Annotated in this window: 54 protein-coding genes (2 of these 54 cut by a window edge); 34 read left to right on the top strand and 20 right to left on the bottom strand. The window is 56.1% G+C overall.

Annotation, left to right across the window (positions count from 1 at the left end; genetic code table 11):
- The 3 genes from VI895_01585 to VI895_01575 form a co-directional block, all read right to left on the bottom strand.
- A protein-coding gene (locus VI895_01585; protein ID HLG18492.1) for a PEP/pyruvate-binding domain-containing protein crosses the window boundary here: on the bottom strand, positions 1-1,331 show its 5' portion. The gene continues 1,054 nt to the left of window position 1, outside the view; 1,331 of the gene's 2,385 nt are visible here — the first part of the coding sequence; it begins with the start codon at positions 1,329-1,331; its stop codon lies beyond the left edge, outside the window.
- Positions 1,332-1,562: 231 nt separating this feature from the next.
- Positions 1,563-2,813 carry a Glu/Leu/Phe/Val dehydrogenase gene (locus VI895_01580; GenBank protein ID HLG18491.1) on the bottom strand — a complete coding sequence of 417 codons (1,251 nt, stop codon included), beginning with the start codon at positions 2,811-2,813 and terminating at the stop codon, positions 1,563-1,565.
- Between the two features lie 300 nt (positions 2,814-3,113).
- Positions 3,114-3,800 carry a PilZ domain-containing protein gene (locus VI895_01575; protein ID HLG18490.1) on the bottom strand — a complete coding sequence of 229 codons (687 nt, stop codon included), beginning with the start codon at positions 3,798-3,800 and terminating at the stop codon, positions 3,114-3,116.
- Between the two features lie 74 nt (positions 3,801-3,874).
- Between VI895_01575 and VI895_01570 the strand changes: the two genes are divergently transcribed.
- From VI895_01570 to VI895_01500, 15 genes are all read left to right on the top strand, one after another.
- On the top strand, positions 3,875-4,054 hold the full coding sequence (locus tag VI895_01570) for a TMEM165/GDT1 family protein (protein ID HLG18489.1): 180 nt from the start codon (positions 3,875-3,877) through the stop codon (positions 4,052-4,054).
- A gap of 64 nt (positions 4,055-4,118) precedes the next feature.
- Positions 4,119-4,355 (top strand): hypothetical protein, encoded by a 237-nt coding sequence (locus VI895_01565; GenBank protein ID HLG18488.1) that lies wholly within the window; start codon positions 4,119-4,121, stop codon positions 4,353-4,355.
- A 106-nt stretch (positions 4,356-4,461) separates the two neighbouring features.
- On the top strand, positions 4,462-5,802 hold the full coding sequence (locus VI895_01560) for a hypothetical protein (GenBank protein ID HLG18487.1): 1,341 nt from the start codon (positions 4,462-4,464) through the stop codon (positions 5,800-5,802).
- A gap of 152 nt (positions 5,803-5,954) precedes the next feature.
- Entirely contained in the window at positions 5,955-6,584 is a 630-nt protein-coding gene (locus VI895_01555) for a hypothetical protein (GenBank protein HLG18486.1), read from the top strand.
- 26 nt (positions 6,585-6,610) lie between these two features.
- Positions 6,611-10,054, top strand: coding sequence for a cytochrome c3 family protein (locus VI895_01550; protein HLG18485.1), 3,444 nt, complete (start codon positions 6,611-6,613; stop codon positions 10,052-10,054).
- A 131-nt stretch (positions 10,055-10,185) separates the two neighbouring features.
- Positions 10,186-10,560 (top strand): cytochrome c, encoded by a 375-nt coding sequence (locus VI895_01545; GenBank protein HLG18484.1) that lies wholly within the window; start codon positions 10,186-10,188, stop codon positions 10,558-10,560.
- Between the two features lie 69 nt (positions 10,561-10,629).
- On the top strand, positions 10,630-12,537 hold the full coding sequence (locus tag VI895_01540) for a cytochrome c3 family protein (protein ID HLG18483.1): 1,908 nt from the start codon (positions 10,630-10,632) through the stop codon (positions 12,535-12,537).
- Positions 12,538-12,754: 217 nt separating this feature from the next.
- Positions 12,755-13,177 carry a hypothetical protein gene (locus VI895_01535; protein ID HLG18482.1) on the top strand — a complete coding sequence of 141 codons (423 nt, stop codon included), beginning with the start codon at positions 12,755-12,757 and terminating at the stop codon, positions 13,175-13,177.
- Positions 13,178-13,465: 288 nt separating this feature from the next.
- On the top strand, positions 13,466-13,918 hold the full coding sequence (locus VI895_01530) for a ubiquinol-cytochrome c reductase iron-sulfur subunit (protein ID HLG18481.1): 453 nt from the start codon (positions 13,466-13,468) through the stop codon (positions 13,916-13,918).
- Positions 13,893-14,984 carry a cytochrome bc complex cytochrome b subunit gene (locus VI895_01525; protein HLG18480.1) on the top strand — a complete coding sequence of 364 codons (1,092 nt, stop codon included), beginning with the start codon at positions 13,893-13,895 and terminating at the stop codon, positions 14,982-14,984. The genes VI895_01530 and VI895_01525 overlap by 26 nt, the downstream gene beginning before the upstream one ends.
- The gene (locus VI895_01520; protein ID HLG18479.1) at positions 14,981-16,222 is read left to right on the top strand and encodes a cytochrome c3 family protein; all 1,242 of its coding nucleotides are present in this window, start codon (positions 14,981-14,983) and stop codon (positions 16,220-16,222) included. Before VI895_01525 ends, VI895_01520 begins: the two co-directional genes overlap by 4 nt.
- 62 nt (positions 16,223-16,284) lie before the next feature.
- A complete protein-coding gene (locus VI895_01515) occupies positions 16,285-16,530 on the top strand; it encodes a hypothetical protein (GenBank protein ID HLG18478.1) in 246 nt (81 codons plus the stop codon).
- Positions 16,517-16,945: a PIN domain-containing protein gene (locus VI895_01510; GenBank protein ID HLG18477.1), complete on the top strand. Its 429-nt coding sequence runs from the start codon at positions 16,517-16,519 to the stop codon at positions 16,943-16,945. The genes VI895_01515 and VI895_01510 overlap by 14 nt, the downstream gene beginning before the upstream one ends.
- Positions 16,946-17,005: 60 nt before the next feature.
- Positions 17,006-17,257, top strand: coding sequence for a hypothetical protein (locus tag VI895_01505; GenBank protein ID HLG18476.1), 252 nt, complete (start codon positions 17,006-17,008; stop codon positions 17,255-17,257).
- A 157-nt stretch (positions 17,258-17,414) separates the two neighbouring features.
- Positions 17,415-18,644, top strand: a complete 1,230-nt coding sequence (locus tag VI895_01500; GenBank protein HLG18475.1) for a c-type cytochrome — start codon at positions 17,415-17,417, stop codon at positions 18,642-18,644.
- Positions 18,645-18,660: 16 nt separating this feature from the next.
- On the opposite strand, the gene VI895_01495 is transcribed toward VI895_01500, so the two are convergent.
- The 4 genes from VI895_01495 to VI895_01480 form a co-directional block, all read right to left on the bottom strand.
- The gene (locus VI895_01495; GenBank protein HLG18474.1) at positions 18,661-19,170 is read right to left on the bottom strand and encodes a hypothetical protein; all 510 of its coding nucleotides are present in this window, start codon (positions 19,168-19,170) and stop codon (positions 18,661-18,663) included.
- Positions 19,171-19,912: 742 nt separating this feature from the next.
- Positions 19,913-20,659 carry a phosphatase PAP2 family protein gene (locus VI895_01490; GenBank protein HLG18473.1) on the bottom strand — a complete coding sequence of 249 codons (747 nt, stop codon included), beginning with the start codon at positions 20,657-20,659 and terminating at the stop codon, positions 19,913-19,915.
- Between the two features lie 125 nt (positions 20,660-20,784).
- Entirely contained in the window at positions 20,785-22,539 is a 1,755-nt protein-coding gene (locus VI895_01485) for a hypothetical protein (protein ID HLG18472.1), read from the bottom strand.
- The gene (locus VI895_01480) at positions 22,536-23,810 is read right to left on the bottom strand and encodes a hypothetical protein (protein HLG18471.1); all 1,275 of its coding nucleotides are present in this window, start codon (positions 23,808-23,810) and stop codon (positions 22,536-22,538) included. Before VI895_01480 ends, VI895_01485 begins: the two co-directional genes overlap by 4 nt.
- A gap of 113 nt (positions 23,811-23,923) precedes the next feature.
- On the opposite strand from VI895_01480, the gene VI895_01475 reads away from it, so the two are divergent.
- Entirely contained in the window at positions 23,924-25,504 is a 1,581-nt protein-coding gene (locus VI895_01475) for a protein kinase (GenBank protein HLG18470.1), read from the top strand.
- A gap of 13 nt (positions 25,505-25,517) precedes the next feature.
- Entirely contained in the window at positions 25,518-27,770 is a 2,253-nt protein-coding gene (locus VI895_01470; GenBank protein ID HLG18469.1) for an Npt1/Npt2 family nucleotide transporter, read from the top strand.
- On the opposite strand, the gene VI895_01465 is transcribed toward VI895_01470, so the two are convergent.
- Both VI895_01465 and VI895_01460 read right to left on the bottom strand, forming a co-directional pair.
- Positions 27,757-29,346, bottom strand: a complete 1,590-nt coding sequence (locus VI895_01465) for a serine/threonine-protein kinase (GenBank protein ID HLG18468.1) — start codon at positions 29,344-29,346, stop codon at positions 27,757-27,759. The two genes, VI895_01470 and VI895_01465, sit on opposite strands and share 14 nt — an antisense overlap.
- Positions 29,347-29,376: 30 nt before the next feature.
- Positions 29,377-30,276 carry a hypothetical protein gene (locus tag VI895_01460; GenBank protein HLG18467.1) on the bottom strand — a complete coding sequence of 300 codons (900 nt, stop codon included), beginning with the start codon at positions 30,274-30,276 and terminating at the stop codon, positions 29,377-29,379.
- 279 nt (positions 30,277-30,555) lie between these two features.
- Here VI895_01460 and VI895_01455 point away from each other — a divergent pair, with 279 nt between their 5' ends.
- Positions 30,556-31,938, top strand: a complete 1,383-nt coding sequence (locus tag VI895_01455) for an IPT/TIG domain-containing protein (GenBank protein ID HLG18466.1) — start codon at positions 30,556-30,558, stop codon at positions 31,936-31,938.
- 323 nt (positions 31,939-32,261) lie between these two features.
- A complete protein-coding gene (locus tag VI895_01450) occupies positions 32,262-32,828 on the top strand; it encodes a hypothetical protein (protein HLG18465.1) in 567 nt (188 codons plus the stop codon).
- Between the two features lie 14 nt (positions 32,829-32,842).
- On the opposite strand, the gene VI895_01445 is transcribed toward VI895_01450, so the two are convergent.
- From VI895_01445 to VI895_01415, 7 genes are all read right to left on the bottom strand, one after another.
- On the bottom strand, positions 32,843-34,054 hold the full coding sequence (locus VI895_01445; protein HLG18464.1) for a c-type cytochrome: 1,212 nt from the start codon (positions 34,052-34,054) through the stop codon (positions 32,843-32,845).
- 4 nt (positions 34,055-34,058) lie between these two features.
- Positions 34,059-34,292 carry a hypothetical protein gene (locus tag VI895_01440; GenBank protein HLG18463.1) on the bottom strand — a complete coding sequence of 78 codons (234 nt, stop codon included), beginning with the start codon at positions 34,290-34,292 and terminating at the stop codon, positions 34,059-34,061.
- Positions 34,289-35,641 carry an NrfD/PsrC family molybdoenzyme membrane anchor subunit gene (gene nrfD / locus VI895_01435; protein HLG18462.1) on the bottom strand — a complete coding sequence of 451 codons (1,353 nt, stop codon included), beginning with the start codon at positions 35,639-35,641 and terminating at the stop codon, positions 34,289-34,291. Before nrfD ends, VI895_01440 begins: the two co-directional genes overlap by 4 nt.
- Position 35,642: 1 nt before the next feature.
- Entirely contained in the window at positions 35,643-36,329 is a 687-nt protein-coding gene (locus VI895_01430) for a 4Fe-4S dicluster domain-containing protein (protein HLG18461.1), read from the bottom strand.
- Positions 36,330-38,834, bottom strand: a complete 2,505-nt coding sequence (locus VI895_01425; protein ID HLG18460.1) for a molybdopterin-dependent oxidoreductase — start codon at positions 38,832-38,834, stop codon at positions 36,330-36,332.
- A 29-nt stretch (positions 38,835-38,863) separates the two neighbouring features.
- Entirely contained in the window at positions 38,864-39,367 is a 504-nt protein-coding gene (locus VI895_01420) for a cytochrome c3 family protein (GenBank protein HLG18459.1), read from the bottom strand.
- 105 nt (positions 39,368-39,472) lie between these two features.
- On the bottom strand, positions 39,473-40,570 hold the full coding sequence (locus VI895_01415) for a cytochrome c3 family protein (GenBank protein ID HLG18458.1): 1,098 nt from the start codon (positions 40,568-40,570) through the stop codon (positions 39,473-39,475).
- 77 nt (positions 40,571-40,647) lie between these two features.
- On the opposite strand from VI895_01415, the gene VI895_01410 reads away from it, so the two are divergent.
- From VI895_01410 to VI895_01400, 3 genes are read left to right on the top strand one after another with little or no spacing between them, the layout of a single operon-like run.
- Positions 40,648-41,877, top strand: coding sequence for a hypothetical protein (locus VI895_01410; protein ID HLG18457.1), 1,230 nt, complete (start codon positions 40,648-40,650; stop codon positions 41,875-41,877).
- Positions 41,864-42,466 (top strand): cytochrome c3 family protein, encoded by a 603-nt coding sequence (locus tag VI895_01405; protein ID HLG18456.1) that lies wholly within the window; start codon positions 41,864-41,866, stop codon positions 42,464-42,466. The genes VI895_01410 and VI895_01405 overlap by 14 nt, the downstream gene beginning before the upstream one ends.
- Positions 42,463-42,762 carry a cytochrome c3 family protein gene (locus tag VI895_01400; protein ID HLG18455.1) on the top strand — a complete coding sequence of 100 codons (300 nt, stop codon included), beginning with the start codon at positions 42,463-42,465 and terminating at the stop codon, positions 42,760-42,762. Before VI895_01405 ends, VI895_01400 begins: the two co-directional genes overlap by 4 nt.
- A 36-nt stretch (positions 42,763-42,798) precedes the next feature.
- On the opposite strand, the gene VI895_01395 is transcribed toward VI895_01400, so the two are convergent.
- Complete coding sequence (locus tag VI895_01395; protein ID HLG18454.1) at positions 42,799-43,149, bottom strand: c-type cytochrome; 351 nt, start codon at positions 43,147-43,149, stop codon at positions 42,799-42,801.
- 161 nt (positions 43,150-43,310) lie between these two features.
- Between VI895_01395 and feoB the strand changes: the two genes are divergently transcribed.
- The 4 genes from feoB (at position 43,311) to VI895_01375 (ending at position 49,284) form a co-directional block, all read left to right on the top strand.
- The gene (feoB, locus tag VI895_01390) at positions 43,311-45,362 is read left to right on the top strand and encodes a ferrous iron transport protein B (GenBank protein HLG18453.1); all 2,052 of its coding nucleotides are present in this window, start codon (positions 43,311-43,313) and stop codon (positions 45,360-45,362) included.
- On the top strand, positions 45,353-45,799 hold the full coding sequence (locus VI895_01385) for a FeoA family protein (protein ID HLG18452.1): 447 nt from the start codon (positions 45,353-45,355) through the stop codon (positions 45,797-45,799). The genes feoB and VI895_01385 overlap by 10 nt, the downstream gene beginning before the upstream one ends.
- An 86-nt stretch (positions 45,800-45,885) precedes the next feature.
- Positions 45,886-47,553 (top strand): NAD-dependent malic enzyme, encoded by a 1,668-nt coding sequence (locus tag VI895_01380; protein ID HLG18451.1) that lies wholly within the window; start codon positions 45,886-45,888, stop codon positions 47,551-47,553.
- Positions 47,554-47,598: 45 nt separating this feature from the next.
- A complete protein-coding gene (locus tag VI895_01375; protein HLG18450.1) occupies positions 47,599-49,284 on the top strand; it encodes a protein kinase in 1,686 nt (561 codons plus the stop codon).
- 62 nt (positions 49,285-49,346) lie between these two features.
- Here VI895_01375 and VI895_01370 read toward each other — a convergent pair whose 3' ends face one another.
- A complete protein-coding gene (locus VI895_01370; protein HLG18449.1) occupies positions 49,347-49,790 on the bottom strand; it encodes a CBS domain-containing protein in 444 nt (147 codons plus the stop codon).
- A 108-nt stretch (positions 49,791-49,898) separates the two neighbouring features.
- Between VI895_01370 and VI895_01365 the strand changes: the two genes are divergently transcribed.
- Positions 49,899-50,372 (top strand): CBS domain-containing protein, encoded by a 474-nt coding sequence (locus tag VI895_01365; GenBank protein HLG18448.1) that lies wholly within the window; start codon positions 49,899-49,901, stop codon positions 50,370-50,372.
- Positions 50,338-50,820, top strand: coding sequence for a universal stress protein (locus VI895_01360; GenBank protein HLG18447.1), 483 nt, complete (start codon positions 50,338-50,340; stop codon positions 50,818-50,820). Before VI895_01365 ends, VI895_01360 begins: the two co-directional genes overlap by 35 nt.
- A gap of 90 nt (positions 50,821-50,910) precedes the next feature.
- Here the strand turns inward: VI895_01360 and VI895_01355 are convergent, their stop codons facing one another.
- Positions 50,911-51,381 carry a CBS domain-containing protein gene (locus VI895_01355; GenBank protein HLG18446.1) on the bottom strand — a complete coding sequence of 157 codons (471 nt, stop codon included), beginning with the start codon at positions 51,379-51,381 and terminating at the stop codon, positions 50,911-50,913.
- Between the two features lie 277 nt (positions 51,382-51,658).
- On the opposite strand from VI895_01355, the gene VI895_01350 reads away from it, so the two are divergent.
- Complete coding sequence (locus VI895_01350) at positions 51,659-52,168, top strand: Hsp20/alpha crystallin family protein (GenBank protein ID HLG18445.1); 510 nt, start codon at positions 51,659-51,661, stop codon at positions 52,166-52,168.
- A 52-nt stretch (positions 52,169-52,220) separates the two neighbouring features.
- Here the strand turns inward: VI895_01350 and VI895_01345 are convergent, their stop codons facing one another.
- Positions 52,221-53,417: an NnrS family protein gene (locus VI895_01345; protein HLG18444.1), complete on the bottom strand. Its 1,197-nt coding sequence runs from the start codon at positions 53,415-53,417 to the stop codon at positions 52,221-52,223.
- A 97-nt stretch (positions 53,418-53,514) separates the two neighbouring features.
- On the opposite strand from VI895_01345, the gene VI895_01340 reads away from it, so the two are divergent.
- The 5 genes in view from VI895_01340 to VI895_01320 are tightly spaced (at most 36 nt apart) and all read left to right on the top strand, a layout consistent with a single transcriptional unit that may run on beyond the window.
- Positions 53,515-53,928: a CBS domain-containing protein gene (locus VI895_01340; protein ID HLG18443.1), complete on the top strand. Its 414-nt coding sequence runs from the start codon at positions 53,515-53,517 to the stop codon at positions 53,926-53,928.
- Entirely contained in the window at positions 53,925-55,274 is a 1,350-nt protein-coding gene (locus VI895_01335; GenBank protein ID HLG18442.1) for an alginate export family protein, read from the top strand. Before VI895_01340 ends, VI895_01335 begins: the two co-directional genes overlap by 4 nt.
- Positions 55,274-56,389, top strand: a complete 1,116-nt coding sequence (locus VI895_01330) for a TIGR04053 family radical SAM/SPASM domain-containing protein (protein HLG18441.1) — start codon at positions 55,274-55,276, stop codon at positions 56,387-56,389. The genes VI895_01335 and VI895_01330 overlap by 1 nt, the downstream gene beginning before the upstream one ends.
- 36 nt (positions 56,390-56,425) lie before the next feature.
- On the top strand, positions 56,426-56,875 hold the full coding sequence (locus tag VI895_01325; GenBank protein HLG18440.1) for a cyclic nucleotide-binding domain-containing protein: 450 nt from the start codon (positions 56,426-56,428) through the stop codon (positions 56,873-56,875).
- Positions 56,876-56,877: 2 nt separating this feature from the next.
- Positions 56,878-57,671: the 5' portion of a hypothetical protein gene (locus tag VI895_01320; protein ID HLG18439.1), read on the top strand. 100 nt of this gene lie beyond the right edge of the window; the window shows 794 of its 894 coding nt (coding positions 1-794); the start codon lies at positions 56,878-56,880; the stop codon falls past the right edge of the window.

Genomic DNA, 57,671 nt, shown 5'->3' with positions numbered 1-57,671 from the left:
GCGCTGACACGGTCCACGGCGCGTGTGCCGAGCCCCGCGACGAGGCGGACCAAGCCGTCCTCGCGGCGAATTCGGCGGTCCCACCGGTAGTAATCGTTTCGCGAAAACGCCACGCCGGCGAAAAGTGGAAAATAATAGTGCCGATACGTCCTTCCCACGACCGGTTGAATCAGAATCGCCATGAATTCGTCGTAGTCGATTAGATCCCGCTCCCGCCGGTAGACCAGTGGATCGGCCGAGAGCACGCCCGCGTAAACCTCCTTTACGGCGCTCAAAAAGCGAATCAGTCGATTGGAAAGGGAGCCCTGATTCGCCAGAAAGATGCTCCGGTATTTCCCGGAAAACGCGGCGCCGAGGCTGTCTTCCAACAAACTGGAGGAACGGACGATCAACGGCGTGGGTCCGAGTTTCTCCAGCAATTTTCGAATGCGGGAGACGACTTCGGGAGGGAATGAACCGGCGTGAAAAAGCTCCCGGAGCAGGGGGTAATCGGCTTCGATCGCCTCCTGCGATTTGTATTTCTGGCTCGCGTATTCCATGAGGCCGTTCCGGCGGACGAACTCGTCGTTCAAATCGGACCGCAAATAATATGAGTCGGGTGTCTTGAGCGGCATCAGAGGCTCTCTTCCCGCGTTCTGGTAATGCTGGCGTAAAATCTTGTCGGCCAGAAGCAGGCCGGCCGCTTTCCCGCCGATCCGCCCCATTCCTTCCCTCGGACCGATGATTCGCTGGGCGACGACGTCCAGGTCCCGCACCTGGACGTAGTTTCGTGCGACCGTAAGAAAATCAATGTGATCGCTGACAAACTGCCGCATGAGGGCGACGCGGGTCGCCACCAGATCGGAAGGCGGCAGGGAAATGATGGTCCGCGGAAGCTTGCAGAAATCCGCGACCCTGCGTTTAAGAATTTCGAAGGAAATTCCCGGAAGACCGGCGATGTCTTGAAGATTCTGCGCTTCTTCCCGTTTGACCGTCACGCCGACCAGATCGTGAATTTCTTCCGGAGAAAAGTGCCGCTCGGCGTACGACAAAACGGTTTTCCATACGGCGTTCCGTTCCGTCCGCGTCCATTGAACGGCCGTATCGATGTTCATGGCGACTCGGTGTTTGATCTGCTGCCGAAGCGCCGATTTCCCGAGTGCAATCCGGTAGACTTCGTCCACCGAAACGATCCCTTGGGAATGAAGGCGGACGAGAAAATTCTGAATGATTCGGGCGCGGAGCCCCGGATACCGGCGCAGATAGCGCTGAATGACTCGACTCGATTCAGTCTGAGGAGGCCGTTTACGAGCCGATTTCGAAGGAGATAAACGACGGCGCCGGGTGGGCATATCGGCATGATAACATTCCACCCGGCGCCGCAAAGAACGCCGTGTTCCCTTATGGAACGCTAGCGTCCCGAGCCCGAGATAGATTGATAACAAAGGACGCCGATGCGCCCGGTTGGCAAGGCGCGACGACGACGGCGTACTTGCAAAGCTGTACGTCGAGGGGGAGCAACGCAGCCAACCGGGATGCAGCGGCGGCCGACTATCAAGATATGTCGGGCTCGGGACGCTTAATTAGACCCAGCCGCGCAGCTTGCAGGCCTCCGCCACGCGCGCCACGGCCACCATATATGCAGCCAGCCTCATGTGGACTTTTTTCTTCTGCGAGGTCTCGTACACCGCGTTGAACGCGTCGGTCATCTTTCGATCCAACTGCTGATGGACGTCTTGGATCGGCCAGTAATAGTTGTACGTATTCTGGACCTGCTCAAAATAAGAGACCGTCACGCCTCCGGCATTGGCCATGAAGTCCGGGAGAACGAACACATTATTCTTGAACAGAATCGTGTCCGCTTCCGGCGTCGTCGGGCCGTTCGCCAGCTCGCAAACGATCTTCGCCTTGATGTTCGCGGCGTTTTGACTCGTGATGACATTCTCCAGCGCCGACGGATAGAGGACATCGCATTTCATGACCAGAAGTTCCTCGTTCGAAATCGGCTTCGTATTCGGGAATCCGACGACACTGCCGGTTTCATTCTTGAACTTCACCAGAGCCTCCGGATTCATGCCGTCCGGGCTCGTGACGCCGCCGCGGGAGTCGCTGGCCGCGAGCAGCCGGCCGCCGCCGAGGACTTCCTTATGCAACGTCGCCGCAAATTGGCCGGCGTTGCCGAATCCCTGGATGGCGTAAGTCGCCTTGGCTGGATCGAGGCCGATTTTCTTGGCCGCTTCGCGGACGCAATAAATTCCGCCGCGAGCCGTTGCATCGCCGCGACCTTCGGAGCCGCCTAACGGCAACGGTTTCCCGGTGATGACGCCCGGATGATGCTCGCCGACGATCGTCTCGAACTCATCCATCATCCAACCCATGATTTGCGGCGTCGTGTAGACGTCGGGCGCCGGAACATCCTTCATGACGCCCAGCTGACGAGAGACGGCGCGGATATAGCCGCGCGCCAGACGCTCTTTTTCATTCGTCGACATCGCCTTCGGATTGCAGGTAACGCCGCCTTTTGCGCCGCCGAGAGGAATATCGACGCACGCGGTCTTCCAGGTCATCCATGCCGCCAGGGCTCGCACGGTGTCGATCGTCTCTTCCGGATGCCACCGAAGGCCGCCTTTTGTCGGCCCACGGGACCCGTTGTATTGAACGCGATACCCCCGAAACACTTTCGTCGTTCCGTCGTCCATCCGGACGGGGATGCTGACGATCGTTTCGGTCATCGGCCACCGGAGAAGTTCTCGCGTAGCGCTGTCGAGGCCGAGCTTTTCGGCCGCCTCATCGAACTGTTGCTGAGCAATTTTAAACGGATTGAGCTCTGGCATTTGTACGTTCCTCCAAAATCAAATATTGAGTTTTATTGAAAAATATCGTGCGGGCCGCCATCGGCGTTCCACACGGATCGCGCGAAGGCGTATGCCTCTTGGGTCTCAAAGTCAATCTTGTGGATCAGCTTCTCCCAAGCCGACGTACGCCTCCGAAGCTACTAAACCTGCGCGCAATAACACTCTCGTCGGGAGAGTCTGTACATGATCTTCATCATGTATAGGGTCGTTAGAAATTCCCGAGTTCGAAGCTTGGCCCGGTGAGGCCAGGCGGACGCCGTCGCAAAATGGCTTACGGAGTCACTTGGAACCTGTGGCGTCGGCCGGTGTATCCATCACGTAGCGGAGGAGTTCGGCGAGGCAGGCCTTCTGCGGACCCGTCAGTTCACGGAACTGAAGACCGACCTCATACTGCTTCTTTCCACTTTTCTCGAGGTTGTGCTGGTAGATCACCCGGGCGGGGAGGATGAGAAGTTCGCGACCGCTGACGTCCGGAATGGAGACTTCGACCTCTTGGAAGAGAACCACGGGAGTGTCGATCATCATCGACAACCCACCCATGGAGATCGTTTGGAGGCCGGCTTGAAACTCCGCCTGGTTCCCGTAGCGGATCGGAATTCTCTTGGAGACGCGCGGGTGCTCCCGTCGCTTTCCCCCCGATCCGGCGAGGAGGGTCTCGACGAGCGTCAGAAGTTTTTCCTGCATCGAAGGTTCAACGAGGCTGAAGCAGAGGCCGTGCAAGAGACCGCCCTGGGTTTCTTGGATTCGGACAATCTCCGCCATCACGGCGATCTCCACGCCGCCGGGGAAGGGGAGAAAAATCTCGATCGTTTCCCCGACATCCCCGACGCTCTCTTCGAAGACGACTCCCGCGCCCCCTTTGGAGACATCTCGGAGGTAGCCTGTCAGAAAGCCTTTGGGAGTGGAGGCCCGGACCTCCTCGCTCAGCTGAAGCCGTGTGTGGATTCGTCGTTCGTTCTGGCCCATGGGATTCGTCGTCGAGTGGAGAGTAGCACAATGAGAGCCTTCGACGCCTCTCAAATGAGTACGGATTTGAGAAAATCGGACGAGTTGACGTTCCTACGCACGAATTCCGCCCGGTCGTCGGAGCTGGCGGTCTGGCCGTCTATTTGGGCGACCGAATGGCCGAAAAGATCAAAATGAAGTGGGTCCGATGGGTGGCCGCGGCGCTTTTTTTCGGGTTCGCCCTTTGGTCGGCGGTCCAAGCGTTCCAATCCTGATTTCAGTCCTATTCTTCGGCGTGATGATCGGTGATAATGAGTTTTCGAGAAACCGGGAACCCGCATGGCCGAAAAAGAAGGAAAGGTCGTTGTTTTGGCGACGCACGGTTTCGCCTTCAACGGCGTTCTTCAGCTGATGCGGCCGGAAGACCCTTTTTCCACAGCTTTGCGCGAAGATTGCCCGCTCGGCGGTTCGCCCGCCTGTATCGAAAATCCACCCGCTCCCTGCCGCCATCACGCGGGATTTCGTCGAAACCGCCAAGAGAGGAAATTCTGGATCCTTTGCGGCTGCCCGCGTTGATTGTGAGATTATTCTTGGAATCATCAAGAAGTTGAGAAATATTCAGCAACTTGATTTACGTCATGGAATCCGTATGGGGACGATTCACATTGTAGGTTGATTTATCATGCTCGCCTCTCGCCGCCGTCGGTTGGGATGTACGCTTCTCCTTTTTGGGGCGTATGTCTATTGCGATGCGGCGATCGCGGAAGACTCCAATATTTTCGGTTCCATCAGCACCCGTTACAAACTGCGCGCCACCGCCGATACCAGCGATCAGGATCTTGAAACGCTTCTTTCGCTCAACATGGGCGAGCCTTTGAACGACCGCGTGGCGGTTTCCCTGCAGGCCGGCGGGATTTTCGACCTGGACGGCGACAGTTCGGATTCCACGTTCAATGGCGTGTACGACTCCTTCAACACCGGCGCCGCGGGGCGGATCTACCACGCCTACCTCGACGCCAACAACCTCGGCGTATTCGATCGGCTTCGCGCGGGACGGCAGTTCCGGCAGGAATTCGAGTCGCTGTACTTCGACGGCCTCTCCCTTCAGTGGCGGGAAGCCAAAGGGTTCAAGCTGATGTCGTACGGCGGCGTTCCGGTCCATTTCTACGAAACGGAAACCGGTTCCGACAGCGGCGATTTTGTCGCCGGCGGAGCGTTTGAGATCGATCCGGTCAAGGTGGTTCGGGCCCGTTTCGATTACGTTCATTTGAAGGATGACTTCACCGGCTTCCGGGCGAACGTCGGTGACATCGAAGATGATCTCTTCGGCCTGAGCGTTTGGTGGGACGCCCAGCCGGGGCTCATGATTTCCTCGAGGTTTACATCGTTCTTGGATCAAGTCCGGGACTTGGCCCTCGACACCCGGTACCGATTCATCGAACAGAACCTTTCTCTCCAGTTTCACTTCTTCAGTCTCCTCGAGTCGTACGGTGTCCGCGTGATCGATCTGGATCCGTATTCGTTCGCCGGGGAATACAAACCGTATTACGAAATGGCCTTCACCGGGATGAAGGGGATCGGCGAGCATTTTGCCCTGGATGCGGGGTATGCATTCCGTATTTTGATTGAAGAGCAGGTCGCCAGTGCGTTCAATCACGGTTTTCAGCGGTTCTTTTTGACGGGGTCAACGATCGAATGGCCGCTCGACGGCATGAGCCTTTCGTTAACCGGCGATTACTATTTGGGACAGGACAACGAACTTCAGAACGATACGTACGGGACATCTTTCTCCATCGCCCAAGACCTGTTGAAGCGGAAGCTGCGGCTGACGGCCGGAACAGCTTTCTACCTCTATCGATATAACCTTTTAGCCGGGAACGAATCGGACAACGTCCAAACGTACTATGCGCGGGGAACCGTGAAGTTTCTCAAAGACTTTGAGGGGCGGCTCGGGTACGAATTTGAAACCAGTGACCTGGACAATTTCCATACGTTGGATGTGAGGGTCGCTTGGAACTTTTGAAGGGTGCCAAGAAAATACGTTCGGGTGGCCCGACGGGGACACCCAAGTCCACGCGCAGTCTCGAGCATGGACTTGGGGGGTACCGTCGGGACCGGAGCCCGAACGTATTTTCTTGGCACCCCATCAGACGATCGTTGTCTGTTTTAACAATAATGCTCGCGGTCCCATTTTTTCTCGGCAACAAAGGGTGCGACGAAGGCACAACGTGGGAGCACCCGGATGTTGCGCGAGACAGCGACTGTTCGGAATGTCACGAAGGCGGGATGACCAAAGACACGAAACCGGCCTGGCACGATTTGACGTTCAAGCATGAGCACGGCGCGCTGGTGCAGCGGTTTAGGTTCGACACGAAGAACAGCTGCAACCTCTGCCACACGCAGTCCAGCTGCTCGGAATGCCACCAGATCACGCCGCCGGCGAATCACAACCAATTCTTCCGCCTCCGCGGCCATGCGCTCCAGGTGGGCTTCGACCGATCGCAGTGCATGACGTGCCACCGGACCGACTTCTGCCAGCGGTGCCATATGGAAACGAAGCCGATCGATCACATGGCCGGGTTCGGGGCGTCCCAAAATCGGCACTGCCTGAACTGTCATTACCCGCTGGAATCGTATGGGGCACAGAGGTGCGTGGTGTGCCACCAAACGAGCTCGGCTCACATGGCCACGCCGAGGCGACCGAGCAACGTCAACCATCTACCTAACGCGGATTGCCGGGGCTGCCATACGCCGCTTCGGCATCCGGACAATGGACAGGCTTGCATCATATGTCATACGCAGTAAGAACTTTCATGAGAGGGAGAGAAAACATGAAAAGCACGAAGGGACTTTGGATGATCAATCTTCTCGCGGCTGCCGCCGTGGCGATCAGTGTTTCGGCATGCGACGACGATCCGGAAGGGACCGCCGCCGCTAACGCAGGCGAGGACCAGAAGGTCCTGATCGGCGACACCGTGAATTTGGACGGTTCCGGAAGCACGGTCGTCGGCAATATTATATGGACGCTTGAATCGAAACCCGACGGTTCTTCCGCCGCTCTGACGGGCGGTTCCGAAATCGCGACCAGCTTTGTCGCGGACGCGGCCGGCACGTACGTGTTGAAACTCTCTCTCCACGATGCCGAAAGCACCGACACGGTCAGCGTCACGGCCAAGACGATTCTTGCGGTCATCACGAACGGTTCCGGTTCCACCATCACCACACGCACACGATTCGGAACGGATGAACTGGCCATCGATTTGGAAGACGCGGGTGGAATTCTCTCCGGCGAAAACAGCCGCGGAAGTGTCGTGAACTACAGCTGGCAGCAGGTCTCCGGCCCCTTCGCGACCGCGACGGCCGGGAGCACGTCCTCAACTCTTCCGTTCACCGCTCCCGCGCTTAAGGATTTTCTGACCGTCGGTTTGAGGGAAGCTGAGGAGAACGCCGCGCACGGCGGACAAAGTGATGAGTACAAGTGGCAACCGCTCCCTGTTTCGATCGAAGATACGAAACTCTATTTCAGGTTGACGGTGGACGACGGTGCCGGGAACAGCGACAGCACGACACAGGTGGTCTATGTTCAGGACGCCGGTGCCGAGATTCAGCGGTCGAGCGGTCTTTGGACCGTTCCGCTGAATGTTCCCCTCTACCTGCAGGGACCGAACAGTTCGGTCATATTGGAGTACACATCCACTTCGACAGCGTGTAACGGTTCGTTGCCTTCGACGAGCACGCCGACCACGAGGCGCGCCAAGCCCATCAACGATGACTGGTCTTGGACGCTGACACCCCCGGATGGATCTGCAGCCGTTTTTGCCGATTCCGGAACCGTAGCCTCAGCGCTTCAGCTCCCCAAGTTCACGCCGGATGTCGAGGGGTATTACACGGTGGCCTACACGGCGACGGTCGATGAATCGGCTGTGGGACCCGATGCGGATGGTGTACGGGCGTGCGGCCGTGTCGCGCCCAATTGTAAATACACCTCGGACGGCGGCGTGGATCATTGCACGATCGTGGGTTCGTTCCGGATGTATGCCGGGACGTATGTAGGCATCGGAAGTATCACCGGCGACGCGGCGAGGCCCGAGTGCGCCGGATGCCATGACGGTTCGGCGATGCCGGACAAAGTCGGCGAGTGGCAGGGAACAAATCACTCAAAGCTCTACGAAAATTCGTATCTGGCCATGTCATCGCTGGCACCCGAGCCCTATCTGTGGGGCTTTGAAACGGTCGGTTACAATACGTCCGCCGCAAACGGCGGATTTGACGAGGCCGTGGCCTCGACCGGCTTTGACGTTTCCACCCAGCCGGGCACATACGCCGATTTCTTGGCGGATGCGCCTTCCGTGGCCGCTCTAAGCGGTGTTCAGTGTGAGAATTGCCATGGCCCGGGTTCGGGACACAACGGCGACGCCACGAAGATCGGTGTCTCCGCTTCTCAGACCGGTATCTGCGGCCAGTGTCATACGCAAGAGGCCGAATGGATCAACTCCTCGCACAACATGACCGGCGTCTCGCACGGCTCCGCCAGCTATCAGGTTTCATGGCTCACGAACGCAGCCTGTACACGCTGCCATACCTCCAAGGGCTTCATCAATTATGTGGAGGGGGGCGAGGAAGCCCTCACGCCGATCACGGAACAGGAGGCTTTCGTCGGTATCGGGTGCGCTGGGTGTCATGACCCGCACGACGCGACAAACGAGGACCAGCTTCGAATGCACGGAGAGCTCGAGATGATCATCGACGAATCGACAGTGGATGCCGGGAAGGCGGCCGTTTGTTACAAGTGCCACGACGGCCTCTACAGTTTCGGAGAGTTTTCGTGCGACACGAATCGCGACGGCGTTTCAGATACGCTCTGCGAGACGTTGGAGCAAAACGCGGACTATTACACGCGACAGGTCCACTACAATCCGCAGGCTCCCGTTCTCGAAGGAAAGGGGGCTCTTCTCGACCTCGACAAAAACGGAATCGACGATGTCTTCACAACGGGGAATTCGTTCCATTCCGAGCCGGGATTTATTCTGGCGGATGTTTCGGGTGACCCGACATTGCCGACGGAGAACCGGAAGTGCCTCACGTGCCACATGGCCGAGGGGCCGGATGCGACGGAGGATGGGTTCCGCCACTTGGGCGGTCACTCTTTCAACATTATGAGCGGTCACGGCGTCGGCCATCTAGTCGGTGCCGAGGAAGAGGAGACCGTAGCCGGTGAAGCGGGTGAGCTCGCGAACATCAGCGCGTGCACGCCATGTCACACGGATCTCACGGAGATTAACCGTGAGGCTCGCGGCGATTACGACGGCGATGGGACGATCGAGGGGATCCAGGACGAAGTCACGGGGCTTGCGCTCCTCTTGTCGGACGCCATCAAAGCGTACGACGACGTGAACCTGGGAACGTGCAGTGTCACTACACTGGACGCGGGTGACTGCAACGCAAACAAGAAGTGTACGCTGGCGCCCTACATCAGTTGCACGGCGGCTGGTGACACGAGTTGCGACGCGGTCAAGACTTGCTCGGCAGCAAGTACTACGATTGTGGCCGACGCTCAATTCTGCACTTCGGATGCCGGATGCAACCTGAAGAAGGTGAATGTGACGACCGTATCAGCGACGAACTACGGACCGTGCGGGACGATCACAGCCGGAAAGTGTGATCAACGTTCGGCCTATAGTTGCTCCAAGGACGAGGACTGCAAAATTGCGACGACGGGGACGATGTACTTCGGCCCCTGTGTCACTGCGACCAACAAGTGCACCATCGCAAAACCGAGGTCCACCGCCGGGAGTACGGATGAGATCGAGTGTTCCACGGACAACGACTGCATCGTTCCGGACGCTCTGGGTTACTCGAACTTCAACGGTGCAGGCGCGGATGCGCGTCCGTGCAATACCTCGGGTTCGAGCAAGAACCGGTGCAAAGAAGATACGACCATCTCGTGTGGTACGGTCGATCCTTTGGATCCGACGCCGACGCACGACAAGTGCCTCAGCACGTGCGGGGCGTACATTGCCGGCAAGTGCGACAACGACCTTACTACGGCCTGCACGAACGCCGCGGACTGCAACCCCGGCGTTAGCGTCTATCCCGCCGGCGGGGCCTTCAAGTGGGCCCGATCCGACAAGATCCGCCGGGCGATCTGGAACCACAATCTGGTGGTTCGAGACGGCAGCATGGGCGTCCATAACGCCGGATACGAGGTCGGCGTCCTCCAAGGGACGTATAAGGTAATCACCGGCGTGGCGGTTCCGAACGCGACGTTGCGTTAAGCGCGAGAGTTTGAACCGTCCAGAGCGATTGACGGGGCCGGCCCATACGGGCCGGCCCTCTTTTCATTTCATTGATCCGAATCATGTTCGTAAATTTGGCATCATCTAAAAAGAAACACTGGAGGAAGCCTATGTTGAAGAAGACGTTGATTGGACTGATCGGAATCCTGGTTGTGCCCGCTTTGATGTTTGCCGCGTCCGCATTCGCGGCGGATGACGCCGCGAAAAAGGCGCTGTACGACAAGCATTGCAAGAAATGCCACGCGGAAGACGGCGGCGGAAAGAAGGCGGACGGCTCCTGGATGCCGGTAGCTAAAACCCTGAAGCTCGAAAAGCCGGAAGGGCTCAGCATCCTTTCCCCCGAAGCCAAGAAAATCACCGACGACGACATTAAGAAGTCGATGAAAGAGGGCAAAGGGAAGATGAAGAAGTTGGAAGGACTGTCGGACGCCGACATTACGGCGTTGACGGAATACACGCGAGACCTGCAGTCAAAGGCGAAATAACAGGCTCAGAATGAGTTCATGTTTCGGCGCCCGCCAAGCTGAGATATGCTTGGCGGGCGTTTTCATCGGATGAGTGTCCAATTTTTGAAACCGACCGGGGTTCCCTTTACAAAATCGGGCTTGGCATTCGTCGGCTGCGCAATGTTTGCGATTTCGTCGGTTTTTGCCGCGAACCGAATCGATCCGAAAAAGTGTGTTGATTGCCATGACGTCGTGGATCCCAAAGTTTTCAAGGCTTCCGTCCACGGCGAACTAGCCTGCACCGACTGCCACGCCGGCGGGCCCTTCGGCGAGCATGAGGAAGCTCCACAAAAAGTAAATTGCGGAAGCTGTCATGAAGATGCCGAAAAGGAGTACCGCGGCAGCACGCACGGCACTGCAAAGAACAATGGGATTTCAGATGCGCCTTCTTGTGTCGATTGCCACGGCGACGCGCATTTGATTCAGCCGTTCACCAGCGAAACCGCGAGACACAGCAAAGCCAACGTCCCCGCTTTGTGCGCCAAGTGTCACGCCGACATCAAACTCGCCAAGAAATACGACATCCCCGTGTCCGACCCTGTCGGCGCGTATAAAAACAGCGTCCACGGTCGTGCCATTGCGGCTGGTAATCTGAAAGCCGCCGTCTGTACCGACTGTCACGGCTATCACACGATCCAGCCGGGACGTGAAATGATGTCCGCGGTTTCGAAGAAACAAATTCCCGCAACATGTGGAAGATGCCACAGCGATATCTTAGAAGATTATAAGGTCTCCGTGCACGGACAGGCCGTCGCTCGCGGGATTACGGACGCCCCCGCCTGCACGGACTGCCACGGCGAACACGCCATCGTCGACACGAAATCGCCTGAATCGCCTGTGTCGCCTGCACAGCTGACAACGAAGACGTGCGGCCACTGTCATTCCGATCTTACTCTGGCCCAGCGATACGGATTTTCAATTCAACGGCTTTCAACGTACATGCAGAGTTATCATGGCATGGCCGTCCGGCGCGGCTCGGTCACCGTCGCAAACTGTTCCAGCTGCCATGAAACGCACCGGATTCTCCCCTCTTCCGATACCCGCTCCTCGATTCATCCGGACAACCTGGCCAAGACCTGCGGCAAGTGCCACCCCGATGCAACGCAGGCGTTCAGCCGCGTTCCCGTGCACTTGGACACCTCTCCGACAGCCAGCCCCATTCTCTACTGGGTTCGCATTCTCTATCTCTGGATGATTGTCAGCACGATCGGCCTGATGCTTCTTCATAACTTGCTCATTTATGCAGCGGCCGTCGTGAAAAAGATCCGCTCACACCGGGAAGAAGTCGTCTACACCCGATTCACAACGATTCAGCTCGTGGCTCACGGCCTGCTCCTGGTGAGCTTTACGACGCTTGTCATCACCGGCTTCGCGCTTCATTTTTCTCGCGCCGGCTGGACGGTGATTTTGGATTGGGTTCATTTGGGTGAACACGCTCGCGGCGTCATCCATCGTACCAGCGCGGTGATCATGTTAAGCGCGGGAGTCCTTCACATTTTCCATTCGATCTTCACACGTCAGGGCCGAAAGGAGATTCGGGAGCTTCTTCCGCGTCTCACGGATGTCCGGGATTTATCGGCCAACATCTTTTATTACGTTAAACTCGTCCGGGCGCGCGCAGCCACGGCACCGAAGCTCGGCCGGTACACGTACATTCACAAGGCGGAATATTGGGCGCTCATTTGGGGAACGATCGTGATGTCGGTCACGGGCTTTGCGCTCTGGTTTCCAGAACTGTTTTCAAGATTCCTTCCCGTTTGGGGCATCCCGCTGGCGGAGTTGATTCACTATTTTGAGGCGTGGCTGGCGACGCTGGCCATTCTCGTGTGGCACCTCTTCTTCGTGATATTCCATCCGGATGAATATCCGATGAACGTAACGTGGCTCACGGGCAAAGTGACCCGCCATGAAATGGAACGGGATCATCCGCGCGAACTCGATCGCCCCAACCCTTAACCCATACTTAGAGAGAGAATCTTGGAAAGTCTTTGATTCCGCGGGACGCCGTCCGATCGGTTTTACACGCCGATGAGGCCTTCGCCATCCTCCCAAGGCGACGAATGGGAATTTCTACCCAGATTCGTTACAGTATCGAACGATGGTTCCGTACAAAGAACTTTTCATTGAGCTTGACCGAAGAAAAATCGAGTATCTCGTCGCAGGCGGATTCGCCGTGAATTTTCATCAGGTCCAACGAGCGACCGTGGATCTTGATCTCATCGTGCACCTTGAGCGCAAAAATGTCCTGGCATTTGTAGAAATGGTCTCGCATCTTGGTTTCAAGCCCCGCCTGCCGGTTGATGCAAAAGATTTCGCCGATGCGCATAAACGCAAAGAATGGATAGAGGAAAAGGGAATGATGGTTTTCTCTTTCATTCACCCGGGAAATCCATTTGAAGTCATCGATGTCTTTTCACAAGAACCCAAGCCATTTCAGGAACTTGCGGGCAGGCAATTGTTGGTCGATGCCTTTGGAATTAAAATTAGAGTGATCGGCAAAATGGACCTGATTGAAATGAAGGACAGAGCCGGCAGAGACAAGGACCTTTTCGACGCAGCGGAATTGAGAAAACTTACAGGGCAAGAAAGTGCCTAAAACAACTCATGACTGGGGACGAACACCCAAACTCACGCCTGAACAGATTATTCTTTGGCTCGAAGGATACCGAAGGATGATCTTTGAGGTCTGGAGAAATAACCCCGCGCTCCGAGACCGGTGGTTAAAAATCAACCGTTCGTCGTAATTTCAAGCTGATTTGGATCATGGTCGACCTTTCCGATCCTGCGAAACTCCGCTTCGTCGACCTCAAAACTGGATTGAAGCAAGGGAACACTCTAAAATCTCCTCCATTTTCTTGGGGCGAAATCTCGTTACTGTAATTCAATGAAACCGATTCGAAGCTCGACCGAAACCTCCCGACGCGGATTCTTGAACACCCTTTTAGGGGCCAGCGGTTTCGCCTGGGTGGGGTCCGTCTTTTATCCGATCGTTCGCTACCTCACTCCTGTCGCGGAGACCGAAGCCAAAGTCTCTTCGGCGAAAGTCGCTGCGGTCTCCGAGATTCCCCCGAACAGCGGGAAAATCTGCAAGTTCGGAAACAAACCGGCGCTGCTGGTCCGCAAGAAGGACGGCAGTTTCGCCGCGTTCACGGGAAAATGCACGCACCTCGACTGCATCGTCCAGTACCGGCCCGACATGGAGCGCATTTGGTGCGCTTGTCACAACGGTCAATACGATTTGAACGGAAACAATGTGGCCGGCCCGCCGCCTCACCCGCTCGACACGTACGAAGTCCACGTTCAGGGAGAAGATGTTTACATCTCACTTAAAGCGTAGGGCCGCTCTCGCGATCGAATGGCTGTCCGACCGATATCCCATCGCACAGCTGATTGAGTGGGGGCGGCACAAAGAAGTGCCGATGGGAAAGACCGCGATCTGGTATTACTTCGGCGGAGTTTCCCTCTTTCTCTTCATCGTCCAACTCTCCACCGGCATTCTCCTGATGTTCTATTACAAGGCGAGCGCCGACGCGGCCTTCGAGAGCGTTCAATTTATCACATCGAAAGTGCCTTTCGGCTGGCTGATCCGGTCGATCCACAGCTGGTCGGCCAATTTGATGGTCCTGGCCGTCATCATCCACATGTTCAGCGTCTTTTTCATGGGAGCTTACAGGAAACCCCGCGAACTCAGCTGGGTCACGGGGCTCGCCCTTCTGGGAATCGTCATGACGTTCGGGTTTTCGGGTTACCTGCTGCCGTGGAACGAACTTTCCTTCTTCGCCACCAAGGTCGGCACCGACATGATCGGCGTCGTGCCGTACATCGGGAAAACCCTCATGCATGTTCTCCGCGGCGGAGAAGAAGTCACCGGCTCTACGCTGACCCGCTTCTTCGCTTTGCATGTCGCCCTCCTCCCGGCGATCTTCACTTCCGTTCTGGGTATTCATTTGCTGTTCGTGCAGATCCAGGGAATGCACGAGCCCGAAGATTGGAAACGCCACCCGGAAAACCGGAAGAGTATCCCGTTTTTCCCGCACTTCTTTCTCCGGGACGTTTTACTTTGGTTTATCATTCTCGATATTTTGGCGATCCTGGCGGTCTTCTTCCCCTGGGAACTGGGAAGGAAAGCCGATCCTTTCGCCTCCGCCCCGGCCGGAATCAAACCGGAGTGGTATTTCCTTTTCATGTTCCAGACGCTCAAGTTCTTGCCCGCCAAGGTGGGGCCGATTGACGGGGAGCTGGTCGGACACATGATCTTCGGCGGGATCGGCGTGTTTTGGCTGCTTATTCCATGGATCGACTGCGGAAAAAAGAAATCGACCACAAAGATTCTCCGCGGCATCGGGATGGCGCTATTGCTTTTTTTTATAGGAATGACCATCGCCGGACACGTACTCGCATGAGTTGGATTTTATTCATTCTGCTGAACGTACTTTCGTCGGCATACGCCGAAGAAGCTGCTGCGCTGCCCGGCGGCCAATGCCTTATCTGCCATCAGTCGATGGAAGATGAGCCCTCCACCCGCTGGAAGGATGACGTGCACGCCACGGCGGGAATCGGGTGCAACGAATGCCACGGCGGAGATCCGACCTCGGACGACCAAGATATCTCAATGGACCCGAAGAAAGGCTTCAAAGGGGCGCCGAAGAGGGCGGACATTCCGAAACTTTGCGCGAAATGCCACAGCAACCCGGTCTTCATGAAGAAATACAACCCGATGCTTCGGGTCGATCAGTATGAGCTCTACCTGACCAGCCAGCACGGCAAGAAACTGAAACAGGGGGACACCAAAGTCGCCGAATGCGTCAGCTGCCACAGCGTGCACAACATCCGGAAAGTCAACGACGCGAAGTCTCCGGTTTACGCGGTGAACCTGCCGACGATGTGCGCCCATTGCCACGCCGACCCCGAATATATGAAGCCGTACAAGATCTCGACGACCGTCTATGCCGAGTACGCGAAAAGTGTGCATGGGAAAGCTCTGCTTGAAAAAGGAGATGTCCGGGGCGCTCCCGCCTGCAACGATTGTCACGGCAACCACGGCGCCACACCGCCGGGACTGAAATCCATCGCCCATATTTGCGGCTCCTGCCACGTCCACAACGCCGAGCTGTTTCTCAAGAGTCCCATGGCGAAAGCCCTGCAGAAGGATCCCTACGGCGAATGCATTTCCTGCCACGGCAATCATCTGATCGTTCACATCTCAGATGACCGGATCGGGACGCAGCAAGGCGCGATCTGCGCCAAGTGCCACAAAGAGGGGGATAAAGGCGCCGCCGTGGCCATGGCGTTCTCCAAGATGATCGGCTCTTTGAAGAATTATTCGGCCGAAGCTTCGAAGATTATCGAAGAAGCGAGGGACAAGGGAATGGACGTCACCGAAGCCGAGGACAGCATGCAAAATGCCCGGCAGGCGTTGATTCAGGCACGAACCGAGATTCACTCCTTTTCCATGCCGGGGGTGGAGGCGAAGATCACGGAGGGACGAAAAGCTGTGGATCAAGCCATCGCTTTGGGGAAAGCCGCTCTCCGCGAAAACAAAACCCGCCGAGTCGGCCTCGGAATCAGCACAATATTCCTCACGTTGTTGGTCATCGCTCTGGCTCTCAAAATCCGTTCGCTTCCTCCGCCGCGCAAGTAACTGTCTTGGCACCACCCGGTCGAGGCATTGACACGATAATCGTGTTACACGATAATAGTGTAATGAAGAGAGATCTCGAAAACATCACGTTGACCCTCCCCCGCCCGTTGTTGCGAAAGCTCCGAATCGCCGCGGCCGAAGCCAACCAGTCTGTCTCCAGGCTTCTTGCCAAATACGCCCACGAACTCATTTCGCGGAAATCGCTTCATCAACGTGCGTTTCGCAAGGAAATGCGAAGAATGGCGAAGGGCCTGTATGAAGTGGGAAAGGTGACCTGGTCGAGGGACGCCCTGCATGTCCGAAAATAGGCGCGCTTTCTTTGACACGAATATTCTCGTCTATGCGTATGATCGAAGTGATTCCGGTAAATCAAATCGATCTTCGGATCTCGTAAAGGCCCATTGGGAAAACCAATCGGCTGCGACGAGCCTGCAGGTGTTGCAGGAATTTCTCGTCACGGTCGCGACCAAGATCCCGAAACCTCTTTCCTTCGAGGATGCCGTCGATGTCTGTCGTAGTTACTTTTCATGGGACCCGGTCGTGACAACTCAGGAAATCTTCGTCCACGCGTGTCGCCTTCGGCATCGTTATCGCTGGTCTTTCTGGGATGCGGCCATTGTGGCTCAGGCACTGGCCTCGAATTGTGACGCGCTCTATACCGAAGACCTGCAGCATGGTTTTCACGTAGAGGACTTGCGAATCCTCAATCCCTTCAAAGAATGATCCTGGTCATATTTAAAATACGCAAACAACGGTGAGAATGGAAAGCGAAGGAGAGATTCTATGCCCCGGGACGCCGATAAAATCCGAACGGTTTTGACGAAACACTTCGGAAAGCTCGTTCCGGACGCAACACTCGACCGCGTCGCGACCGAAATCAGCGGCCTGGAGGAGGAATGGGAGGAAATCCCGGACGTCGAAAAAGTCGTGGGCGCGAGCATCTCCGTCCAATGCGAAGACATCTGCAAAGTGGGCGAGCTATACAAGCTGGGAACTCCTATTCGAATCTTTCGGAAGAAAGGCACCGCAAAGTAGCTTGTCTCGTGGCCGACCCCACGAGCGCAACGTCGATTGCTCTCCAGACGGTTGTCCGCCGGCAGCTGATCTAAATCATATACAGCCGTTCACCCTCTTGTCATGCATGAGATAAACGGAGCAGGGCTTTAATCTCACAAGAAACGACGAGGTGACTATGTCCACTACCCGGAGAAACTGCATCCGCCTCCTGCAATTCATTCTCGCGTATCTCCTGATGTCATCCGGCTCCATTTTCGCCCTTCGGGCGCAGGAAGCAGCCACTTCGGCCTCACCGTGGCCGGGTCGGGAAGTCTTCCATCAGAAGGGATGCGCGCAGTGCCATTCCGTGTACGGGAGGGGGGGCCGCGGCGGTCCCGACCTGGGCAACCGCAAGTTTTACGGTACATACCTCGAGCTTTCTTCCGTCATGTGGAATCACCTTCCGAGAATGGCGAAGAAGATCGAGACCAAAGGGTATGCCTTTCCGAAGTTCACGCCGAAGGAGATGTCCGAGCTGGTTCGCTATCTCTCTTTCATCCGGTACATGGCGGAACCGGTGAGGGAATCGATGGGAAGAAAGGTGCTGAAGGAAAAGGGATGCTTCTCTTGTCATCAATTTGGAGGGGAAGGCGCCCGAATCGCTCCCGACATCAGCGCGAAAAAGGAATACATCTCCCCCATCCGACTGGCGGAAGCGATGTGGAACCATGGCCCGAAAATGCTGGCGCTTTTTGAGAAGTACAAGATCGATCGGCCCGTCATCGAAGAGGACGAGATGGACGCCCTGGCCGCCGGAATCCGTTCGTATATGGCCCCGACCGTCTTCCCGGCCAGCGACTATGACCTCGGCGATCCCTCAAAGGGGAAGGAACTCTTGACCGAAAAAGGGTGCATGCATTGCCATTCGTTCCGTGCCAAACCACCAACCACGGCGCCCGATTTCGCTGAGGTCGATTTCAACTATCCCGTGACCGAGATCGCGGCCAAGATGTGGAATCACGGCCCCGCCATGTGGGAGATGATGAAAGAAAAGAAACTCACGTTCCCGGATTTCAAGGAGGGGGAGATGGCGCACGTCATCGCGTATCTCTACAGCATGAAACTGGAGGACGCACCGGGGAGCCCCGCCACAGGGGAGAATCTCGTTAGGGACCGAGAATGCCTGACGTGCCACTCCTTAAACGGCAAGGGACGAAACGCGGCGAAAGATTTCGCCGCCATCAGCAAATTGAACTCCCCCATGGGCATGGTCGCGGCGATGTGGAACCACTCCACCGAGATGCAAGAGAAGCATACCGAGCAACACTTGAAGTGGCCCAAACTGACGGGCCGGGAGATGGCGGATCTCTATGCGTTTCTGACGAGCCTGGCTCCGGCGAGTCCGAATGCGAAGCACTTACCGTAGACGCATATTCTGTTGTTTAGCTCCACTTCGGAGGAAGGCGAGATGGAAAAGGTCTTATTCCGAACTGTCGTTTGATCGCTTTATCAACGTAGCCCCGGCTGAGCTTCCCGAAGCCTTCCGGAAGTTCACGACAGCCTTCCGCATCGTTATCAAGACATTGAAGAATCTGTGCGGCCTTTTGATAATGAAAACCCTTTTCAGGAGGCAAACAGCTCTCGATGTTTCCGTCGCAGATCTTGATCTGACCCAGAACATCTCGGCGCGCGTACATCTCCAGCAGTTGGGCGAGAGTCGGTCGGTAACCTTGTAGGATTTTCTCCCGGAATTCGATTTCCTTCGTCACCACTTCGGAAAAGTCGTTGATCGCCCGCGAGGCATACAACACGTAAAGCTTTTGCCAGTTTATATCGAGCTCCGGTTCGCACCGGCCATTCGATGTGATAGCGCTGCAAAGAGCGAGGAACACTTCTGGTGGGTCACGTCGTATCTCGGCGTCTGGAACGATCTGGTCCGTTAGCCTGGGCATAATTATTGGTGAACTCGCTTGAGAGAGGAGAGCGGATGGTTGACGTAAAGCGAGACTAGAGAGCGCAGCGACAGCCGCTGCTGTCGTCGCCGTTACGATTAGACTCGGTTGAAGGAGCGATCTGGCTTGCGTTACCAATGAATTACGTTGCCGCCAAACGCTGGGGTCGAAACCGGGGACTCTGTCCCATTGTTTCTCAGCGAGAATTCTGTCGACGACCGGCGGGCCGCAATTCTCCGGATCTCTGAGTTCATGATTGCGGCGTCCCCTGAAATTGCGACTCCTTGTACCGTTGCCGAACTCCCGTGAATGACCGGGATTCAGTTCGTCATAGGACCCGCCATAGGTGTATCTGTGGAGAAGCTTCCCCATTCGTAAGAGACTCGGCCCCATCTTTGCGGCCAGAGCCGGGTAGTCGATTGCGTTGAACGGCAGAGTGGAGAGGTTGTTCCATTCATTTAAAAACGCGTGGGTATCCTCGGAAACCTCTCTGCCATCGTCCGGAATGCAATTCTGATGGAACCTACGCAGCTCGGTAAGAAGATTTAAGACATCGCCGATACCCAGGACCGGCCCCTCCGCCTGGGAGGGGGGTGCAAAGGTTATCAAAGCGAATAAGAAAAAGATGATTTTTTTTGTGGATACCAACGCAAGGCGTTATACCACATAAACCGCTAAAATCAAGCGGGTTTACTTGATCACCTGAGTCAGCAGCGACGTCGGCCGATTTCCAAATCGAAGACTAAAAGGTCCCCGTGAAGCTGAGACCTAAAATGTTTTTTGCCACCATCGGGACAACCGTCTGCTGCGATGGCTTATGGGCCATAAAAGACAAATTGGAATGGTAGAGGTGAACCGTGGTGGCGAAGAAGAGACCCAATCCTGCTCCGACAGCGACATCGGAGAGGTAGTGTTTGCCCAGGTCCAACCGGGTGAACCCAACTGCGCTGGCGAACGCCACGGAGGGGACGCCAACGTACCAAGGAAATCGTTGCGCGAGGACGCCGGCCGCAGCAAAGGCCATCGACGCGTGACCGGAGGGGAACGATGCATCATCCTGACCGTTCGGTCTCGTTCGGCCCACGGCGTACTTGAGTCCTATCGTCGTTCCGTAGGTTAGGGCGATCGCTTCGGCCAACTCCTGGGCCGTCTTAAATGCCTCGGACCTCTCCAGACTTCCCTTTTCGAAAAACTGGCCCGCGGCAAAAAACCCGACCGGCAGCGCAAACGGAAGATAGTTGCCGATATCCGAGATCCATTGACTGGCGGGTCCTAAAGCGCCGGCGCTTCCGTCGACCCCGAGCGGTGTATCCACCAGGCGATACGCCAGAAACGATGCGGCGAAGGTTGTTCCGGCGATGAGGGCTGCTTGTTCGGCCAATAGGCTCTGTCTGAATGCCGTAAAACGAGGATGGGGCGGCAGTTCAAAGGATCCCGGTGAAAAATCTTCCGCCGCCTGCGCCGAAGTGATGGAGATCAGGACTGTCAAAAACAGCAGAATACGACCCGTATTGGAATGGCGGAACAAGGAGTATTTCTATTTTACGATTTATGCGGCTGACTTTTAAGGTATTTAAATCGTAAGTAATTCCAGCAGCTTACGTGGCGCCTGACTTAGTTCGACGATCGCTTTCGATCGGTTCCAACCCAATAGAATCGACCGTCATCATGGAGGAAAATGCTCGCCTCGGTCGAGTGGCCCGCCGCGCGAGCGGTTGTTGCAACTTTCTCGTACGGCAGGCTGACGGGATCTTCGATCATCGGCGTGATGTTCAGTCGCAGGTAACGATCGGCGCTCTTACGGATCTGTTTCTGCCAAGTTTCGAATGCCTCCTTCGTTGCGAATAATTCGATCCGAGGTTTGAGTGTCGTACCGCTACGATAGATTTTCCTCCCTCGAAGATGCCAGCGATACGACACAGCCTGCGTCGGCCGCCAGAGCCCCGCCTGGTTCCAGTCTACAAATCGGACGGTGGGGACGTCCCCTTCGATGACAAAACGATCGAGAGCTCCGACCTTTGAAAACCAGTACTTCGCGATCGTGTCCCTCCGACTTTTTAGAATTCGAACCATCTCCTCTTCGGCCCCATCTTCGGGAAGCTCGGCGGCCCGGACGGCGGTGCGGATCTGTTCATCGGAAAAAGAGGCCACCAGCTTCGCCCCCCAGAATCCGTCTCGTTCGGTCATTTGTTGCTGGGCCGGATGGGGATTGCTCGGCCGCCACTCCGATGGGTCGAAGTTGTCGGCCCGAAAGTTTCCGATCGACCGATACCGAATTGGGAAATCTTGCGCCCAGACGGGATCGCGAAGTCCGAACGTCAGAAGATTTAATCCTGCTTCCTCGAAATCAATAAAATGAATATGGCCCTGGTAATTTTGTTTCGGGTGGAGCGTCCCGTGGCCGAAGGATCCGCCGAAGTCGAGCAAGTAATGGACGAGATGCCCATTCCCATCGCCCGCCTCCTTGAACATGTCGAGCGTGTTGTAATCCTGAAAGTCGGTGTTGTTGATCCATGACGCCAGAACCACGAGACCGCGCAACTCCCGCCGGTGTTGATGGGGAAGCCTGTCATTGGGGTCGTCGGCGCGTCGACCCTGATAGGAGAACGGGCCGGCAGGTTTCCCTTCCAAAAAGCGACTGGCCATCGTTCGAACTTTTCCGTCTTTCCGGCAGCCGGGAAGCCGGGCGATCAGGCGAGCAAACGCCTCCTGATCCATCGGAACCTTCTTCCCGAAGCGGTCTTTGGTTTTTGCTTTCGGATCGAGAACGAATCGAGCCGGATCGATATGCTCGATCCGTGTTTCCCGAGTATTGTAACCGGCGGCATACAAGAAACGGCTGGAGATGACGTCGGTCGACGTCGATAGGCCGCAATATTCGCTCGAATCGAACTTCAGAAGGAACCGCTGGTTGTTTGGGTCCGCCACGATGAATCCCGGAATATCCCCCGATCCCTTGCCGCTGATAATGGCGAGTGGCCCTACGGTCGACAGGTGAATCGCCGGCGGCGGGCCGTCTCGAAGAATATCGAGAGCGACCTCCTGGCGTGCATTCCGATTCGTAAACCAGCTGGAGTCGGCGACTTCGTCGAACGAGTTCGCGTTGAGGGCTTCGGGGCCCCAGTCACCGCCCAGGCTATTTCCTACGCCCGTTAGGTAGGTTCGAACGTCCGCGACCCGTGCAAGTCGCTCGAACGTGTTTCGATCGGCGACTTCGCCATATTTCAAGTCGGTTCGCTCCTTGACCGGGGCGATCGGCTTCCGATCGTCGGCGATTTGGTGCTGCGTGAGAATCGGCGCAGGCGAATGATGCGTGCAACCCGTGACGGATAAAACGATCAGGACCGTGCGAAAAAAGGGTGCGTTCATAGACTTTGGTTCAGAGACATCGTCGCGCGGAACCCGTCCTCCCCGTGAGCGATGAGAATTTGAAAAAAGGCGATGTCGAGCGTCCGAAAACGAATTTCAGCGCCGTACGAGTAGTGCAGATCGTGGAAACTTAGATCTCTCGGGCTGCCCGCGACACGGCCGCTTTCAAAAAAGAGCGCCATGTCGGCGTACCGCCAGAGCGGATAACGGTACTCGCTAATCAGCATAAACAGCGCGTTGTCTCGGAACCGAAAATCGTCGTAGGCGCGAAAATTTCCGCTTCCGCCCAAGTATGGAACGAAAGTGAACGGAATTTCGCCGCCCCCGGGCGTAGCCGCCCACTCAAACCGTCCGCCGAAACCGAGCGTTCGCCCTCGTTTTCGGAGCGTCAGAAAACGGCTGAACGCCGCTTTGGTCCGAATAAAACGAAAATCGTTCTCTCCAACAAAGCCGTTGAACGAACCCTTGATCACCGTCCCTTTCCCGGGCGCTCCTTTAAAATCCCGGTCGTCCCAACGAAGACCAAAGCCGAAGTCTCCCCCCGAGATCGACTCGCCCAATCCGAAGAGTTCGTTGGACGGAAAATTGCCGCTTAAATCTCCAGGGAAAGCCTCATCTTGCTCAAGAACCGCGTACTTCGCCGCCGCGTCCCAATTGAAATGACGACCCCATTGTCCGCCAAGCGGCGCGGACAAATATAAAAGACGCCCTTCGAATTTCCGGGAATCTTCCGCCCGGGAATCGTTGCCGATGCCGTAGTATTCCTCCAGTTGCCGCCGGTAATACGTTGCGGCCAAACCTCCGGCGACATCGCTGTTTCCGAGATGAGGATGCGTGAAGGAAAGTTTGGCATCGAGATCGAGGCCTAACGAAACATTCGCGAGCGCCGAACCGCTGTATCCCCTCCCGAAAAGGTCTCGGTGCTTTCCTCCGGCGCCGAAAAATGCGCCTCCCTTACCGCCGATTCGAAAGGTCGGGTACCAATACGCCGTTCGGTCATCGTTGGAAAAAAACTCCAGCGCCCGAAGGGGCAGGTTCGTCTCCTCGGCCCAATTCGCGAACATGGAGAAAGGGAGACCGACGCCGCGAACAACCGTCGGTGGAAGATCCAAGGGAAAAGCGAGGATTTTGGGCCAGCGAGGTTCCTTTTCCTGGATGACGACCGGGGTTTCCGGTTCTGTTCCGGAGATCGGCGCGGGTACGGTTTCCGCGACCGCAGGCGTCATCGTGCAGAGGATCCCCAAAAGAACCGTGTAAGCCCTTGGAATCAATTTGTAATTTTTAGACCTTCCTCCGGACTGAATCAATATAAAGGAGATACGGGGACCTCCTGGACAATGATCATTATCATCGCTAGATAGGCCCCACCGGGAGATGCGAGCGTATGCCGATCACGATGCCCCTTTGCTGTAAGAAAAAGGAACCGTCGCCCGCCCAGACGAGCGACTCGTTTCAGAAGGAGAGGTGCGGGCTTCTTCATCAGCGCCTGATTCTCGTCTCCTATTTGGGCCTGACGCTCAGTGTGATCGGCTGGGTTATTACAAAATACTTGTGGGGCCCGGTTCAATGGGAAAGTGTGATCGCGCCGAATTGGGTTCTGATTTCCAAATGGATTCATGCCGCTTCTTTTGCCGGAGCACTGCTTTTTCTACGTTCCTTGAAGGATTGGCGAGCGGGGACCCTCCGCACGATCGATAACGTTGTATTCCATTTCAACCTTTTGCTGGCTACGTGGGTTGGGGCCATCGCATTTCCGGCCGAGGCTCCACTTTTTCCGATTTCATTGATACTTTTCGTACACGCGGCATTTGTTCCCTGTCTCTTGAGTTGCCAGATCAGCATGGGCGTTTGGGCAACACTCGGTTTCGTCGTCATGCGATTCTTGTCCTATCTCTGGTTCCCTTCCGTCCAAACCTTTTGGGAGACGCGTGGAGGATACGACGCGATGGTCGGAGCCACACCGGCGCAAGCGATTCAAATCGCGATATATGGTCTTGTCTCGGCTCTGGTCACAAAGACGCTTTACAACATGCGAAAGGACCTCCATCAAGCGAAGCAAGTCGGCAATTACATCCTGGAAAAAGAGATCGGGAGCGGCGGCATGGGAAAGGTCTATATCGCCCATCACGCCATGATGCACCGGCCGACCGCATTAAAGATGCTTGTGCCGGGCGACGACGATTCCGGAGCGGCGATCCAACGTTTCGAACGGGAGGTTCAACTGGCCTCGACACTCAGTCATCCCAATACGATTTCAATTTATGATTTCGGACGGACGGACGACAACAAATTTTTTTACGTGATGGAGTTCCTGGACGGCCTAAACCTTCAGGAGATCGTCGAGAAATACGGTCCCCTGCCGGCCGCTCGTACCATTCATATTCTCCGTCAGGTCGCCGGCTCGCTCGGTGAAGCTCACAACAAGGACATCATTCACCGCGATATCAAGCCGGCGAATATTTTTCTGACGGAACGGGGTGGCATTTACGATTTCGTAAAGGTTCTGGATTTCGGTCTGGCCAAAGAGATGAAAATTGACGGAGCCTCCCACTTGACGAAGACCGGAGTGATTTTCGGGACCCCTCGGTACATCGCGCCGGAGATGGTGTACGGCTCATCGAAAGTGGATCATCGTGCCGATATCTATAATCTGGGAGCGGTGACCTTCTGGTTGCTCACGGGACAGCCGCTTTTTGCCGCGTCGTCCAACGTCGAGCTTCTCGTCGATCACGCCAAGACCGACCCTAAACCACCTTCCGAACTCTCCGAGATCGCCATTCCCGAAGCGTTGGACCGGTTCGTTCTTCGGTGTCTGGCCAAGAAGCCCGAAGATCGCTTTCAAAATATGGACGAGTTCCTCGGTGCGCTTGAAACCTGTGAACCCAACAGACTCTGGACGCAGAATCAGGCGAGGGAGTGGTGGTCGCTTCATCGCCAGCCGGTCGACTTCGCCGAGGCGGCGTAGTAAACACCTCTGAATGAAACCCGCCCAGCGGCTCACAAGTTGGCTTGACATAAGGCCGGGCGAGTTCCCTACGGTTGCTCTCTGTTTTCTCGGCGCGTTTTTCGTCGTCGGAATGATGATTCTCGGGCGCTCCCTTCGTGAGGCCCTCTACCTTGGCACATTCGACGTCAAGACGCTCCCGTATATCACGACCGCCGTCGTGGTTCTGGCGTTGCCAACGATTGGGACGTTTTCCAAACTTATGGCCCGGTACGGAGCTCAACGTGTCCTTCGTTACGCGGTGTTTCTATTCGCGATGGGCCTTCTCGCACTTTGGCCGGTTGCGACGCAAAATGCTTCCGCCGTGGTTGTCTTTTACCTCTGGACGGCGCTGGGCGCATTCGTCTTGACCTCCGGCTTCTGGGTGGTCACGGCGGAATTTTTTCCGATTCGCCGCGCCAAGCGTTTGTTTGCGTTAATCAGCGCCGGAGGGACCATCGGCGCCCTCACTCTGGGTACGTCCATCAAGCCGCTGATCAAACAGATCGGCCTCGTTCAAATGATCCCGGCGTTAATTGGGCTTGTCGGCCTCTTTTTGCTTCTGCAAGTCCTGCTTCCGGCGCGAAAGGACATGGACCCTAAGGAAAAGGAGGGCGAACGGACCAGTACGCGTGAGAGCTTGCATCTCGTATGGCGGAACGAGCATCTGCGGACGTTGGCTTCAATCGTTTTCGCGGCAACGTTAGCGAGCACGCTCCTCGACTATCAATTCAAGGAACAAGTTCGAGCTTCCTTGCAGTCGAGGGAACAGCTGGCCGGGTTTTTCGGGAGCTTCTACGGTTGGACCGGCCTTATTTCTCTTCTTCTTCAGGTCGTTGTTACAGCGCCGCTTTTGGCGAGGACGGGTGTCGGGACCACGTTCGCAGTTCTGCCGATGGTTTTGCTGGCCGGCTCCACCGGGCTTTTTCTCTTGCCCGGATTAATAGCGGCCACGTTGGCGCGCGGCGCGGACAATTCGATCCGGAAATCCATTTTTCGGTCGGCCGTCGAAGTTGTGTACATCCCTCTTCCCACGCAGGTCCGGCGAAAAACGAAGACCTTCATTGATTCTTTGGTCGACGCGGCTGCCGAAGGGGCCGGATCGGGACTCATTTTTCTATGCATCACCTTGGGAGGCCTTCCCTCCAAATACCTTTCGATTCTTGTGGGAGTCTCAGCCCTCGGTTTCTTGGGGCTGAGCCGGCAAATCGGAAGGAAGTATTTTGAGACGCTCGTTCAACAGCTGCGGGATAAGGCGGAACCGGAACGAATGCTGGCGGATGCCCGATTTGAGGGGAGAGGGCTTTTGACGGCGACCTTCAGCCGGCTGGGTATAGCCGCCGACTTGGAGGCCCGAGGTCTCCTTCCACCCTCGGGTGCAGCCAAAGTCTCTCAAGCGCCGGTCACGCCAACGAAGAGCACGACATTGGAACGGATTCAATCCAAAAATCCCACCGAGGTTCGAAAAGCGCTGATGGAGAAAACGGACTGGAATGAAAGCCATGCGGAGACTCTCGTCCGTCTCCTGGCACAAAAAGATCTTCAGGATCTTGTCACGCACGCTTTGGTTCGAGTCGGGGCTGGCGGATTCCACGTGTTGGCGGGGATTCTCCGGGACGAAAACAACGATTTCGTCATCCGCAGGAGAATCCCCCGTGTCCTGGCGAAAGTTCCGATCGCCAAAGCGGATGAGGCGCTTGTCGTGGCTCTGGGAGACTCACGGTTCGAAGTTCGATATCGTTCGGCGATCGCTTTAGCCAACCGCCGAAAGCATGGCCTTCCGGTGTCGGAGACAAATTGGAAGACGGGTGTGTGGGAAGCCTTGAAAGGGGAAGTCAGCCGTGGAAAGCCGGTCTGGGAACTGCACCGGCTTTTGGATGAAACCGAGCCGGAAGAGGATGATCTCGTGTCCGAACGGGTGGGACGCCGAGGGGAGCTCGGGATCGAGCATACCTTCCGTATGTTGGCGCTGGTGCTGGAGCCCGAGGCGGTTCGGGCGGCCTATTATGGAATTCTTCTCGAGAACGAAAAGCTCAGGAGCTTCGCCCTCGAATATCTGGAGCAGGTCCTTCCCGCCGATCTGAAAAAGGGACTGTGGCCGTTTATCGGCGATCTGAGCGATGAACAAAAGCGAAAAACCGTTCGACCGATCGACCATGTCGTTTCCGACCTTCTAAAGACCGGAGCCACGCTCTTTGCCTCGGACGAAGAACGATCTGCTCTCAAAGAATTACTCAAAGATGCGTGAACAGACCCGGATGGTGGATCTCCCACCACTCTCTCGCTTGTGCGTTTGACCAACGTGATGTCCCTTCGATGCCGTCCAGCGCGGTGAAGATTTCCATCGCCGATTTGTGTCGCTCCTCCGGTTTTTTCTTTAGGCAGGTAAGTATCGTCTGTTCGAGTGAGGCCGGAATCTGAACCTCTGAAACTTTTGAAGGCGGCTTCGGTACCGTCTTCACATGCGCGGCCAATATTTCCGCCGGAGTGCCGTCGAAGAGCCGCTTTCCGGTTACAAGCCAATAAGCGACCGCGCCCAGGCTGTAGATATCGGACTGAGGACTCGCTCGATCGGCTCCGTATGCCGTCTCCGGCGCCATAAAATGCGGCGTGCCGAACAGACGCCCGGCCTCCGTAAGGCCCTCACCCGGCACGTCGGGCGTGGCGACCTGTTTGGCCAAACCGAAATCGATGACTTTGACGAAGTCGTCCAGACCTCCGCGCTGCGTGAGAAAAATATTGCTCGGTTTAATGTCGCGATGGACGACACCCATCGAATGCGCTTCCGCCAGCGATCCGCAAATTTGCTTTACGATATGCACGGCCCGCGGCGAGGGAAGAGGACCGTATTGATCCACGAGTTCCTGGAGGTTTAACCCCTTGAGCATTTCCATGGCGTAGTAAAAGGTTCCGTCGGCCGAACGTCCGAAATCATATATGGCGATTGTGTTGGGATGCGTAAGCTTTGACGCCAGTTCGACTTCGCGCTCGAAACGAGCCAAGGCTTCCGGCCCGCCCAAAAACTCGGCCCGCAAAACTTTGATCGCCGTCGGCCGGCGCATCAGACGATGCCGTCCGATCAAAATTTTTCCCATCCCGCCCGAACCGAGTTCCCCTTCAATGAGATAATTCCCAAGCTGTTTGGCGCGGTAGGCGTCCCGGGCGAGGCCGTAAAAAACGCGGTTGGCCAGAACGCCGAGAAAGGCGAAAAAGGCGATCGTAAGCGTGTTCAAAGTAAGCAAGAACGCAAACGGCTCCGCCCCACTTACTTGTTGCCAATGTGCGGCGATCGAGTCGAACCAGTGTAAACCCGCGATTTGGGCCAACGGGAAGGAGATCGTGGCCAAGGCGCCGAGCACAATCGGTATCGTGATACCGGTCGGAACGAATACCCCATGCAAAATCACCGCAAGGGAAATACCCTCGATTCCCGGAAAATGATCGCCCGTTTCAACGATGCAGATCGTCGCAAGGGATCGAGCGAGAATGTTCAACCCAAACAAGAGGAGATCGAGAGCGAGAACCGTCTGTGTCTGAAGCGAACGAATTCGAAACAGGAAAGCGGCTGAAAGAAACGAAGCGGCGTGAAAGAGCAGTGTGGCCCGATCGAGGATCTCCGGTTCCATCCGCGGATAGATCCGCGGGCCGGCTTGGGTCCAGAAGTTGATCACTTGAATCGTGAGGCACATCAACGCGCCGACGGTAGCCACCAGCGTCAACCGCTTTCGTCGCAGCTGGTCGAGTTCTTCGTATAAGCCCGGATACTCCCGCCCCACCTCCCCAGAAGGCGGTACCGGTTGAACGACCTGGGCCGAACGCTTCACGCCTGGGATCGTATCCGACCCGGAGCTACGCTACAAAAGACTGAGAAGCTCGAAACGGTCTACGACTCGGCCTTGAATGTCTTTGAAGTAGCAGTCTCCTTTGGGCTTTTTCTCTTGGGCGCCGAACGAACAAAAGAGCGCACCGAAATCGGCATGTTGTTTTCGGGTATAAACAGTAGCCCACCAGGGGTTGGCGGCCAGGGTGTCCTTTTGCTTTCGGATTGATTTTCCGCCGATGCCGCTGATGAAGAGAAACGTCTGACCGGGCGCGATCGTAAGAACCGGTTCCTTCGAGAGGATGGTCGGCGGATTCATTTTCGACAATAGATGTGTCCGGGCATAGACGTGCGCGTGGCCGTTTGCCACGATCGCGCCGATCTCACGGCAGGCTTCATAGGCGTCCCATCCGGCTTCGTCCGGTTTCTTCTCGATCTGAAGGAGGCGCTGGTTAAGATGCCAGGAGCAGATTTTCCACGGTTCCTTCCCATGGATAGCCGGATTGCGGATGTAGGAAGAATAGTCGTCGCCGGTCAACCCCACCCCGAGCAACAGAACCCGAAGATTGCGGAACGTGCACGTGGAACGGATTCCAGGGTCACCCTCGCATGAAACTTCTTTGGCTCGTTCGAGGCGGCGGCGGAAGACAGTTTGGTAGTCTTTCCAGCGCTTAAATTCCTCGTCGCCGGGAGCCACGAGGACCGGAAAATTCTCTCCCAACGTCCTGTTGATCATTTCCTCCCATTGTTGGGCGTCGCTCTTGTAGTCGAGATCGCCTTGAATCACGAGCAGGGAAGCGCCTTCGTTTCGAACCATCCGGAAAACGGCATCGGTTGTTTCGCTGTACCCATGATCGGCCAAAAACGCGACCTTGGTGGAAGCGGGGGCGGCAGCCGATATCGCTACCCCAGTCAGTATCGAAACGATCAACACCGTCGTGAACTATAAGAGTGTGTGAAGCCGATTGCTACGTGCCTTGGATAACGCAACGTTCGTCGCCGACATTCTGCCCAAGCAGCGCAGAACTTCATTCAAACTTTGCGGCCTTTTGACGAACGATTTTACGTAACTTCTTAAACTTCCAACATAATATATACCTGGCACACCGGTTGCTGCATTGGCCCCCGGAGAAGGTATGGGGATACAACAAACCTGTCGTCGGTGGATCGTAGCAGCTGAAACAAAGGGGGTTCCCTTTAAGCAAAGACTGACATGCGGAAGCCGAACCTGATCGCTGGGGTAGCCCCCCTCTGTCTCTTGCTTTGTTTCTGTTCATCTCCCGATGGCGAAACAACGTCCTTCCAGCAAAGCGTGACGTTTCTTGGAATTGAGCCCGGTTCGGGGGAAGGCGGATCGGTGGTCACCATCCTCGGGAAGGGCTTCGGGGAGGTTCGCAAGGTTCTTTTCGCCTCAAGAGAGGCGGCGATCCTGCATGCCGAAGACTCGGCGATTGAAGTCCAGGTGCCGGCCGGTGACAGTGTCGGAGCCGTCGATGTGTCCTTGGTCGACGCTCAGGGGCGGAAGGCTGATTTTTTTGATGCTTTCACATACACGCGAGCGACCCTCTGCACGACCCGTCCGAAAATTACGGCATTAACTCCAAATTCCGGAAGGATGGACACGCACGTCGATGTATCGGGGGAAAATTTTGTGGTCGATTTAGCTGGTTCGGCCATCGTTTCCATCGGCGGCGAACGAGCAAGGTACGAGGGGACCGTAAGCCACTCGACGATCGGCGTAGCGGTCCCAAGCCTAGACCACGTCTGTGCCGGCACGTGCAAGGTGGATGTTGTGGCTGCAAATCCCGACGGTTGCTCGTCCGTCCTCGAAGGTGGATTTTTGTACGGCCCCCCGGATTCGGACGGCGACGGTCTGAGCGATCCCGAAGAGTCGACCTATGGAACCGACCCGGCGTCCGTCGACACGGATGGGGACGGACTTCATGACGGCGTGGAAGTCCACACCTATAGGACCGACCCTTTGGCGAAAGACACGGATCGCGACGGCCGGACCGATTACGAGGAGGTGACAACGCAGCCGCTGACCGATCCGACCAACGCGGATAACGATGGAGACGGAGAGGCGAACATGACTTCGGGGGGAACCGACTGCAAGGACGACGATCCGACGGTCTATTCCACGGCTCCGGATGTTTTTGGCAATGGCATGGACAAGAACTGCAAACCGGACGTCGTTGAATGCCAAACCACCCACGCGTTGGGTTACACCGCGAAAGTCACATTCAACCCGGGGACGTATACGAACAACTACTCCTCTTCCCCAACGTACGATACTCAGGCTTTTGGTGGCGATCCCAATTGGGACGGATGCCTCGAGACCAAGGTCGGTTTGAGCGGAGACTACCAATGTCCGTTGATGCGTCCTCACCCGGAATGCTACAGGAGAGATCCCGAAGGCGGCTGCGCCGAATGGATGACATGCCCGGGAGATTCCCGCTGCCGGATGGGCTGGGACTACAGGGGATACGAGGTCGTCCAGGTGAGCGACGTCCTTTATAGGCTTCGGTCGATCGGCAAGGAAAGTAATTCTTCGCTTCCCGCATGGAGCCTCCAGGAGTGCGAGGTCGGCGACTGACATACCCCGGCGGAAGTCCCTCCGCCATCTCCTCCGGCGCCGTATACGACGCCGATCTCGTGATTTCAGAACTCAGGTAGTTCCAGGACTAGAATTACGCTGAAAAGTTATCCGCCCTTTCCGAATTGGATATATGCTCATCGTGTGAAAAAGAGATCCAGACTCGGCGAACGGATGCGGCGAAAGCTTATCGAAAGTGCCCGGCGTATGTCGCCGGAGCAGCGCCTGATCGCCTATGCGGAACATTCCCGTCTTGTGATGGAGATCCACAGGATCGGGAAGTCCTTTCGCTCTAACCGAAAGGCAGAGCGAGATCGATTTCCATGAAGACAACGGGACCTGGACAATCCACGCTGCTCCTCTTGGACGCGGTCGACATCTTGAATCATTTGAAGATTCCGTATGCCGTGGTGGGTGCGATTGCTGCCGCTTTCCATGGTCTGGTTCGCGCCAGCCAAGACGCGGATGTAGTCATTTCGCTGCCATCAGGCGACTTGCCTGAACTTGAAAAGGAGATGCATCGGGCGGGTTTTCTTGTGGAATTGAGTAAAGGAGATGTCGATGACCCGGTGACGGCGGTACTCATGCTTGCGGATGCCTACGAAAACCGAGTGGATTTGTTGTTGGGAATTCGAGGGATGGAAGCGGGAGCTCTGTCCAGAGCTCTGGAGGCCGCCTTTATGGGAGGCCACATACGGATCATTGGGGCGGAGGATTTTATTGCGATGAAAATCTTCGCCGGGGGACCTAAAGATATGGATGACGTGCGAGGGGTATTGGAGGTCTCGCGTGAAAAGCTGGATCTCCCGCTCCTGAAGAAATTGACCCGCCGGTATGGCGCCGGGGAAGCTCGAACACTGGCCTCCCTTCTGTCTAAATTGCGAAGGTAGCCATTTAATAGGGGCTATTTCTTTTTTTCTTTCCGTTCGACGCTTTTTAAGTACGCGAAGATGTTATTCATCTCGTCACCGCCCAGAACCGGCCAGGCTTTCCCGGCGCCCAGGACGGCTTCCGACATGTTTTCCGCGTGATTCACCATCATCCGGAGGATCGACCGGGTGGAGGAAAGAGAACCGACGACCGCGAGATCGGGTCCGATGGTACCCCCGGCTCCGTGGATCGAATGACAGTAGGAACATTGTTTCTGGCCGAATAGCTCCTTGCCCTTTGCGGCGTTTCCCGGCGGTTCCAGAAAATCCAGAAAGAACAGGTATGCGACCAGATCGGGCATCTCGCGCCCTTCGAACGTCGGCCAGCTGATTTTCTCCTCTTTCATCGAACTCATCATGACATCCGCATGGTTCCACATCAGCGCCGCGATGCCCGCCGCGCTCTCATTCAGGCTCGACTTCTCCAGCGACGGCGCCCGCTTCCTCCCCCTTTGTTCGGAGTGACACTTGACGCACCCCTTGCTTTCAAACACCCGTTCTCCGTTCTTCGGATCGCCCGGGGAGAGATACACTTTCTCCTCGGTGTTCCAGCGGCTTACGTTGCGGATGTACGCGCTCATGTCGCTGATTTCCTGACCGTCGAATGTCGGCCGCTTGATTCCCTTTTGTTCGATCATCCGCTGCATCCGGGGCCCGTGATTCCAAACCGCCTGCACCAGGTAGAGCGGCGAAACATATTTCTTGAGCTGATCCAGCGGAGGCGCGTCCCCCGCCTTTTTTTGTTTCCCGACGGCATGACAGGCGACGCACCCTTTCGTCTGGAGGAGGCGCTGGCCGTTGGCGACATCGCCCGGGCTTCCCAAGTATCGCAGATAGTACAGATAGGAAATCAGATAGCCGACCTCGTCCTCGGAGAAACTCGGCCAAGAAAGATTTCGCGTTTTGTATTCCACCAGCATGTCCGGAATGTGGTTCCATAAAATGGATGAGAGCTGGAGAAAGCTCCCGTGAAAATACGTTCCCGCTTCGGCTAAATCGGGACCGACCCCGCCTTTCGCGCCTCCGATCGAATGGCACTGCGGGCAGTGCTTTTGCTCGAAGACAACTCGCCCCTTGAGCGGCTCCGATGGAAGCCAATTCTCCTCCTCACTCCGAGCGAAGCCGCCGAGCATGAAGGATGCGCCCAAAACGACGGTGAACACGGCCATCGGAATCCGCCCGTTCATCGCATTATTCCTTTCCACCTCTCTGTATGCCGACGAAGACATATGTCAGCACGCTCGCGCCTGTGAGAAAGACGGGAATGGCCACCAGGCTGATCGATACGGACGCCGTCGGAGCGTCATGAAGCTTGTTGGCCATCCGGATGAGATGGAGAATCCAGACGCTGATTCCCAAGACGAAGACCCAGATCCCCGCCAGAGAGACGAGCTGGCTGAAAAAAAGAATTTTCTTTTTCGTCATGAATCCCGCCCCTTTCCTTCGAGCGCCATCGGAGGAAGGTAGCTCTCGACCCTTTCGGTCACCTCTTTCACGCCGTGCGTCCTCCCTTCCTGAATTTCCCAAACCGAGATGAGCGGGAAAAACTTGGAGAAGCCGATGAACATCAAGACGAAAAGCGCCGCCATCCCTAAGAAAAGGGACCATTCGGTGTACGAGGGAATATAGAAGCCCGTCGCGTATGGGAGCCTCGGATTCGCGAGCGACGGAACCACGATGTTTAATCGCTCCAGCCACATTCCGATCACCACGCAGATCGACGCCACCAAGATGTTCGGGATGGTTCGGATTTTGGGTGAACTCAAAAGAGCCACCGGAATGACGAAGTTCGCGACGATCATCCCCCAGAAGAGCGGCCAGTATGCCCCCGTAAATTTATAATTCACGACACGAAGTTCCTGCGGTTCGTTCCCGAAGAAGGCCGTAAGGTATTCCGAAAACGTGAAGTAAAACCAGAGGAGCGACATGATCAAAAGAAGTTGTCCCAGGTAGGAGAAGTGAATGGGTTTTAAGTAGTCCTCCAGGTGATAGGCCTTCCGAAAGGCGATCATGACGATCAAGAGCGCCGCGATTCCGGAAAAGATCGCCCCGCACACGAAATAAGGGCCGAAGATCGTGCTGTGCCACCCCGGCTGAATCGTCATGGCGAAGATGTAGGAGATCACCGTATGAACGGATACGGCGATCGGGATGACAATGATCATCATGATCGTCATGGCTCGTTCCAGCACGTGCTTCTGGCGTTCCGTCCCGCGATATCCCCAGGACATCAGGTCGTAGGCCCAGCGAAGCTTTCCTCCCCGGTCCCGAAGAAGCGCGATATCCGGAATGAGGGGCAAATAGAGAAAGACCGTGCTGGCCATAAAATAGGCCGATATCGACGTCACATCCCACAAAAGCGGCGACTGGAGTCTGCCCGACGTAAAGATATTGAAGACCCGGTCCGGCCTTCCCAGATCGATGATCGGCTGGATACCGCCGATCGCAAGAACGAGGGCCGTAATGACTTCCGCCATTCGCGTGATGGGCCGCCTCCATTCAGCCTGTGACAAGCGCAGGATCGCGGAAATGAGCGTCCCCGCGTGGCTGATCCCGATGAAGAAGACGAAGTTGACGATATAGAAACCCCACGTCACCGGCTGATTCATTCCGGTGACACCGAGACCGAACCAAACCTGTCCCGCGAAGGCGAAGAGCATGTTGAGAACCGCCAGGAAAAGCAGGCCGCAAAGAACGAGAAGCTTCGGGGAAACCCGATGAAGCGGTTTGAGGAGATGTTCCTCCGCTCCCAGATCTTCCGGCCGGGCTTTCATGTCATCCTCCCCTCGAAAGGTAGAAGACCTTCGGCTCGGTTCCGAGATCTTCCATGAGACGTTGGGCACGCGGACTCTTGCTGAGCTTGAACACCTGCGTCGACTTGTCTTCCAAGTCTCCGAACAATATCGCTCCGGCCGGACAGGCGTCCTGGCAAGCCACTTTGTAATCCTCCTCGCGGAGAGATCGGTTTTCGGCCCGTGCTTTCTCCCGCGCCACCTGCAGGCGGTGGTGACAAAACGTGCACTTCTCCACGACCCCTTTCGGCCGCTGAGACACATCGGGATTCAAGCAACTGGACCGTTCTTGGCTCCACTTCGGCTCGTACCAGTTGAAAGACTTGACGGTGTACGGGCAGGCCGCTTGGCAATAGCGACATCCGATGCAGCGGGCGTAGATTTGGGCCACAATCCCCTCATCGGAGAGATACGTCGCGCGGACGGGACAAACACGGGTGCACGGTGGGTTGTCGCATTGAAAGCAAGGCCGCGGCACGTACCGAATCCGCACATCGGGATAGTGTTCCCCTTCCACGAACTTCACCATCTCCATCCAGAACATGGCTCGGTTTTCCCGCCCGAGTTCAGCCGAGCCGACGGCGACATTGTTCTCCACTTTGCACCCGGCCACGCAAGCGCCGCAGCCGGTGCACTTATCGAGATCGATCACCATTCCCCATCGCGGCATTTAGCGGACCTTCCTTTCGGATTTCTCAATTTTCACGCGCGTCGCGACTTTCGCCGGCTTTCCCCGCAAGACGTCGCTCACTTCCGTCAGAATCTCATAGGGATTCACACCCACGCCCTTGGCGTAACGCCCGCCGGACGTATGACCCATGCCGAACGGTACGGCCACCGTATGGGGCTCCAACGCTTCATTGAAAACAACCCGCGCGCGAAGCGACCCCGCCGGCGACGAGATTTTCACCCAGTCTTCCGAAACAAGATGATGCTCGTGCGCCGTATGGGGATTCAATTCCACCCAAGAATCCCAGTAAATCCGCTCGGGATAACCAAACATTTCCTGGAGCAACGGCGAAAATGAGCCGAAACCTCTGCGATTTGAAAGCAAGCCGAACGTGACCAACACGTACGGGAACTCTTTTACTTCGCCCGTGAACGTGGGCTCCTCGTAGTGTGGAAGAAAGGCGGCGTCAGCGGTTTCTCGAATTCCCCAGGCAGCCAGTATCCGGCTTGCGGCTTCAGGGGAGGTATTTTCCTTACCCACGGATCGTGCCGCTTCACTTGCTTTGGATTGAAGCTCGTCGAGCCGGAGCATAATTTTCCCCGTGCGCGTCTGAATCGCTTCTTTGATAGACATCACATCCTGCGTCGGATCCCACCACCCGCCGCGCTCCGCCAATACCTTCCAGAAACCTTCGAAGGACTCGTAGACGAGGTTCTGCCAGCCCCGCTCTTTAAGGAACTGCGCCCACGATTCCTCGAACGAGCCCGATACGACGGTTCCCTCGCCGGAAGCGAAAATCCCCTTGAACTTTTGCTGCAAGGCCGAAAGGAAATCCGATTGTGGAAATGCCTGGGCCACACTCCCTCCCAGCTTCGCCGCAACTTCCGTCAGGACATCTCCCGTGTGCCGGGTTTGATAAAGGGGATTCACTACCGGGGAACCGACCGACGCGTGAGCGAACTTGATGCCGGGCGTGTCGGCACTATCGAACCATTTTTCGAGAAACGCATGATCGGGGAGGATCAGATCGGCATATTCCGCAGTCTCGTCCCGAATTCCCGAAAACGAGACGATGAACGGAATCTTCTCGAGCGCTTTGCGAACACTCTTCGCGTACGGGTGGTCAAACGCAGGGTTGGTGCCATAGACCAAGAGCGTATCGATGGAATACGGTTCGCCTTTGGCCATCCGTTCGCACGCGAGGCCCATGGAGTCGGAAACCAAGGGAGCCTGGCGATTCTCGGCTTCGAAGAGGAGAGGTTTGTTCAGCCCTCGCTTCGCGATTTCATCCGGACGAACGACCGGGAGTTTTGAAAACGGTGCCGCCCGCGGAACAAGAAGGCCCCCCTTGGTTTCGATATTCCCGACGAGAACGTTCAGCGAGAGAACCGCGAGCGCGTTCCAGAGGCCGTTGGTCGTATCGGTGCCCAAATTTCCCACGACTGCCAACGACAGGCGCGTTCTTCCGAAGTTCCGGGCCACGTCGATGATTCTCTCCGCGGGAACTCCGGTGATCTTCGCGGCGCGTTCGGGATAGAAGTCCGCGAGGACATAGTCCTTGAAGCCCGCGTGACGATTCCCCCGGTCGTCGGTCCAGGACTCAAAGCCGTCGACGTGGTCGCGGAGAAACGCCGTATCGAGATGCCGTTCTTTGATCAACACATACGCCACGGCAAGCGCAAACGCTCCGTGGGTTCCGGGCAGGATCGGCAGATAAACATCCGCGCTGGCGGCGGTCACGGAATGCCGGGAATCCACGAAAACAAACTTTCCCCGTTCCCCGGCGGCGCCTTCCCTCATTTTCCGGTATCCGTGAATCGCGTGCAGCGGAGAAACGCCGTCGTCCAGAATGTTCGCGCCGAAACTCAGCAGGTAGCGCGCATTCTCGATGTCGTACGCCGGCAGGTTCTTCCAGCCGAAGAGGAGCTGATAGGGCAGATAATCGTGCTCCCCGTCGTCCGTTGCGATCAAATTTCGCGATCCGAATCCGTCCATGAATCGACCGATCGTTTCGTGCATCAACCCGCGTTTTTCGTAAACGAAGCAGGCCAGCTGCTCGGGGGTTCTTTTCTGTCGTAGGGTTCCCAAACGTTCAGCCAATTTGCCCAGCGCCTCGTCCCAACCGATCGCTTTGAATTCCCCCTTCCCCCTCGGCCCCACACGGATGAGCGGCGTCTGAATCCGATCGGGATGGAACAGAAAATCGAGGCCGGCCGCGCCCTGCGGGCAGATGCCTCCACGATTGATCGGGTGTGTCGGATTCCCGTCGATCCGGACGGGGATGTTATCGATCAGTCGGACCCGTATGCCGCAACCCGCCGGGCACAATTGACAGACGGAATTCTTGAACGTCTCGAACCCGGGTCCACGCAACGCTTCTTCAATTAGGTGGTCCGGGACCTTCCAAAGCCAGGCCATGGCGCCCGTTGCCGTACCCCCCAGCGCCGTTCCAGTCGCGCTCGCGCCGAGGATCTTCAGGAATTTTCTTCGGTCAATATTCGCCATGTCGTTTCAGGTCTCCTGTCCGCTCCGCCTCACCGGTGACAAAGAAGGCAGTCATTAGCTACCCCCCTCTTCTCATGGCAATCCATGCAACCTTTCATCGTGATGGCCACGGCCCGTCCGGTCACCGGAGTCATTTTCTCCCCAACCTTTCCGTGACATGTTTCACACAAAATGTTCCCGAGAACCGCGTGCCTTCGATGCGAAAAAAAGATATGCGCGTCCACACGGTAAACCTTCCGCCAAGGAATCTTTTTATTCGACGAAGTATAAGAGAATAACTTCTTCAGTTCCGTTTTATCCGCCGAAGGCTCCTCGGAATGGCAATCCTGGCATACGTCGATGTTCGGAATCGTGGCGCGGGCGCCGCTCTGGACGTTGACGTGGCACGACACGCAATCCATTCCCGCCTCTTCCACGTGAACTTTATGATTGTATTGAATCGGCTGACCGCTCCCGCTCTGACATCCGGAGACGATCAGTGCCGACCCTACGCAACAACACGCATACAAAAGCCATCTTCCGTTCGGTTCCAAATGAATTCCGGTTACTAGAATTAGGAGAACAGAACGCCTCCTTGTGAACCATGATTTGTATCAGTTCTCGTACGGAAACTATTTTGACCGGATGCCGTTTGGTTCTTAAGGTTTCGGGTGTCCCGAGTCCGGCTTAGATAGAGGCACAGCCTCCAAGCGATCGTAGGCTCTCGCTTCATGGCAACCCGGGAAACAGCTGCCGCCGTTCTCCGCCGTCTTGAAATTCGTGGGAACCAAGAAACCGAAAAAGGGAACTTGCGACGGAATGAGGTGCTCTCCCGCCGCCGCATGCACGTCGTGGCAGGCGGAACAGGAGCGGCCCAGCGGATCGTTCAAGATGTGGACCGCATGGAGATTTTTCTTGCCGTTTCGAAACGCCGTCCCCTCCTCGGTCTCCTTGGCTTCAAAACCGGCCGCTTCATGGCACTCAAAACAGAGGCCGTACGCAGAAATCGATGGATTGCCGTACCAGGCCGTCGGATACGAACGGACGAGGAGCCGCGGGAGTTCGCTCCCATGCGGATTATGGCAAGAGACGCACCCATCGGCGACGGGGTCATGGACGGTCGCTTTTTTGTCGGTGAGCTTACCGGCGATATCGACCAGAGTTCCCTGAGGTGTCGAGATTTCCTTGTTGTGACATCCCAAGCAGAGTTCTTTCGGCGATTTTCGGAGAAGTTTCGGTATTTTCGACAGGTGACCTTCGTGACAGCTCAGGCAGGCGAGTTTTCCGTCGGCCACCAGATGATCGCTCGAACCTCGCGAGGAAATTGCGGCGATCTTTTCGTGGCATGGCTGGCAAAGTGCCGGCGACTCTTCCCGCAACAAAGCCGGCTGGTCGGACGAGTGCGGATTGTGGCAAGCGGTGCACTTCGCTTCGCCGTACGGCTTGTGAATCGATTTGTCTTTCGCGGCCTCATGGCAATCTCCGCAGGCCTGGCCGACGTCGATCTTCTCGAATTTATGTTTGGCACCCGCCTGGTCGGGACTGCTCCCCTCCGAAGGTGTATGGCATCCGTCGCATGCGCCATCCTCGATCGCCGAATGCACGACTTTCGCGTTCATGAGAACGGCATGGCATCCCTCGGCGATACAGCCGCTCTTAGGTTTCTCCTTTTCCGCCAGCGCCGGGGAAACACTCAGCAACGTGAAAATAAGACTCCACAACCCCAATGGATGCCGAGCGCGCATTTCTTTGATCATGCCCTTGACGGGAATTATCCCGGCATGATGCATATCATGGTTCTTATTCTTCGGGAGACGAACACTAAAATATCCATATGCCATTTCTTTTTCGAGGGGTGTATCGGACGCTGGGATGGATGGTCATTCTTGCTCCAACACTCTCTTGGGCCGGTCCGACCGTCGAACTCAGATCGTATAATCAGATCCGGGAAAATCTGATCGGAGACCGGGAACTCCCGTGGGTGAATCGCCTTCGCCTGAGCGCCCCAATTTCCCCGCTGCAAGGGGAATTTTCAATGGACGGCCAGATTTTGTCCAATCTGATAAATCCGGACAACAAGGCCGATCTTTACCAAGCGAGTGTTTCGTGGAATCGGCCCGAATGGGGAATGAACGCCCAGGCGGGGAGATTTCTGGCGAACCCGTTCGAGTCGCTGATCCTTCTCGACGGCGCGCAAGTTTCTCTGGGTACCCGGAGACGAATATCGGGACGTCTCTTCGGCGGCTTGCGAAGGCATCCTGAAATTTCCGATTTCGACGAAGAATCCACGTTGATCGGCGCCGACCTGACGCTGCAACCGTTCTCCTCGACCACACTGACGATGGGGTATCGGTATGAAGACGATCTGGAGACAGTCCACCGGCAATGGATCGTGGCCGGAGCCAAACAAGCGCTCCCGTTTTTTTGGACGCCTCTATTATATGGTTCGATCGATTACCTGGCGGACAAAACCCTTTTCGGATCAGGTCGTGCAGGACTTGAACTCTTCCCCATGGATGCCTTGCTCCTCTCCGGAGAGTTCGCCCGATACAACGAATCCCGCGATAATTTCGAATGGCAGGACCGGATTTTTACGCTCTTTTCCCAGGGGGAGGAATGGCAAGGGAGAGGTGCAGCGGCGTACCGAGTCTCTTCGAAACTTTCGGTTCAGGCGGGGTACAGTTTTCAACGTTATGAAGTTCTGACCACCCGATCCGAGGACGGCCATATGGTGGATGGCGGGTTTCAATGGATCGAGGGGGTTCGCCCCTGGATCGCCTCCGTCCGAGCATTCTTTCAGGATAGTTACGGCGGACGATCCGGAGGATTCACGAGCTCGCTCGAAAAACAGATCTCGCTCGGATGGCGGGCCAGAGGATCTTTCGCCGTCGCTCGATATGACAAGGTGACCGGGTCGGAAGATTACGCTCTTCACACCGGCCTGGGATGCTTGTACGCATGGCGATGGGGACTTGAGCTCGGCGTAAACGGCGAAATCAATTCGAACATCGATCAAACGGCGGATGTTCGCGTGGGAGTCTCGGCTCGTTATGTTTATTTCTAAACTACGCCAACATTTTTTCTGGATCGCGCCGATCGCCGTTACGATCATCGGCGGATGCGTCCGCACCGGGGACTGGCGCCAGGTCACACCCAAGCAAACCGTTCATCCATCCATTTTGTTTAACCACGCCGTTCATGCGCCTGTAATTCAGGAGAAGAATCTCCATTGCTTGAGCTGTCATCCGCAGCGCGACGCCCTAAAACCGCTCGTAATAACGAGCGAAGCCGGCCCGGTATGGAAGTGCCATGACTGTCATCGCAAACCGGAGATGGCCGCGCAGGCCACCCAAAGATGTTTTCTCTGTCACAAGGATGTCCGGCCGCTAATCCCGGCGGACCATCGTCTCGATTGGACGCAGCGGCACGCCGTCTTCGCCCGATTGGACGAGTTTTCCTGCGCCACGTGCCACGATCGATCGAGCTGTGTCGATTGCCACATGCAGCGTGATTCGATCCTTCAGACCGTCCATCCGCGCACGTTCCTTTACGTCCATTCCGTCGAAGCGCGGGCGAATCCTCATTCGTGCGGTTCGTGCCATCAGATTCAGTTTTGCCGGGATTGCCATACGAAGAAAGGAATCTCCTTTTGACCCGCCCAACGTACATCCTTTTCTTCCTCGCGGTCCTCATGAGCGGCTGCGGTCATGACAGTCCGGGCGAAAATTATGGAGACATTATTAACTCGCCGCAGTCGTTGATTCTCACGGAAGAAGAGCATCAGCCGGGGTGGCAGCGTTCAGATTGCTTCGGGTGCCACCTTCCGAAGAACATCCACCAGAGTAATCAGAGTTCGCTTGCCGGGATCGATCTGGACGCGATACAGGAAATCGTCCGCACACAGGGCGAGGCCGCCTGCGCCGGTTGCCACGGCACAAACGGCCTCTAAACTGACCGGCTTTGAACAGCCTAAAAACGGTCTTTGTTACTTCGTGCCGCCCTGCAAATGACGAACGTATGCGACCAGTTCAATCGCCTCTTCCGGCGTCGCTTTGGTCGCCTTCATCTTGTCTTTTCCTTCCAGGATCATTTTCTTGATGTCGTCGTCCGTCTTCTTCTTGGCTTCATCCGAGATGATGCTCAACATTTCCGGCTTTTCCAATTTAAGCGTCTTTACGACCGGCAGCCATTCACCGGTGGGCTTTTTCCCACTCCCATCCTCGGCATGACATTTCTTGCAATACTTATCGAACAACGCCTTCTGCGAGGCGAGTTTGTCTTGCGCCATGGCACTCGACGCGAAAAGAACACCCAAAACCACAACAAGCGATTTCATTCTGATCCTCCTGATTGAATTTCTGACGACAACAACCTCACGATCTTAGCGCGCAGTCTTTTACATGACTCCGCCGTTTCGCGAAAGATTCGCCCGACCCCTAAGCCCGACCCTGTTCCATATCATGTTTTGCTTAAGCCAACCCGAGCAGAATTCAAAAGGTGATTGCCCACTCGCAATGCGCCGGGGCCGCGATAGCGGAGGCACCGGCGCCCACGCCCACGACCTCGACGCTCTTGGTCGGAAATCCCAACGTAGGGAAGAGCGCGATATTCGGGCATCTGACCGGCCATTACGCCCATGTGTCGAATTACCCGGGGACGACCGTCGAAATTCTCCAGGGTATTTTCAAAGGCCGGAATACCAAAATCCTCGATCTGCCGGGAACGAACAGTCTATTCGCCGTTTCCGACGCGGATCGCGTCGCTCGGGATGCGCTCCTCGACCGATTGGACCACCCCGGCCTGGAAGTCATTCAGGTCTGCGACGCTAAAAACCTTCGGCGGGCTCTTTTCCTGACGATTCAGTTGCTTGAATTGGAGGCACCCACCGTCCTTGTATGTAACATGATGGACGAGGCGCTCGCAGCCGGATTTGAAATCGACTTCAAGGCTTTCCGCGAGGAACTCGGCGTTCACGTACTGGGTACCGTGGCTACTCAGAATAAGGGACTTGAAGAGCTATTGGACCTCAAGCTTCGCTACCAGCGCGGACGAATCCGTCTTTCGTATCCGCCGGCGATTGAATCCGCGCTCCACCGGATCGCGTCCTTGATGCCGGCTGAAATGCCGGGGCGCCGGGGGCGAGCGCTGCTGCTTTTGATTGGAAACGGTTCGTTGCCCGGCCGCGCGAAATCGTGGCTCCACGACCGGGCGAGGGAGGCCGAGACTACCGCGAATCAATTGCGAGAAGAACTCGGCCCCGGGCTTTTAGCGGAAGTCGCACGTTGCCGGTTTGAATGGGTCGATCGCGTCTTGAGCGTCGTCCGTCGCCAAAAGATCACACAGTCGCAGACGTGGCTCACGCGATTGGGCGAAATAACGACACACTCGGTTTGGGGTTTCCCTCTGGCTCTCGCCGTGCTTTATGGCATCTATCTATTCGTCGGCGTATTGGGAGCCGGAAAAGCGGTGGATTTCCTTGAAAACACCGTCTTCGCAAAATTTCTGACGCCGGCTTTCGATTGGACGCTCCGAGTACTTCTGCCGGCATCGTGGGAACCCTTTTTCATCGGCGCGAAAGGCGTGGAGATCGGGACGGGTCCCGGCCTTTTGATCGGCGACTACGGCCTCTTTTCCATGGCGCTTTCCTACTCTGTCGCCATCGTCCTTCCGATCGTCGGTTTTTTCTTCATCGCGTTTTCGATTTTGGAGGACAGCGGCTACCTGCCGAGGCTCGCAATTCTGTTGCATCGATTTTTCCGTCTGTTCGGCCTCAACGGCCAAGCCGTGATGCCGATGGTTCTCGGCCTGGGATGCGACACCATGGCCACGATCACTACACGAACGCTCACCAGCCGAAAAGAACGGATCATCGTCACGCTGCTCCTGGCGCTCGCCATTCCGTGCTCGGCCCAGCTCGGCGTCATCCTCGGGCTCCTCGCTCAGCTGAGCCTGGCGGCCACGCTCTGGTGGGTGGGAACCGTCGTCGCCGTCATGATGGTCGTGGGTTTTTTAGCCGGGAAACTCTATCCGGGACGCGGGAGCGATTTCATCCTCGAAATACCCCCCTTGCGCAAACCGTTGGGCTCAAACGTCTTGATTAAAACAGCCGCTCGAATCGAGTGGTATCTGCGCGAAGCCGTCCCGCTCTTTTTTCTGGGCACATTTATATTGTGGTTTCTGGACCGCCTTTCCGCGCTTCGTTGGCTGCAGCAAGCAGCTTCTCCCTTAGTGACCGGGTGGCTCGATCTCCCGGCGAAAGCCACGGACGCTTTTTTGATCGGGTTTCTCCGCCGGGATTACGGCGCCGCCGGCCTTTACGATCTATTCCGGCCGGGATTGGCGGCCGGGCGCGTGGCGCCGGAAACGGAGATTCAAGTGGTGGTTGCGATGGTGACAATGACGCTTTTCATTCCATGTATCGCCAACTTCTTTGTGGTGATTAAAGAACATGGCCTCAAAACAGCGGCTTGGATGACGGCCCTGATTTTTCCTCTCGCGTTTTTCGTGGGTGGAATGGTCAATCTCGCCATGAGGTCCGCATGGCTCTGACACCGGAAGTTTCCCTTCGCTGTCCTCTATGCAACAAAGCGTTCTCGCCGCAAGCGGAAACGTGTGCCTGCCCGTTTGCCGGAAAATGCGGCTTGATCCGCTGTCCTACGTGCGGTTATGAATTTCCGGATCCCTCTCGATCGATCGCCGCGCGATGGCTGAGCCGCATTTTCGGAACGCACCAACATCCAAGAATCAACGGCGAAGGAGGCATGACCCGCTTGTTGGATCTGCAACCCGGACAATGTGGTGAAGTCGCGGCGCTTCAAGTGAGTCATCCCACGCGACTCAATGAACTCTCTTCCCTAGGCATTCTTCCGGGGACCCGACTCCGACTGAAACAGCTCAGGCCGTCCGTCGTTATACAGATTGACGAGACGACGTTAGCGCTGGATTCCGATGTCGCGGGTGAGATTCTTCTCGTTCCGAATCGCTGATCCGAATCATCTTGTCATGCGCCGAATCGCGGTAGAAAATGCCCTGAATCGCGCCGCTTAAAGCCGCGCCGGAAAAGGAGAAAATCATGTCATCGAGCAAACATCGATCCCTGGATGAGCACACGCTTCGCGTCGCCTATACGGGTGACGAACTGCTTCACGACCCGGGGTTGAACAAAGGCACGGCATTCACCGCCGATGAACGGCGAAGACTCGGCCTGGAGGGGCTTCTACCTCCCCGGATCTGTTCGCAAGACGAACAGGTGGCTCGAGTCTTGGAAAACTACCGAAAAAAACCGAATGAACTCGAGAAATTCATTCATATGGGAGGTCTCCAAGACCGGAACGAGACCCTTTTCTACCGCGTCATTCAAGATCACATCGAAGAGATGATGCCGGTTATTTACACGCCCGTCGTGGGAAAGGCTTGCCAGCTGTACGGCCATATCTTCCGGCGGTCGCGCGGCATGTTCCTCACCCGCCATGAACGCAGCCGCTTCCGCCAAGTTCTCAAAAATTGGCCGGAGAAGGATGTTCGCGTCATCGTCGTGACGGACGGCGAGCGAATCCTCGGTTTGGGTGATCTGGGCGCCAACGGCATGGGGATTCCGGTGGGAAAACTGGCCCTCTACACCGCGTGCGCGGGCGTCCACCCCAGGCAATCGCTGCCGATCACGCTGGACGTCGGCACGAACAATCAGGAACTCTTGAAAGATCCGCTCTATTTGGGAACGCAAGCGCCAAGATTGAAAGGGAAGGAATACGACGATCTCATAGAAGAGTTCGTCAGTGCGGTCCAGGATATCTTCCCGAAGGCCCTTCTTCAATTCGAGGACTTCGCCAATCACAACGCTTTCCGGCTTTTGAACAAATACCGGGAGCGGGTTTGCTGCTTCAACGACGACATTCAGGGAACCGCCGCCGTAACCGTGGCGGGAATTTATTCGGCCATGAAGATCACGCAGAAAAAGCTGACGGACCAGACAATTTTGATGCATGGAGCGGGTGAAGCCGCCATCGGGATCGGCGACTTGATCGTCAGCGCGATTATGGAGGGCGGGTTAGCCAAACCGGAAGCGATATCACGATGCTGGTTCGTCGACTCCAAGGGACTCGTAGAAAGCTCTCGCAAAGATCTTCAGGAACATAAACGTCCGTACGCACATTCCCACGCGCCGATGGCGGATCTTTTCCAGGCCGTTCGTTCATTGCGACCGACGGCGCTTGTGGGCGTATCGGGTCATCCGAAGCAGTTTACCAAGGAGATATTGGAAGAAATGGCCAAGCTCAACGAGCGGCCGGTCGTATTTGCTCTGTCGAATCCGACCTCCCAGGCGGAATGTACGGCCGAAGAAGCATACGTTCACACCCGAGGGAGGGCGATCTTCGCCAGCGGCAGTCCGTTCGATCCGGTGACGTACGAAGGCAAGCGTTTCGCTCCCGGCCAGGGAAACAACGCGTACATTTTCCCCGGCGTCGGCTTGGGCGTCGTTCTTAGCGGAGCAAGATTCGTGACGGATGAAATGTTTTTCGCCTCGGCGAAGACGTTGGCGCAGCACGTATCGAAGGAGGACCTGGAGCGTGGATCGATTTATCCGCCTCTATCGAAAATCCGGGAAGTCTCGGCGGCTATTGCAGGGGCCGTTATGGAGATCGCTCATCGGCGGGAGCTTGCGCGAGAACCGAAGCCGTCCGATATTCCGAGCTTCGTTCAGGCCAAACAGTACCGGCCGACGTATCTGAACTACGTTTAAGTACGATATCCTCTCCGTCTTAAGCGGGGGTATAATGCATCGAAGATGCCCCCTCGTCTCGGCAGATACCATCTAATCCACAAGATCGGCGAAGGGGGGCTCTCCAATGTTTACCTTGGAGTAAAGGATCAACAGCCGTATGCGGTTAAATGCCTGAAAGCCGAACGAGTTCATGAACCTCAGGCCGTGGCGGACTTTATTCGTGAAGTTCGGATCGGTTCGAAATTGCGCCATCCCAACATCCTTCCCATTCTCGATCAAGGACGGATAAACGACACGTACTTCCTGGTCATGGAGCTTTTGCTTGGCGGAAGCGTTCAGCAACTGATCGACGATTATCAGCAGGCGGGACAAAAAGTGCCCCTGCCGCTTTCCCTTTATTTGATCCGAGATTGTTGCCAGGCCCTCCGTTATCTTCACCGAACGTCCATCTTTGAGAACTCGAATTCCGTTCTGTTCCATGGCGATTTATCGTCGGACAACGTGATGATCGCTCAGGACGGCACGATCCGCATCGTCGATTTTGGAAGCGCCGGGCAGGAAAGCTTTGCCGATGCCACACACCGACACTTTGGAAAGCTCGCTTTTCTTCCCCCTGAGGTTTTCAAAGGTGCGGCACCCAGCACCGGAACGGACATCTACTCGCTTGGCGTCTTGGCGTTCTATCTCTTCTTCGGTCAACGCCCCTTCGAAGGGACCAGCAAAATTGACCTAACGCGCGCGATCGAGGAGGGTTCGATCCCTCGCCTTCCCTGCAAAGATCTGGTTCGAAGCTCAAATGATGAAAACGTTCTTCGGATCTTTTTCAATCGTGCATTGGGCAAAGAACTGGAGATGCGTTTCAAAACCGTGGACGAGTTTGAGCGGCATTTATTTCACGTTCACTTTTCCCAGCAGCCGTTGACGGAACTTACGGAAGTAACCGGTTATTTTCATGAGCGTTTTACAAATCGCTTACGAGTCCTGGATGCAGAATGGACGGCTAAATTGAATGAGTTTCGAACTTCGGACAAAGCCGATAGGGCTGCCGCCAACGCTTCTTCCAATCTGGAATCTTTGCTCGCCCAAGCCGACCGCCGAAAGCATCCGCGCATTTCCACGGAAACGGCGGCGATCCAAACGGACCTCATCGACACGGTCCAGCGGGCAAAGGTTCAATTCGAAGTTCGCGAGCTAAGTTGCGGCGGAATGCTCGTAAAGTGGGAAGGGTTGGTCCCCCGGCGTGGGCAGGAATATCCCGTCGTCGTTCACCTGGGCGCCGGATACGCCCAGGTTCGTGGCGTCGGCCGGCTTCTTTATGAGGTCTCGAAAGACAAAAAAACATTCGCCGCGCTCCGGTTCACGGAGATTCCACAATCCGGCATTGCCGCTCTGAATCATTACATCCAAAACCACCTTCAAGACCACGACCCGTCCGAACAACAGGAACGAAATGAACCTGATCTTGTTGTCCTGGATGTTTTTTTTATGACCGCCGACGCGCTTCGGGTGGAATTCGAAAGGAACATGAAACATGGCGGAATGTTCATAGAGTCGGAACGTTTCGTAGAGACCGGTGAAACGGTTTTCGTTCGAATCCACCTTCCTCACACGTTTCAGCGGATTCTATTGAAAGGAAAAGTTGTCGTCTGCCAGCCCGTCGACCAGCGGAAACATAGCGTCAGCTTGCATCTCGAGATGAAACCAGAGCAACTAGAAACGCTCGTCAGCCAGTTTTCGGGTCCTTCTTGATATCGATATCCCCTCGGCAAGGGCGCTTGGGCCCATGTCGAAGGGATGCCGCAATAGCCTTGTCAGATCACGACGACCGGGCGCGAACTGCCCTCTCGGCGCGTGACTTCTTCCAGCACGCGCCCGGAACGCCGATGAGGCTCCGCACGGGCGATATCGGACAGACTGATCACGCCCACCGCTTTGCCTTCCTCGTTCATGACGAGGATTCTCGACTTTCTTTGCTGGCTCATCTTGGCCTCGGCGTACCCGAGTTCGTCTTCCGCGCCGCACGATAACAGATGTCGCGTCATGATCTCGCGCACCGGAAGTGCGAACGATTTTTGTACGGCCACAACGCGGCACGTAATGTCCCGATCGGTGACCACTCCAACCGCCCGATCGTTCACATCCAGAACCGGGACAAAACCGATATTATGATCGCGCATCAGCTTTGCGCAGAGATGAATGGGGTCTAATTCTCGGCAGAAACGAACGTTGCCGTTCATGAGATCTTTGCATCTCATTTCACACCTCCTATAGGAATTTCTCTTTCTAACGCGCTGCAGTCATCCGTCTATGATGGGGATCATAGTATACCGAGCCCGAAGCGGGATTCTATCTCTGGGTATACGATGCAAGTTTCCGACATCATGACCACGAATCTCTTTACACTGCTCGAGAATCAAACGCTCGACATGGCGGAGGAGATTATGAAATGGCATCGAATCCGCCACATTCCCGTCATCGACGACAATCGTCGGTTGGTCGGCCTGGTCACTCACCGGGACCTATTGCGGGGGGCCATTTCTTGTTTTGCGAATCCCCATCCCGATCATCAAAAGAATCTAAACGCGCACATTCCTGTTCGTGATCTGATGCGAAGCCATGTCGTAACCGCAAGTCCGGATATGCCGCTCGAGATGGCCGCGGAACTGATCGCTAAGGAGAAGGTGGGTTGCCTTCCGGTAATTGAGAACGGGAAGCTCGTGGGAATCGTCACTGAGGTCGATTTTGTAGCCCTCGTTCAGGCGGCGCTCGGAAAGAAACTTAATCTACAGAAAGGAGCCTCCCATGACCATGATCCAGAAAATTTTGGTACCCATTGATTTTTCCGATGCTTCAAAAGAAGCGGCCGAACAAGCGATGGAGTTATGTAAAGCCTTTAACGCCGAATTGCGCCTGGTTCACGTCCGGGATTTGAGCGGTTTGGTGATCTACGGCGAGGATTCGCTCTGGCCGGGACGAAATCTGGAACAAAAGACAAACGATACGGCGCGGAAAGAAATGGACAAGTACATTCAGGAGTTAAAGGCGCCCGTAAAGGTGACGTCGGTGGTCGTATCCACGAATCGTTCGGTTCCGCAGATGATTTGTGACGAAGCGGACGACTCCGGAGCCGACTGGATCGTGATGTCAACGCACGGACGAACGGGAATCGACCGCTTTGTGATGGGCAGCGTAGCCGAAAGGGTGGTGCGAAACGCCCTGTGCCCGGTGCTCACGGTCCGGTGGCATAAGTTCCAGGTCCACAACGCCGAAAAAGAAGCGGCCTAGTCCGGTAATACAAGGGGGAACTAGTCGGGCTAAGCTGACACAAAAATAGCCTTGGGTGGCAGGAGCCCAAGGCTATTTTTGCGTGATCAACTAGATCAGAGGTAGGAGATCCATCGTCGTGACGATACCCTCTAGACGGTCTCCGCCGTTCATGACCATCACCCGATGAATCTTCGCCTGGAGCATCGTCTGTGCGATGTCTCGAACCGGAGCGTCGGGGTGAACCTTGTAAACCGCGGAATTCATGACGTCTCCGACCAGCATGCCCTGCCGCTCAATGTGCATCTGCGGAACCTCGTCGATCAAATTCATGTTGTCCCATGACATGTCGTAAAATTCCGGGCGGTTGCGCGAGCCGGACACCGAGTCGGGCCGGTCGACGTCCACGCCAACGATATCGCGCATCGATACGACGCCGACGATCCTCCCCCTCTTATTGGTCACGGGGGCGCCGCTGATTTGGTTTTCGATCAGAAAAGTGGCGAGTTCGCGAACGGTCATATCTTCCGGCACGGTCATGACGTCGCGCTTCATTATATCCCGAGCTCGATACGTCGACATACGACCTCCCTTGTAATTGAAGTCATTCTGCGCATCCCGCCAGAAACAAAACTGATTTGTCTCACGGTTTTTCGGTTCTAGGGACGGAGGACGTGGCGATTCGTGCAGCTACCTGCGATTCGGCCCGCCGTCGTTGAAATTACGGCACATATTTGATGTTAATATTTATCAAAAACCATGACACATGTCAGTGAATTTTCTCTTTTCGGACGTAGAAAAAGTTTGCGGGTTGTAACGGGCTGTCAAACGTCAACCAAAGAAAAGAAAGGAGACTTGAATGGCACTACCCAATGTCATCCCGATTCTTCGAGAGTCGCAAGCGCCTCGAAAGAGATTCGGTGAAGAGTCTCCGTTCTTCGCTATGCCGCGCCTGATGAGCCGCATGTTCGACGAGTTATATCGCGACTTCATGCCAACTCAATTCCGCTACATGACGGAGAGCGTGGAGGCTTACACGCCGAAGATCGACGTCAAGGATACCGAAAAGGATATCCAGGTGTTGGCTGAACTTCCGGGAGTGGACGAGAAGGACATCGAGATTTCTCTCACCAACGAAACGCTGACCATCAAAGGCGAGAAGAAATCCGAGGTCGAGGAGAAACGGAAAGATTATTACTGGGCTGAAAGAGCCTATGGATCTTTCTATCGTTCGATTCCGCTTCCCTGTGAGGTGAAAGCCGATAAAGCGGAAGCCGTATTTAAGAAAGGAGTTTTGTCGGTTCTTCTCCCCAAGACTGACGCGGCCAAAACTGAGCGGAAGACCATCCATCTGAAAACCGCTGAGTAACTTGACTGACTGATGCTCCGAAGGGAGGGAGAGGGAAACCTCTTCCTCCCTTTTATTTTTTCCGAACGACGATCGTGCGGGTCGAAAAGAGTGCGCCCCAAAGGAGGAGGCCGAAAAGCCAGAAGGTTCCGGCCAATCCGAGGAGGGGGAAATACGCGTCCACAAATAGCGGCGCGATCGCACGACAAATCAGCGCGCCGAACAGAAGAAACGCGGCGAAGAACAAAGACTTCGATCGTCGCTCTAGATCCAGAGGATAATTTCCGTGGGACAGGATCACGCGCGTGGCGATCGCCAAAATCATCATTCCAAATCCGCCGATAAACATGACGTGCAAGACCTCCACGCGATATCGCGGATGAATGGCGGAACCCCAGAGCGACAAGCAGACCGCCCAGGACGAAAATTTCAGCACTCCCACCAGGACCCCTTTGGTTTTTGTCCGGCGATGGAGCTTCATGGTTCCCAAGAAAATCAGTGTCGCCGCGATCGCCCGGAGCCAGAGGCCGATCTTTTCGGAGACCGCGTATTCCGCGACAAAAGAAAAAAGAAGAACCAGCGCGATCCCAAGATAGGCAAGATGTTTCCGCGTAAAACGGACGCCCTCCCCCATCTTCGAAATGAGCGGAGAGGTGGCGTCGAAACCGAAAAACATCGGAGCGAGCTTGCCTCCGATTCCCAGGACGAGCATCAACATCATGCCTTCGGACATCAATCTGCGCCCGAAAACTTCGGCGCCGGACTCCATGAAGCCGAACAGTCCCGCCACGCGAAGAGTCGCGGCGAACAAACCGATCAAAAGAGCCGCGCCTACAAATACAAATTCAGGAGGCGGATCCGATTTCCGTTTCCGAAAACGGCGAATGGCGTAGATCGCCAGCGAAATCATATTGATCAGATATGCCGCTCGGCCGATGGGAAAATATCCAAACGCGGTGGCCACATTTCCGATCAAGAACAGGCCGGAAAACCAGGCGAGCTCCGGCCACGTCGCGTGCCACGTGAGCGAAAATCTCGGAAGCGCGGTCATCAAGAAACCCAGCACGAACGCGAATAGGAAGCCCTGCAGCTGAAGCTCCACGTGGATGGACGATGGAATCGTCGAAATCCACCCGACCGCATAAAGGGGCCAGATTCCGACTCCGACCAGGCCGGCCACCACGCCCAATGGGAAAAAGACGCGGTACGGATCAATGGCGTGCTCTGAAGCCGGTGTCCCGTGGGTCTCAGTAATGGGTATGGGCTTCATTCGCCTGTGTCTCCGCGGTCCGATTCACTCTTCTCAACATGATCCAAGTCATACTTTCGCACCGACCCTCGAGACATCATGATACCGGGGAACTCGTATGAAGAAAGTCAAAGACATCATGACTTCCGAAGTTTTCTTCGTCCATCCGGACGACAAGCTCGATCTGGCCGAAGACCTCATGCGCTGGCAGCGGATCCGCCATGTTCCGGTCGTGGATCAGTCCAGACACGTCGTCGGAATGCTCACGCATCGGGACCTTCTAAAAGCCGCCGTTTCCAGTTTGGCCCGTCTTCCAAAGAACCGGCAAGAGGAAATTTTTGCGCATGTCATCGTGAAAGAGATCATGCGGAAGAAAGTGTTGACCACGACACCGGAGACCGATCTGCGTGAAGTGGCCGCTTTGATGCTCGACACCAAAGTCGGCTGTCTGCCGGTCATCAATCACGAAAAACGCTTGGTCGGGATTGTCACGGAAGCCGATTTCCTCACGTTGTCTTGGGATGTCGAATGAACAACAGCGCAGTGTTCGTTGCTTTCCTGTTCATCGCTGCACGTCTTCACGCTCAAGAAACGAAACCACTGGAGGAAGTTGCGGCTCCGACGCCCACTCCTTCTCCGCAACCCGCGGCACCGCCCAAGTGGGAACTCGGCGGGGAAGCGCGTTTTCGATATGAAGGCCGGGAGAATTCCGATTTTTCAAACACGACCGATGACGGATCACGTTTCATCGGATCGCGAATCCGAATGAACGTAACGTTGCGCCCCATGGCCACCCTTGAGGGATTCATCCAACCGCAATTCTCAGGCTTTTGGGGACAGACGGAAGCCGGCATCGGCGGGGGCGGAACGATCACAGGCGGAACGTCGACCAGTGGCGCCTTAAAGGATCGGGACCTCTCACTTCACCAAGCCTACGTGAAGTGGGATATGAATCCCGAGCTCCTCCTTAAAGTCGGCCGGCAAGAGATGAACTACGGCGATGCCGTGGTGATCGGAAACGTCGACTTTTCGAACGTCGGTCGCTCGTTCGATGCGGCGCTGGTTCGCTTTCACCGGAACGCTCACTGGATCGACGCATTTTATTCAAAACTGGGAGAGAGCGATGTTGCGGATTCGGGAATCGGTGGCGGCTCGGACTTCGCGGGTGCGTACGCCGGCATCGGGCTTCCCGAGCCGATGAAGGCTCTGGATTTCTACACCCTCTGGCTCCGTGACGATCGTGCAGGCTCCCCCACCACATTTAACTTCGCCACGCTGGGAGCGCGGACAAAATTTGTTGTAGGCCTGGTCGACGGCCGCTTTGAAGGAGCGTTCCAGGTGGGCGAACACCGCGGCGAGGACATGCGGGCGTATATGTTGGACCTTGAGACCGGCTATACGTTCGCCGTGCGCGAAGGGCTTCGTGTCGGTTTGGAATACAATCGCGCCTCCGGAGACGACTCGTCGACGTCGACGTTCACCCGCTTCCATCAACTTTTCCCGACCGCACATCGATGGCTCGGGTACATGGATATTCTCGGAAGACAAAACGTTCAATCCGGCGTCTTTCGCCTCTCTTGGAAACCAACCGCCGCATGGACGTTCACATCGGATCTCCATACGTTTTGGCGTGTGGATCAGAACGACGTGCTTTACTCGATTGCGACGGAATTGCCCCTGGCCGGTCAGGCCTCGCCCCCTACCGAGACCGGGCTTCACGCGGGCGAAGAGCTCGATCTCCTCGTGGCGCTGAAAGTGAACGATCATGTTCATCTCGAAGCTCTGGGCGGCCTCTTCTTCCCCGGAGCCTATATGGATCATGTGATCGGCCTTGATCTGGCCTACTTTGCCTACACGCAGGTGAAGTTCAGCTTATGATGCCCGCACCGCTCGATTTTTCGGTCGCTCCGTTTCTCGCCATTTGGGAAACCACGCAGGCGTGCGATCTCGTCTGCAAACATTGCCGGGCGATGGCGCAGCCGCTCCGATCCCGAAACGAACTGACCACGGATGAAGGGAAAAATCTCCTGGACCAAGTGGCGGATATGGGAACACGGATCATGGTGTTGAGCGGCGGCGATCCGGTCAAGCGTCCCGACCTGTTCGAGCTGATCGCCCACGGGAAAAAGCGCGATCTGCGCATGGGAACGATTCCGGCAGCGGCACCCACGCTTACTCGCGAACTCATCCGAAACCTTAAAAAAACTGGCCTGGATCAGGTAGCGTTCAGTCTCGATTTTCCGAGGGCCGAACTGCATGACGAGTTCCGCGGGGTCCCGGGAGCTTTCGACCGAACCATCGAGGCGACACACTGGGCGCACGAGTTCGGCATCCCGCTGCAGATCAACACGACGATCATGGCCTCTTCCCTTCCCTATCTGAAAGAGATGGGCGAGCTGGCGATCCGCTTGGGAACCGTCTTTTGGGAGGTCTTCTTCTTGGTGCCGACCGGCAGGGGCAACGCTCTTCAACACTTGAATTCGGAAATGTGCGAGCGGGCGTTTGAAACGCTGTACGAACTGAATCGGGCACACGATTTCGTTTTAAAGGTGACGGAGGCTCCGCATTACCGCCGTTACGTGTGCGAACGAGAAGGCGGAATCACGTCGACACGCACGATGCCGGCGCAACTTCGCCGGGCCATCGGTCCCGGGGGGAGCATCGGCCTGGCTCCGAAGACCGTGAACTCCGGGAACGGGTTCATGTTCGTCTCCCATGAAGGCGAGCTTTTCCCGAGCGGCTTTCTGCCGATTCGCGCGGGCAATATCCGAACCGATCGCCTGGCGGACGTCTACCGAAACTCCCGCCTCTTTTTCGATCTTCGAAATCCAAAACTCCTGATTGGAAATTGCGGCGGCTGCGTCTATCGCTCGATTTGCGGCGGCTCTCGTTCACGGGCTTACGCCGTCAACGGGAACTATCTCGGAGGTGAACCGTGGTGCACGTTCCCCGAGAGCCGGTCGGAATCCGTTAAAAAATCTTCCATAGCCTGATTCAGCTCATGTTTTTTGAACCGTGGGATCTTAACAATGGGGATGATGCTGGCTGTATCGCCCAACGGAGACTTCGTGGCTTCCATCCCCTTGGCTCTGACCATCGGTCCGAAATCTCTGACCGACTGGAAAAGGCGAATTCCCCCCTCTCGGTATAAAGCGGGACAAGTTCTTTTTTACCGAGGGCACCTTCCGTACGGCCTCTTTGTGATTCACGAGGGCGCCGTCGAACTCCGAATCACGGAGAAGGACCTACACGCGCCGCTGAAAGCCGGACCTGGCGCCATGTTGGGCCTCGCTTCGTTGGTGGCGAATCAGCCCTACCCGCTTACGGCCCTCGTCGTGAATGACGTTCTGGTTTCCTTTACTGAAAAGTCGACGCTTCTCCATTGGATTCAACACTCCGATCCTCTTTTAGTGCACGAACTGAAGTTCCTAAAAGGGGGAAACGAAATCAAGAGGAAGAGCGCCCGCAAATCCGTTTAGCTATGTCTTCCTCGGCGCGCTCTCTCTTTCATCTCGATCCCGAACTGTTGCGGCAAACCGTGCAGCTCGAAGTCAACCGTCGCGAGCGCAAGGACGATATGGAGATCGTCCGGCAATACGCCAAAGAATCGCACCCCATTTACGAACTCCCCCATTCCCAACGAGCCGCTTCCTTTGAGGAGTTGGAACTCCGTTACTTTCGAACGCTCGGTTTCCAAGAGCAGCTCGAAAAAAGTCTGCTTCACTATCCCCTTCTTGCGAAGCTGAAGCGAATCGAACTGGCGGTGACTCACGCTCCCAAGAACGAGGGAGCGGATTTAATCGTGCCCCAGGGGAATCCCGATCAGCTCTTTGTCCGGCTTTCCGTCCGACCCCAGCGCTTTCTTCAACCTTATTTCGATTACTTCCTAAACGCGGAATGGATGCACATCGCAGACATGCTCGATCCGGCATTCGCCTATCAACCGTCCCGAGCGTGGCGCTCCGCAACACCCGCGGGACAAAAAGCGGCTCAAGAGCGGTTTTCACTTCTTTGGTCCATGTCCGTCGAAGCCCGCCTTCGGAATCTCGGGATCGACACCGGATCGGCTCGGCAAGAGTTTGAACACCGGCTTTCCTATTGTTATCCGCGACGAACGGCGGAGACATTGAGCACTCTGGCCGAAACGATTCGGCGCGAGGCTCATCCCACACAAGAGTGGCTCCTCTCTTTCGCGGAAGATGAAGCCGGCACGCCCCATTGCCCTCTTTGCGGATTTCCCACGTCGGCCTGGGCGGATCCGGCCGACCTGGATCG

Source organism: Bdellovibrionota bacterium (assembly GCA_035292885.1).
Classification (GTDB): Bacteria; Bdellovibrionota_G; JALEGL01; order JALEGL01; family DATDPG01; genus DATDPG01.
Note: the sequence above shows the minus strand (reverse complement) of the source record. Positions and strands in the feature narration are given on the sequence as shown.

What these genes read in the sequence shown, in the direction of transcription:
- VI895_01580 (HLG18491.1), bottom strand. Translation starts at nt 2,813, where the DNA reads ATGCCAGAGCTCAATCCGTTTAAAATTGCTCAGCAACAGTTCGATGAG.
- VI895_01575 (HLG18490.1), bottom strand. Translation starts at nt 3,800, where the DNA reads ATGGGCCAGAACGAACGACGAATCCACACACGGCTTCAGCTGAGCGAG.
- VI895_01565 (HLG18488.1), top strand. Translation starts at nt 4,119, where the DNA reads ATGGCCGAAAAAGAAGGAAAGGTCGTTGTTTTGGCGACGCACGGTTTC.
- VI895_01560 (HLG18487.1), top strand. Translation starts at nt 4,462, where the DNA reads ATGCTCGCCTCTCGCCGCCGTCGGTTGGGATGTACGCTTCTCCTTTTT.
- VI895_01555 (HLG18486.1), top strand. Translation starts at nt 5,955, where the DNA reads ATGCTCGCGGTCCCATTTTTTCTCGGCAACAAAGGGTGCGACGAAGGC.
- VI895_01550 (HLG18485.1), top strand. Translation starts at nt 6,611, where the DNA reads ATGAAAAGCACGAAGGGACTTTGGATGATCAATCTTCTCGCGGCTGCC.
- VI895_01545 (HLG18484.1), top strand. Translation starts at nt 10,186, where the DNA reads ATGTTGAAGAAGACGTTGATTGGACTGATCGGAATCCTGGTTGTGCCC.
- VI895_01540 (HLG18483.1), top strand. Translation starts at nt 10,630, where the DNA reads ATGAGTGTCCAATTTTTGAAACCGACCGGGGTTCCCTTTACAAAATCG.
- VI895_01530 (HLG18481.1), top strand. Translation starts at nt 13,466, where the DNA reads ATGAAACCGATTCGAAGCTCGACCGAAACCTCCCGACGCGGATTCTTG.
- VI895_01525 (HLG18480.1), top strand. Translation starts at nt 13,893, where the DNA reads ATGTTTACATCTCACTTAAAGCGTAGGGCCGCTCTCGCGATCGAATGG.
- VI895_01520 (HLG18479.1), top strand. Translation starts at nt 14,981, where the DNA reads ATGAGTTGGATTTTATTCATTCTGCTGAACGTACTTTCGTCGGCATAC.
- VI895_01515 (HLG18478.1), top strand. Translation starts at nt 16,285, where the DNA reads ATGAAGAGAGATCTCGAAAACATCACGTTGACCCTCCCCCGCCCGTTG.
- VI895_01510 (HLG18477.1), top strand. Translation starts at nt 16,517, where the DNA reads ATGTCCGAAAATAGGCGCGCTTTCTTTGACACGAATATTCTCGTCTAT.
- VI895_01505 (HLG18476.1), top strand. Translation starts at nt 17,006, where the DNA reads ATGCCCCGGGACGCCGATAAAATCCGAACGGTTTTGACGAAACACTTC.
- VI895_01500 (HLG18475.1), top strand. Translation starts at nt 17,415, where the DNA reads ATGTCCACTACCCGGAGAAACTGCATCCGCCTCCTGCAATTCATTCTC.
- VI895_01495 (HLG18474.1), bottom strand. Translation starts at nt 19,170, where the DNA reads ATGCCCAGGCTAACGGACCAGATCGTTCCAGACGCCGAGATACGACGT.
- VI895_01485 (HLG18472.1), bottom strand. Translation starts at nt 22,539, where the DNA reads ATGAACGCACCCTTTTTTCGCACGGTCCTGATCGTTTTATCCGTCACG.
- VI895_01475 (HLG18470.1), top strand. Translation starts at nt 23,924, where the DNA reads ATGCCGATCACGATGCCCCTTTGCTGTAAGAAAAAGGAACCGTCGCCC.
- VI895_01470 (HLG18469.1), top strand. Translation starts at nt 25,518, where the DNA reads ATGAAACCCGCCCAGCGGCTCACAAGTTGGCTTGACATAAGGCCGGGC.
- VI895_01455 (HLG18466.1), top strand. Translation starts at nt 30,556, where the DNA reads ATGCGGAAGCCGAACCTGATCGCTGGGGTAGCCCCCCTCTGTCTCTTG.
- VI895_01450 (HLG18465.1), top strand. Translation starts at nt 32,262, where the DNA reads ATGAAGACAACGGGACCTGGACAATCCACGCTGCTCCTCTTGGACGCG.
- VI895_01445 (HLG18464.1), bottom strand. Translation starts at nt 34,054, where the DNA reads ATGAACGGGCGGATTCCGATGGCCGTGTTCACCGTCGTTTTGGGCGCA.
- VI895_01440 (HLG18463.1), bottom strand. Translation starts at nt 34,292, where the DNA reads ATGACGAAAAAGAAAATTCTTTTTTTCAGCCAGCTCGTCTCTCTGGCG.
- nrfD (HLG18462.1), bottom strand. Translation starts at nt 35,641, where the DNA reads ATGAAAGCCCGGCCGGAAGATCTGGGAGCGGAGGAACATCTCCTCAAA.
- VI895_01430 (HLG18461.1), bottom strand. Translation starts at nt 36,329, where the DNA reads ATGCCGCGATGGGGAATGGTGATCGATCTCGATAAGTGCACCGGCTGC.
- VI895_01425 (HLG18460.1), bottom strand. Translation starts at nt 38,834, where the DNA reads ATGGCGAATATTGACCGAAGAAAATTCCTGAAGATCCTCGGCGCGAGC.
- VI895_01415 (HLG18458.1), bottom strand. Translation starts at nt 40,570, where the DNA reads ATGATCAAAGAAATGCGCGCTCGGCATCCATTGGGGTTGTGGAGTCTT.
- VI895_01410 (HLG18457.1), top strand. Translation starts at nt 40,648, where the DNA reads ATGCCATTTCTTTTTCGAGGGGTGTATCGGACGCTGGGATGGATGGTC.
- VI895_01405 (HLG18456.1), top strand. Translation starts at nt 41,864, where the DNA reads ATGTTTATTTCTAAACTACGCCAACATTTTTTCTGGATCGCGCCGATC.
- VI895_01395 (HLG18454.1), bottom strand. Translation starts at nt 43,149, where the DNA reads ATGAAATCGCTTGTTGTGGTTTTGGGTGTTCTTTTCGCGTCGAGTGCC.
- VI895_01385 (HLG18452.1), top strand. Translation starts at nt 45,353, where the DNA reads ATGGCTCTGACACCGGAAGTTTCCCTTCGCTGTCCTCTATGCAACAAA.
- VI895_01380 (HLG18451.1), top strand. Translation starts at nt 45,886, where the DNA reads ATGTCATCGAGCAAACATCGATCCCTGGATGAGCACACGCTTCGCGTC.
- VI895_01375 (HLG18450.1), top strand. Translation starts at nt 47,599, where the DNA reads ATGCCCCCTCGTCTCGGCAGATACCATCTAATCCACAAGATCGGCGAA.
- VI895_01370 (HLG18449.1), bottom strand. Translation starts at nt 49,790, where the DNA reads ATGAGATGCAAAGATCTCATGAACGGCAACGTTCGTTTCTGCCGAGAA.
- VI895_01365 (HLG18448.1), top strand. Translation starts at nt 49,899, where the DNA reads ATGCAAGTTTCCGACATCATGACCACGAATCTCTTTACACTGCTCGAG.
- VI895_01360 (HLG18447.1), top strand. Translation starts at nt 50,338, where the DNA reads ATGACCATGATCCAGAAAATTTTGGTACCCATTGATTTTTCCGATGCT.
- VI895_01355 (HLG18446.1), bottom strand. Translation starts at nt 51,381, where the DNA reads ATGTCGACGTATCGAGCTCGGGATATAATGAAGCGCGACGTCATGACC.
- VI895_01350 (HLG18445.1), top strand. Translation starts at nt 51,659, where the DNA reads ATGGCACTACCCAATGTCATCCCGATTCTTCGAGAGTCGCAAGCGCCT.
- VI895_01345 (HLG18444.1), bottom strand. Translation starts at nt 53,417, where the DNA reads ATGAAGCCCATACCCATTACTGAGACCCACGGGACACCGGCTTCAGAG.
- VI895_01340 (HLG18443.1), top strand. Translation starts at nt 53,515, where the DNA reads ATGAAGAAAGTCAAAGACATCATGACTTCCGAAGTTTTCTTCGTCCAT.
- VI895_01335 (HLG18442.1), top strand. Translation starts at nt 53,925, where the DNA reads ATGAACAACAGCGCAGTGTTCGTTGCTTTCCTGTTCATCGCTGCACGT.
- VI895_01330 (HLG18441.1), top strand. Translation starts at nt 55,274, where the DNA reads ATGCCCGCACCGCTCGATTTTTCGGTCGCTCCGTTTCTCGCCATTTGG.
- VI895_01325 (HLG18440.1), top strand. Translation starts at nt 56,426, where the DNA reads ATGGGGATGATGCTGGCTGTATCGCCCAACGGAGACTTCGTGGCTTCC.